At 66.7% G+C, this 56475-nt stretch carries 53 protein-coding genes, 3 tRNA genes and 2 pseudogenes (1 of these 58 only partly in view); 26 read left to right on the forward strand and 32 right to left on the reverse strand.

The window, feature by feature from the left end:
• Positions 1–412 precede the first annotated feature (412 nt).
• Positions 413–1558: a DNA cytosine methyltransferase gene (locus ACPCXD_RS10520; protein WP_420826454.1), complete on the forward strand. Its 1146-nt coding sequence runs from the start codon at positions 413–415 to the stop codon at positions 1556–1558.
• A gap of 11 nt (positions 1559–1569) precedes the next feature.
• Entirely contained in the window at positions 1570–2019 is a 450-nt protein-coding gene (locus tag ACPCXD_RS10525) for a very short patch repair endonuclease (RefSeq protein ID WP_423659469.1), read from the forward strand.
• Between the two features lie 31 nt (positions 2020–2050).
• Here the strand turns inward: ACPCXD_RS10525 and ACPCXD_RS10530 are convergent, their stop codons facing one another.
• On the reverse strand, positions 2051–3199 hold the full coding sequence (locus ACPCXD_RS10530; protein WP_423659471.1) for an acyl-CoA dehydrogenase family protein: 1149 nt from the start codon (positions 3197–3199) through the stop codon (positions 2051–2053).
• On the reverse strand, positions 3199–4431 hold the full coding sequence (locus ACPCXD_RS10535) for an acyl-CoA dehydrogenase family protein (protein ID WP_016692678.1): 1233 nt from the start codon (positions 4429–4431) through the stop codon (positions 3199–3201). Before ACPCXD_RS10535 ends, ACPCXD_RS10530 begins: the two co-directional genes overlap by 1 nt.
• A gap of 356 nt (positions 4432–4787) precedes the next feature.
• Between ACPCXD_RS10535 and ACPCXD_RS10540 the strand changes: the two genes are divergently transcribed.
• Positions 4788–5681 (forward strand): TIGR03619 family F420-dependent LLM class oxidoreductase, encoded by an 894-nt coding sequence (locus ACPCXD_RS10540; RefSeq protein WP_423659473.1) that lies wholly within the window; start codon positions 4788–4790, stop codon positions 5679–5681.
• Positions 5682–5749: 68 nt separating this feature from the next.
• On the opposite strand, the gene ACPCXD_RS10545 is transcribed toward ACPCXD_RS10540, so the two are convergent.
• Together ACPCXD_RS10545 and ACPCXD_RS10550 are read right to left on the reverse strand one after the other, a co-directional pair.
• A tRNA-Arg gene (locus ACPCXD_RS10545) sits at positions 5750–5822 on the reverse strand.
• A gap of 37 nt (positions 5823–5859) precedes the next feature.
• A tRNA-Ser gene (locus ACPCXD_RS10550) sits at positions 5860–5951 on the reverse strand.
• A gap of 148 nt (positions 5952–6099) precedes the next feature.
• Between ACPCXD_RS10550 and hisC the strand changes: the two genes are divergently transcribed.
• Together hisC and ACPCXD_RS10560 are read left to right on the forward strand one after the other, a co-directional pair.
• On the forward strand, positions 6100–7179 hold the full coding sequence (gene hisC / locus ACPCXD_RS10555) for a histidinol-phosphate transaminase (protein WP_016692676.1): 1080 nt from the start codon (positions 6100–6102) through the stop codon (positions 7177–7179).
• Positions 7180–7278: 99 nt separating this feature from the next.
• Complete coding sequence (locus ACPCXD_RS10560; RefSeq protein WP_016692675.1) at positions 7279–8976, forward strand: bifunctional metallophosphatase/5'-nucleotidase; 1698 nt, start codon at positions 7279–7281, stop codon at positions 8974–8976.
• Positions 8977–8997: 21 nt separating this feature from the next.
• Here ACPCXD_RS10560 and ACPCXD_RS10565 read toward each other — a convergent pair whose 3' ends face one another.
• The gene (locus ACPCXD_RS10565) at positions 8998–9996 is read right to left on the reverse strand and encodes an alpha/beta hydrolase (RefSeq protein ID WP_145691299.1); all 999 of its coding nucleotides are present in this window, start codon (positions 9994–9996) and stop codon (positions 8998–9000) included.
• Between the two features lie 173 nt (positions 9997–10169).
• Entirely contained in the window at positions 10170–12011 is a 1842-nt protein-coding gene (locus tag ACPCXD_RS10570; RefSeq protein WP_423659476.1) for an NAD(P)-binding domain-containing protein, read from the reverse strand.
• A gap of 147 nt (positions 12012–12158) precedes the next feature.
• Between ACPCXD_RS10570 and ACPCXD_RS10575 the strand changes: the two genes are divergently transcribed.
• The 5 genes from ACPCXD_RS10575 (at position 12159) to ACPCXD_RS10595 (ending at position 15943) form a co-directional block, all read left to right on the forward strand.
• Positions 12159–13421, forward strand: coding sequence for a helix-turn-helix domain-containing protein (locus tag ACPCXD_RS10575; RefSeq protein WP_059382179.1), 1263 nt, complete (start codon positions 12159–12161; stop codon positions 13419–13421).
• Between the two features lie 56 nt (positions 13422–13477).
• On the forward strand, positions 13478–14107 hold the full coding sequence (locus ACPCXD_RS10580) for a hypothetical protein (RefSeq protein WP_423659478.1): 630 nt from the start codon (positions 13478–13480) through the stop codon (positions 14105–14107).
• 99 nt (positions 14108–14206) lie between these two features.
• Positions 14207–14605: a flavodoxin domain-containing protein gene (locus ACPCXD_RS10585; RefSeq protein WP_106200769.1), complete on the forward strand. Its 399-nt coding sequence runs from the start codon at positions 14207–14209 to the stop codon at positions 14603–14605.
• Positions 14606–14636: 31 nt separating this feature from the next.
• Positions 14637–15380 carry an MBL fold metallo-hydrolase gene (locus ACPCXD_RS10590; protein ID WP_088899634.1) on the forward strand — a complete coding sequence of 248 codons (744 nt, stop codon included), beginning with the start codon at positions 14637–14639 and terminating at the stop codon, positions 15378–15380.
• A gap of 62 nt (positions 15381–15442) precedes the next feature.
• Positions 15443–15943 (forward strand): hypothetical protein, encoded by a 501-nt coding sequence (locus tag ACPCXD_RS10595; RefSeq protein WP_261379860.1) that lies wholly within the window; start codon positions 15443–15445, stop codon positions 15941–15943.
• A 309-nt stretch (positions 15944–16252) separates the two neighbouring features.
• Here the strand turns inward: ACPCXD_RS10595 and ACPCXD_RS10600 are convergent, their stop codons facing one another.
• From ACPCXD_RS10600 to ACPCXD_RS10650, 11 genes and pseudogenes are all read right to left on the reverse strand, one after another.
• The gene (locus ACPCXD_RS10600; RefSeq protein ID WP_423659480.1) at positions 16253–17680 is read right to left on the reverse strand and encodes an ATP-binding protein; all 1428 of its coding nucleotides are present in this window, start codon (positions 17678–17680) and stop codon (positions 16253–16255) included.
• A 497-nt stretch (positions 17681–18177) separates the two neighbouring features.
• Positions 18178–18423 (reverse strand): hypothetical protein, encoded by a 246-nt coding sequence (locus ACPCXD_RS10605; protein WP_423659482.1) that lies wholly within the window; start codon positions 18421–18423, stop codon positions 18178–18180.
• A 67-nt stretch (positions 18424–18490) separates the two neighbouring features.
• Positions 18491–19360 carry a phage major capsid protein gene (locus tag ACPCXD_RS10610; protein ID WP_423659484.1) on the reverse strand — a complete coding sequence of 290 codons (870 nt, stop codon included), beginning with the start codon at positions 19358–19360 and terminating at the stop codon, positions 18491–18493.
• A gap of 144 nt (positions 19361–19504) precedes the next feature.
• Complete coding sequence (locus tag ACPCXD_RS10615; protein ID WP_423659485.1) at positions 19505–20014, reverse strand: hypothetical protein; 510 nt, start codon at positions 20012–20014, stop codon at positions 19505–19507.
• Positions 20007–20288, reverse strand: a complete 282-nt coding sequence (locus tag ACPCXD_RS10620) for a hypothetical protein (RefSeq protein WP_423659487.1) — start codon at positions 20286–20288, stop codon at positions 20007–20009. The genes ACPCXD_RS10615 and ACPCXD_RS10620 overlap by 8 nt, the downstream gene beginning before the upstream one ends.
• Entirely contained in the window at positions 20285–20476 is a 192-nt protein-coding gene (locus ACPCXD_RS10625) for a hypothetical protein (protein ID WP_423659489.1), read from the reverse strand. The genes ACPCXD_RS10620 and ACPCXD_RS10625 overlap by 4 nt, the downstream gene beginning before the upstream one ends.
• A pseudogene (locus ACPCXD_RS10630) lies at positions 20473–20631 on the reverse strand (WhiB family transcriptional regulator); the annotation flags it as partial. The pseudogene ACPCXD_RS10630 and the gene ACPCXD_RS10625, both read right to left, overlap by 4 nt.
• Before the next feature lie 85 nt (positions 20632–20716).
• A complete protein-coding gene (locus ACPCXD_RS10635) occupies positions 20717–20866 on the reverse strand; it encodes a hypothetical protein (RefSeq protein ID WP_423659777.1) in 150 nt (49 codons plus the stop codon).
• 189 nt (positions 20867–21055) lie between these two features.
• Positions 21056–22024, reverse strand: coding sequence for a hypothetical protein (locus ACPCXD_RS10640; protein WP_423659491.1), 969 nt, complete (start codon positions 22022–22024; stop codon positions 21056–21058).
• Between the two features lie 305 nt (positions 22025–22329).
• On the reverse strand, positions 22330–22953 hold the full coding sequence (locus tag ACPCXD_RS10645) for a hypothetical protein (RefSeq protein ID WP_423659493.1): 624 nt from the start codon (positions 22951–22953) through the stop codon (positions 22330–22332).
• Positions 22953–23189: a helix-turn-helix transcriptional regulator gene (locus ACPCXD_RS10650; RefSeq protein WP_423659494.1), complete on the reverse strand. Its 237-nt coding sequence runs from the start codon at positions 23187–23189 to the stop codon at positions 22953–22955. The genes ACPCXD_RS10645 and ACPCXD_RS10650 overlap by 1 nt, the downstream gene beginning before the upstream one ends.
• 89 nt (positions 23190–23278) lie before the next feature.
• Here ACPCXD_RS10650 and ACPCXD_RS10655 point away from each other — a divergent pair, with 89 nt between their 5' ends.
• On the forward strand, positions 23279–23971 hold the full coding sequence (locus ACPCXD_RS10655; protein ID WP_423659496.1) for a hypothetical protein: 693 nt from the start codon (positions 23279–23281) through the stop codon (positions 23969–23971).
• A complete protein-coding gene (locus tag ACPCXD_RS10660; protein WP_423659498.1) occupies positions 23958–25142 on the forward strand; it encodes a site-specific integrase in 1185 nt (394 codons plus the stop codon). The genes ACPCXD_RS10655 and ACPCXD_RS10660 overlap by 14 nt, the downstream gene beginning before the upstream one ends.
• 18 nt (positions 25143–25160) lie before the next feature.
• On the opposite strand, the gene ACPCXD_RS10665 is transcribed toward ACPCXD_RS10660, so the two are convergent.
• Together ACPCXD_RS10665 and ACPCXD_RS10670 are read right to left on the reverse strand one after the other, a co-directional pair.
• Positions 25161–25245: transfer RNA gene (locus ACPCXD_RS10665), tRNA-Ser, on the reverse strand.
• 51 nt (positions 25246–25296) lie between these two features.
• Positions 25297–25767, reverse strand: coding sequence for a MarR family winged helix-turn-helix transcriptional regulator (locus tag ACPCXD_RS10670; RefSeq protein ID WP_060652229.1), 471 nt, complete (start codon positions 25765–25767; stop codon positions 25297–25299).
• 119 nt (positions 25768–25886) lie between these two features.
• Here ACPCXD_RS10670 and ACPCXD_RS10675 point away from each other — a divergent pair, with 119 nt between their 5' ends.
• Positions 25887–26873, forward strand: coding sequence for an NAD(P)H-quinone oxidoreductase (locus ACPCXD_RS10675; RefSeq protein WP_423659501.1), 987 nt, complete (start codon positions 25887–25889; stop codon positions 26871–26873).
• On the opposite strand, the gene ACPCXD_RS10680 is transcribed toward ACPCXD_RS10675, so the two are convergent.
• Positions 26870–28069 carry a cysteine desulfurase-like protein gene (locus ACPCXD_RS10680; RefSeq protein WP_016692666.1) on the reverse strand — a complete coding sequence of 400 codons (1200 nt, stop codon included), beginning with the start codon at positions 28067–28069 and terminating at the stop codon, positions 26870–26872. The genes ACPCXD_RS10675 and ACPCXD_RS10680 overlap by 4 nt on opposite strands.
• A gap of 147 nt (positions 28070–28216) precedes the next feature.
• On the opposite strand from ACPCXD_RS10680, the gene ACPCXD_RS10685 reads away from it, so the two are divergent.
• The 3 genes from ACPCXD_RS10685 to glfT1 all read left to right on the forward strand — a co-directional run bounded on the left by ACPCXD_RS10685 (position 28217) and on the right by glfT1 (position 30613).
• Positions 28217–28801 carry a bacterial proteasome activator family protein gene (locus tag ACPCXD_RS10685; RefSeq protein ID WP_016692665.1) on the forward strand — a complete coding sequence of 195 codons (585 nt, stop codon included), beginning with the start codon at positions 28217–28219 and terminating at the stop codon, positions 28799–28801.
• Between the two features lie 77 nt (positions 28802–28878).
• On the forward strand, positions 28879–29730 hold the full coding sequence (gene wzt, locus ACPCXD_RS10690; protein WP_423659761.1) for a galactan export ABC transporter ATP-binding subunit Wzt/RfbE: 852 nt from the start codon (positions 28879–28881) through the stop codon (positions 29728–29730).
• Positions 29723–30613 (forward strand): galactofuranosyltransferase GlfT1, encoded by an 891-nt coding sequence (gene glfT1 / locus ACPCXD_RS10695; RefSeq protein ID WP_016692663.1) that lies wholly within the window; start codon positions 29723–29725, stop codon positions 30611–30613. The genes wzt and glfT1 overlap by 8 nt, the downstream gene beginning before the upstream one ends.
• 12 nt (positions 30614–30625) lie before the next feature.
• Here glfT1 and ACPCXD_RS10700 read toward each other — a convergent pair whose 3' ends face one another.
• The gene (locus ACPCXD_RS10700) at positions 30626–31114 is read right to left on the reverse strand and encodes a hypothetical protein (RefSeq protein WP_160877298.1); all 489 of its coding nucleotides are present in this window, start codon (positions 31112–31114) and stop codon (positions 30626–30628) included.
• Positions 31111–33569 (reverse strand): annotated as a pseudogene (locus ACPCXD_RS10705) (molybdopterin oxidoreductase family protein). The gene ACPCXD_RS10700 and the pseudogene ACPCXD_RS10705 overlap by 4 nt, the downstream one beginning before the upstream one ends.
• Positions 33570–33721: 152 nt before the next feature.
• On the opposite strand from ACPCXD_RS10705, the gene ACPCXD_RS10710 reads away from it, so the two are divergent.
• Positions 33722–35503, forward strand: coding sequence for an AMP-dependent synthetase/ligase (locus ACPCXD_RS10710; protein ID WP_085468782.1), 1782 nt, complete (start codon positions 33722–33724; stop codon positions 35501–35503).
• 56 nt (positions 35504–35559) lie between these two features.
• On the opposite strand, the gene ACPCXD_RS10715 is transcribed toward ACPCXD_RS10710, so the two are convergent.
• Together ACPCXD_RS10715 and ACPCXD_RS10720 are read right to left on the reverse strand one after the other, a co-directional pair.
• The gene (locus ACPCXD_RS10715) at positions 35560–38052 is read right to left on the reverse strand and encodes a response regulator (RefSeq protein ID WP_423659504.1); all 2493 of its coding nucleotides are present in this window, start codon (positions 38050–38052) and stop codon (positions 35560–35562) included.
• Between the two features lie 158 nt (positions 38053–38210).
• Entirely contained in the window at positions 38211–39500 is a 1290-nt protein-coding gene (locus tag ACPCXD_RS10720) for a TerD family protein (protein ID WP_423659506.1), read from the reverse strand.
• Between the two features lie 104 nt (positions 39501–39604).
• Here ACPCXD_RS10720 and ACPCXD_RS10725 point away from each other — a divergent pair, with 104 nt between their 5' ends.
• On the forward strand, positions 39605–41161 hold the full coding sequence (locus ACPCXD_RS10725; RefSeq protein ID WP_423659508.1) for a hypothetical protein: 1557 nt from the start codon (positions 39605–39607) through the stop codon (positions 41159–41161).
• 96 nt (positions 41162–41257) lie between these two features.
• Positions 41258–41485 (forward strand): hypothetical protein, encoded by a 228-nt coding sequence (locus tag ACPCXD_RS10730; protein WP_106200778.1) that lies wholly within the window; start codon positions 41258–41260, stop codon positions 41483–41485.
• A 69-nt stretch (positions 41486–41554) separates the two neighbouring features.
• On the opposite strand, the gene ACPCXD_RS10735 is transcribed toward ACPCXD_RS10730, so the two are convergent.
• Together ACPCXD_RS10735 and ACPCXD_RS10740 are read right to left on the reverse strand one after the other, a co-directional pair.
• Complete coding sequence (locus ACPCXD_RS10735) at positions 41555–42202, reverse strand: trimeric intracellular cation channel family protein (RefSeq protein ID WP_106201614.1); 648 nt, start codon at positions 42200–42202, stop codon at positions 41555–41557.
• 22 nt (positions 42203–42224) lie between these two features.
• Positions 42225–43472 (reverse strand): amidohydrolase, encoded by a 1248-nt coding sequence (locus ACPCXD_RS10740; protein WP_423659511.1) that lies wholly within the window; start codon positions 43470–43472, stop codon positions 42225–42227.
• A 187-nt stretch (positions 43473–43659) separates the two neighbouring features.
• Here ACPCXD_RS10740 and wzm point away from each other — a divergent pair, with 187 nt between their 5' ends.
• Positions 43660–44508 carry a galactan export ABC transporter permease subunit Wzm/RfbD gene (wzm, locus tag ACPCXD_RS10745; protein ID WP_006553471.1) on the forward strand — a complete coding sequence of 283 codons (849 nt, stop codon included), beginning with the start codon at positions 43660–43662 and terminating at the stop codon, positions 44506–44508.
• Here wzm and ACPCXD_RS10750 read toward each other — a convergent pair.
• The 3 genes from ACPCXD_RS10750 to rfbB form a co-directional block, all read right to left on the reverse strand.
• Positions 44496–46001 (reverse strand): glycosyltransferase family 39 protein, encoded by a 1506-nt coding sequence (locus ACPCXD_RS10750; RefSeq protein WP_423659513.1) that lies wholly within the window; start codon positions 45999–46001, stop codon positions 44496–44498. The two genes, wzm and ACPCXD_RS10750, sit on opposite strands and share 13 nt — an antisense overlap.
• A gap of 3 nt (positions 46002–46004) precedes the next feature.
• On the reverse strand, positions 46005–47909 hold the full coding sequence (locus ACPCXD_RS10755; RefSeq protein ID WP_039583435.1) for a glycosyltransferase: 1905 nt from the start codon (positions 47907–47909) through the stop codon (positions 46005–46007).
• A gap of 143 nt (positions 47910–48052) precedes the next feature.
• Positions 48053–49060: a dTDP-glucose 4,6-dehydratase gene (rfbB, locus tag ACPCXD_RS10760; RefSeq protein WP_229566793.1), complete on the reverse strand. Its 1008-nt coding sequence runs from the start codon at positions 49058–49060 to the stop codon at positions 48053–48055.
• A 33-nt stretch (positions 49061–49093) separates the two neighbouring features.
• Between rfbB and rfbA the strand changes: the two genes are divergently transcribed.
• From rfbA to ACPCXD_RS10775, 3 genes are all read left to right on the forward strand, one after another.
• The gene (gene rfbA / locus ACPCXD_RS10765; RefSeq protein ID WP_059382154.1) at positions 49094–49969 is read left to right on the forward strand and encodes a glucose-1-phosphate thymidylyltransferase RfbA; all 876 of its coding nucleotides are present in this window, start codon (positions 49094–49096) and stop codon (positions 49967–49969) included.
• Positions 49970–50551: a dTDP-4-dehydrorhamnose 3,5-epimerase gene (gene rfbC, locus ACPCXD_RS10770; protein WP_106200782.1), complete on the forward strand. Its 582-nt coding sequence runs from the start codon at positions 49970–49972 to the stop codon at positions 50549–50551.
• Between the two features lie 93 nt (positions 50552–50644).
• Complete coding sequence (locus ACPCXD_RS10775; protein ID WP_060652249.1) at positions 50645–51088, forward strand: hypothetical protein; 444 nt, start codon at positions 50645–50647, stop codon at positions 51086–51088.
• A gap of 47 nt (positions 51089–51135) precedes the next feature.
• Here ACPCXD_RS10775 and ACPCXD_RS10780 read toward each other — a convergent pair whose 3' ends face one another.
• A complete protein-coding gene (locus ACPCXD_RS10780; RefSeq protein WP_060652250.1) occupies positions 51136–52011 on the reverse strand; it encodes a PDDEXK-like endonuclease domain-containing protein in 876 nt (291 codons plus the stop codon).
• Between the two features lie 94 nt (positions 52012–52105).
• Positions 52106–52639 (reverse strand): GtrA family protein, encoded by a 534-nt coding sequence (locus ACPCXD_RS10785; RefSeq protein ID WP_016692646.1) that lies wholly within the window; start codon positions 52637–52639, stop codon positions 52106–52108.
• A gap of 19 nt (positions 52640–52658) precedes the next feature.
• On the opposite strand from ACPCXD_RS10785, the gene dprE1 reads away from it, so the two are divergent.
• Entirely contained in the window at positions 52659–54083 is a 1425-nt protein-coding gene (gene dprE1, locus ACPCXD_RS10790; protein ID WP_230824104.1) for a decaprenylphosphoryl-beta-D-ribose oxidase, read from the forward strand.
• Entirely contained in the window at positions 54083–54844 is a 762-nt protein-coding gene (gene dprE2, locus ACPCXD_RS10795) for a decaprenylphospho-beta-D-erythro-pentofuranosid-2-ulose 2-reductase (RefSeq protein WP_106200785.1), read from the forward strand. Before dprE1 ends, dprE2 begins: the two co-directional genes overlap by 1 nt.
• Positions 54845–54905: 61 nt before the next feature.
• On the opposite strand, the gene ACPCXD_RS10800 is transcribed toward dprE2, so the two are convergent.
• Positions 54906–55226 carry a hypothetical protein gene (locus tag ACPCXD_RS10800; protein ID WP_106200786.1) on the reverse strand — a complete coding sequence of 107 codons (321 nt, stop codon included), beginning with the start codon at positions 55224–55226 and terminating at the stop codon, positions 54906–54908.
• A 156-nt stretch (positions 55227–55382) separates the two neighbouring features.
• Here ACPCXD_RS10800 and ACPCXD_RS10805 point away from each other — a divergent pair, with 156 nt between their 5' ends.
• Positions 55383–56475 carry the 5' portion of an arabinofuranosyltransferase gene (locus ACPCXD_RS10805; RefSeq protein ID WP_226950098.1) on the forward strand. Its footprint extends 836 nt past the window's final position, so 1093 of the gene's 1929 nt are visible here — the first part of the coding sequence; the start codon lies at positions 55383–55385; its stop codon lies off the right edge, out of view.

Genomic DNA, 56475 nt, shown 5'->3' on the forward strand with positions numbered 1-56475 from the left:
ACGCTCCGGACTGACGTCCGACCCGCTCTGAGGCAACTGTTCCAGCCTACTTCCTCATCCTCACGAACGCAAGTCCGTGTGGTTTTCGGAACCAGGGGCGGCTCGAAACCTTACCAGAAGGTTCGTAGCCATCACATTCGCAGGCGCCTTCGTCCAACCTCGTTGTCCCGTTCCTCTCGGCCCGGGTCGGTGTCCGTGTCGCTCTGACCTGGAATAAGTTACGCGAACATCTCCCAGAACACCAAATCGCCAGGTCATCGGCGGTTTCGGTGGCCCGGCGCCCTTTGCAGGAGGGGTAGGAGGACCCCTCCATCGTGGTGCTCGTCGCGTCCGCTCACGGATCGTCCTACTTCTCGAGTAACGTTCACCGTTGAGCTGAGCGAGGAAGGGTGCCGTGACGTCGACGGGGAACATGGTGGGGTTGTTCGCCGGTATCGGCGGACTGGAGCTCGGACTCGGGCGACACGGGTGGAACACCGAACTCCTCTGCGAGATCGAGCCGGGTGCTCAGGCAGTACTACGTACGCGCTTCCCCGACGTCCCGCTTCATCCGGACGTCACGCGTCTCCGCTCTCTTCCTCGCGATACGGAACTGGTCGCCGCAGGCTTCCCCTGCCAGGACCTCTCCCAGGCCGGACGCACGGCCGGCATCACGGGTTCGAAGTCCGGGCTCGTCGACGAAGTGTTCCGTCTCGTGAAGCGTAAGAACGGCCCGCGCTGGCTCGTCGTCGAGAACGTTCCCTTCATGCTGCAGCTCGGCAGGGGTGCGGCGATGCGCCACATCACCGACGCCCTCGAGGAGCTCGGCTACATGTGGGCCTATCGTGTCGTCGATGCCCGCGCCTTCGGTCTCCCCCAGCGTCGGCACCGCGTCCTGATGGTCGCCTCTCGTACGGACGATCCCCGCACGGTGTTGTTCGGCCAGGACGCCGGCATGCCCATGGAGGGCAATCCCGATCTGTTCCCCTGCGGCTTCTATTGGACCGAGGGTGTGCGCGGTCTCGGATGGGCAGTCAACGCCGTGCCCACGCTCAAGGGCGGTTCGACGCTCGGTATCGCCAGCCCTCCTGCCGTGCGACTGCCGTCCGGCGAGATCGTCACCCCCGGCCTGACCGACGCGGAGAGACTCCAGGGATTCGACGCCGACTGGACGGCTCCTGCCATCGAGGCGCCCGGCGTCCGTGCCGGGCATCGGTGGCGTCTGGTCGGCAATGCGGTCAGCGTGCGGATGGCGTCGTGGGTGGGCCACCGTCTGAACAACCCCATCGCCTACAGCTCCGACCACGAGACCCAGCTGCTTCCGGGCGACACGTGGCCGACCGCAGCGTGGGGTGCCCACGGACAGGCGTTCCGCGTGCACGAGTCGCAGTGGCCCGTCCAGGCTCCCTACGAGGACCTCGGCGGTTTCCTCCTCGACGCCCGTCTGCTGTCGGCGCGGGCGACGGCAGGATTCCTCCGACGCGCACGCTCCGGCAACCTGCGTTTCCTGCCCGGATTCCTAGAGGACGTCGAGAACCATCTCGAACGCATGGGTGGCTTCCCGCGAGTGGCGGCCTGAAAGCCATTGTGATGGTGTCGTCGGATCGGCCCGGGACGGATCCGCGTACGAGTGCGCGGATGAGCCGGCAACGCCGACGCGACACCGTTCCCGAAGTGGCGTTGCGCAAGGAACTGCATCGCCGGGGGCGGCGGTTCTTCGTCGACCGCGCTCCCCTTCCGGGTATGCGGCGCCGGGCCGACCTCGTCTTTCCCCGTCGTCGGGTCGCGGTCTACGTGGACGGCTGCTTCTGGCACAGCTGCCCGCAGCACGCGACCTCCCCGAAGAACAACGCCGAGTGGTGGGCGGCCAAGCTCGCCGCCAACGTGCAGCGCGACCGGGACACCGATGCGCGCCTGCAGGCTGCGGGCTGGACGGTGGTGCGGGTGTGGGAGCACGAGGACCCCGTCGTCGCCGCGACGCGCGTGGAGGATGCTCTGTCGGCTCCGGCGGAAACGGATGCAGGGCCGGCGCAGGGGTGATCCCCCGCACCGGCCCCGTGAACCGATCCGATCAGCCCTTCGTGAGCTGTGCGTACCGCGCGACGTGCTGTTCGGCGGTGCCGAACTCGTATTCGATCGCGGTCAGTCGCTTGAAGTAGTGCCCGACGGCGAGCTCCTCCGTCATGCCCATGCCGCCGTGGAGCTGGACGGCGTTCTGGCCGACGAAGCGTGCCGCACGGCTGATCGTCGCCTTCGCGGCCGAGACCGCGCGTGCCCGCGTGGCATCGTCGCTGTCGAGATGGAGAACGGCCAGGTAGGCGGCAGACACCGCCTGCTCGACCTCCATGTACATGTCGACCATGCGGTGCTGGAGCGCCTGAAAGCTGCCGATGGGCTGACCGAACTGCTGACGCTGCTTGGCGTACTCGACGGTGTCGGCGAGCACCTTGCGCATGAGACCTACCGCTTCGGAGGACACGGCGGCGGTCGCCTCGTCGATGCCGCGCGAGACGGACGGCCATGCGCCACCCTCCTCGCCGAGCAGCGAGTCGGCGGGCAGTCGCAGACCCGAGAAGACGATGTCGGAGGCACGTCGATCGTCGATCGTGCGGTAGGAGTGGATCTCCACACCGGCCGGCGGGTTCGCGGGGTCGAAGTCGACGAGGAACAGCGAGATGCCGTCGGTGTCGGTGCGCTCGCCCGACGTGCGGGCGGTGACGAGCAGGTGCGTCGCGAGCGGAGCGCTGGTGACGACGGTCTTCTCCCCGTCGACGACCCACTCGTCGCCCTCGCGACGCGCGGTGGTGGACACGTCGTGGAAGACGTATCCGGAGGTGGGTTCGATCGCGGCCAACGCCGTGACGGCCTCACCGGCAGCGATCGCCTCGAGGACGGACCTGGCTCGATCGACCCCTGCGCGACCGAGCAGCCCGCCCCCGAGGACGACCGTGTCGACGTACGGCTCGATGACGAGTGCGTGCCCGAGTGCCTCGGACACCACCATCAACTCGACCGGTCCGCCGCCCATCCCCCCTACCTCTTCCGGAAGCGTGGCCCCGAGGATTCCGAGTTCCTCGGCGAATGCCCGCCACACCTCCGGTTGCCAACCTTCGCCGGTGGTCGCGACCTTCCGGCTTTGCGCCAGGTCGTAGCGACCGGCGAGGAACTTGGTGACCGAATCACGAAGGAGCTCCTGCTCCTTGCTCAAACCGAAGTCCATCAGAGCCCCAATGCTGCTTTGGCGAGAATGTTTCGCTGGATCTCGTTGCTGCCGGCGTAGATCGACCCGGCACGGTCGTTGAAGTAACGCAGCGGCGCGGCGGCCTGCCAATCCTCACCGCTGACGTAGCCGTCGGCGGGCGGCACGTAATCGGCCACCGGACCACCGGGCGCGGTGATGTGCGGCTGGTAGACCCGGCCGCGCGGACCGGCCGTTTCGAGGGTCAGCTGGGTGATCGTCTGGCTGAGTTCGGTGCCCAGGATCTTGAGCATCGACGATGCAGGACCGGGGTTCTTGCCCGCGGACAACGCTGCGAGAGTGCGGTATTCGAGGATCTCGAGTACTTCGGTGCGGATACGCGCCTCGGCGAGCTTGGCGGAGAACGCCGGATCGTCGATGAGCCTGCCGCCCGACGGGCCGGGCTGTTCGGCGGCCGCCTCGGCGATCCGCTCGGCCATGACCTGCAGGGCCGGCGCTGCCGCCGCTCCCCCTCGTTCGAAGACGAGCAGGTACTTCGCGACGGTCCAGCCGTCGTCGATCTTCCCCAGCACGTTCTTCTTCGGGACACGCACACCGTCGAAGAAGACCTGGTTCTGCACTTCCTCACCGGACGTCATGACCAGGGGCCGGATCTCGATGCCGGGCGAGGTCATGTCGATGAGCAGGAAGGTGATGCCCTGCTGCTTGCGACCGGTCTTCGAGGTGCGCACGAGGGCGAACATCCAGTTCGCCTCGGTGGCGTGCGTGGTCCAGATCTTGCTGCCGGTGACGATCAGGTCGTCGCCGTCGTCGACCGCCGCCATGCTGAGCGAGGCGAGGTCGGAACCGGCCTCGGGCTCGGAGTAGCCCTGACAGAAGAAGACCTCGCCGGTGAGGATCCGGGGCAGGAAGTAGCTCTTCTGTTCTTCGGTGCCGTAGGCGACGATCGCGTGCGCGACCATGCGGATGCCCATCGGCGACAGGTTCGGGGCGCCCGCGAGGATCGACTCGCGGCTGAAGATGTAGTGCTGCGTCTGCGTCCAGTCGCAGCCGCCGTACTCGACCGGCCAGGCCGGCGCCGCCCAACCACGCTCATGGAGGATGCGCTGCCACTCCATGCTCGCTTCGTGGTCGGAGTACACGCTCGTCGCGAGTCGGCCGGCCCGCCGCAGTTCGGGCGTCAGCTTCTCCTCGAGAAACGATCGCACCTCGTCTCTGAAGGCGGCGTCGGCCTCTGACCACGCTAGTTCCATGTCTTCTCCCCGCAGAGTGCGACCGCCGTTGCCGGGCCGTCGTGCGAATCGTCGTTAACTTTTCGAGAGTGATACGAAATCTACTTCTGCTCCAGCGGGCTCGTCAATAGACGGATTTCACCCGCGGCACCGGCACGATCCCGGGTCGAGGACGCGGACGATCGAGCGCCCGCTCCCGAGCCGAAGGTCCATCCGAAACGGAGACGGAACGTTCACTCGTTGCGCAGGAATCGAAGACAAGGGCGTTTCGGCTGGTGACTGCGACCACACACTCTGATAGAACCTTGTTCTTGAGAATGTAAACGTCACTCTTTTACGTCGATATCGGCGGACATCGAAATTCGGAGGGCATTCGAGTGAAGTTCTGGAGCGGGACCGCCTTCATGAAGACCGCGGAGATGCCGGCCGTCGCCCGCATGCTCGACGACGCCGGATTCCACGGCCTGCTCGTCTCGGACCACCTGATCTACCCGAAGGAGATGAAGACCGTCTATCCCGGGCACGAGAGCGGCAAGCCGTTCTGGTCACCGGAGACCGAGTGGCCCGACGCCTGGGTGCTCATCGGAGCGATGGCCGCCGTGACGAAGAACCTGCACTTCGGCAACAACGTCTACATCGCGCCGTCCCGGCCGATCCTCGAGGTCGCCAAGCAGGTGGGCACCGCTGCCACGATCGCCGGAGGTCGCGTCTCCATCGGGCTGTCCGCGGGATGGATGCGCGAGGAGTTCGAACTGCTCGGCCAGGACTTCGACAATCGCGGACCCCGGCTGAACGAGATGATCCGGGCGCTCCGCGAACTGTGGAAGGGCGGATGGGTCTCGTTCCGGGGCGAGTACTACGACATCCCCGAGATGACCATCGAACCCCACCCGCCGAGCCCGGTACCGATCCTGTGCGGGGGCGAATCCGGACCGGCGCTCCGACGTGCCGCGCGCTACTGCGACGGCTGGGTCGGCACCGCCTACACGATCGACGTCGCCGAGCAGTGGATCGATCGCATCAACGGCTACCGCCGCAAGTACGGACGCGAGAACGAGCCCTTCGACTTCATCGTCGGCCTGCGCGACGAACCGTCCGTGGAGCTGTACCGGCGGGCGGAGAAGATCGGCATCACCGGCGTCATGGTGTCGCCGTGGGCGAACTGGGAGGCCACCCACTCGGGCGACCACGATCACCTCCTCGGCACCGCCGAGCAGTACCGCGCGCCGATCGAGGACTTCGCCGAGAGGATCATCACACAGCTCACCTGAGCGCTCTGCAGCAAGAAGGTGGAGAACGAGAAAACCCTCACCGGAGTACCGGTGAGGGTTTTCGTGTGTGCGCCCGAAGGGATTCGAACCCCTAACCTTCTGATCCGTAGTCAGATGCTCTATCCGTTGAGCTACGGGCGCATGTGTATTCAATTGTCGTTGGTGACGCTACACCAACTGGCGGAGGCGAGAGGATTTGAACCTCCGGTCCCCGGTAAGGGGGACAACTCATTAGCAGTGAGTCCCATTCGGCCGCTCTGGCACGCCTCCTCGGGGATTCGATGCTCTCGAACCGCCGGATCGAAACATTACACATGCCCCGAGGGGAAACGCAAAACGCCTGGTCAGAGGCGTGTAGATGGACGGTCTCCCCCATCCTGCCGACAGGCGGTCCCACGACGAGGCGCATAATCGGCTCGTGACTCCACGGACCCGCCCCGACCTCGAATCGATCCCCGCCTACGTTCCGGGCCGCTCGTTCCCCGGTGCGGTGAAGCTCGCCAGCAACGAGACGACCATCGGCCCGCTCCCCAGCGTCCGGGAAGCGATCGCCGACGCTGCCGCCGGCCTCAACCGCTACCCCGACAACGGCGCGACCGAACTCCTCGCGGCACTGTCGGAGCGACTCGGCGTCCCGACCGAGCGGATCGCCGTGGGCTGCGGATCGGTGAGCCTGTGCCAGGAACTCGTGCAGATCACGTGCGACGCAGGCGACGAGGTGATCTTCGCGTGGCGGTCGTTCGAGGCGTACCCGATCATCGCGGCCGTCGCCGGCGCGACCGCCGTGCGCGTCCCGAACACCGCGGATCACGGTCACGACCTGAAGGCCATGCTCGCCGCGATCACCGAGCGCACACGGCTGATCTTCGTGTGCAATCCCAACAACCCCACCGGGTCGCTGCTGGGCAAGGAGGAGCTCGCACAGTTCCTCGACGCCGTCCCCGAGCACATCGTCGTCGCCCTGGACGAGGCGTACTTCGAGTACGTCCGCCCCGAGCCCGGTGAGGATCTGCCCGACGGTCTCGAGCTCGCGGAGGGCCGCAGCAACGTCGTCGTGCTCCGCACCTTCTCCAAGGCCTACGGTCTCGCCGGTATCCGCGTCGGCTACGCCGTCGCCGACCCGTCCGTCGTGACGGCGCTGAGCAAGGTCCACACCCCGTTCTCCGTCAACTCGCTCGCCCAGACGGCTGCCGTGGCCTCGCTCGCCGCCGCGAACGAGTTGCTCGCGCGCACCGAGGGTGTCGTCGCCGAGCGGGAACGGGTCCACGCGGCACTCGTCGAGGCCGGCTACGAGGTGCCCGCGAGCGCCGCGAACTTCCTCTGGCTGCCGCTGGGTGAACGCTCCGCCGCGTTCTCCGAGGCCGCAGCGGAGGCAGGCGTGGTCCTGCGCAACTTCACCGGCGAGGGCACGCGGGTGACGATCGGCGACCCGCACGAGAACGATCTGTTCCTCGACTTCGCGACCGGGCAGGGACGGGCACTCGCCGGCATCGGCTGATCCTGTGACGAGACCCAACCGTTATGGCTGGGTATCGGTGGCGTGATCCGGCCCTGACAGACTCGGGCGGTCGGATCGGGCCGGGGTCGGAGGAGCTGCATGGGGGCAGGCAAGGTGCGGCGCGCCCTGTCGGCCTGCGCAGTCGTCGGCTCACTGGTCGCCTTCGGTGGTGCGGCACCCGCCGGCGCTGCACCGACCAGCACGGTCCCCTCGAACACCGTCCCGCTCCGGGTGATCGCATTCGGCGACCTGCACGGAAATCTGCTGCCCCCGCAGGGACTGCACGGCGAGGTCGTCCGGTCGGACGGCGTCTCGGTCCCCGCGGGCGGTGCGGCCTATCTCGCCGCCTACGTCCGGCAGCTCCGGGAACAGGCCGACAACTCCGTGCTCTACGCGGTGGGCGACACGTGGGGTTCGTCGCCGCTCGAGTCGGGCCTCTTCCACGACGAGCCGACCATCGCCCTGCTCGACGAACTCGACCTCACCGCCGCGACCCTCGGCAACCACGAACTCGACCGCGGCTACGCCGAATTCGAGCGGCTCCGGGACGGCGGGTGCCACCCGAAGGAAGGGTGTCTCTACACCGAGCCGTTCGAGGGCGCGAACTTCCCGATCCTCGGCGCCAACCTCACCACGTCGGACGGGACACCGGCCGCTCTCCCCTACAGCATCGACTACGTCGACGGACTGCCCGTCGGGGTCATCGGCGTCGTGCCGAGCAACACCCCCGACATCATCCGGCCCGACGCGATCGCCGGATTGCGGTTCGAGGACGAGATCGCCGCCGTCAACCGCACCGCCGACATCCTCGGCGCGCTCGGCGTCCGTTCGATCGTGGTGCTCTACAAGGGCGACATCGGAGCCATCGACGGCGACGATCCGTGCCCGAGCGGGGACGGCGGGGCCGCGGCGATCGCGACGTCCGTCTCCCCCGATGTGGACCTCATCATCACCTCCGACGGCGACCGGCACTTCAACTGCACCTACACCGACCCGGCGGGCAGGCCGCGCACCGTCGTGCAGGGCGCCTCGCACGGGCGCATCCTCTCCGTCGCCGATCTGGTCATCGACCGGCAGAGCCGGGAGGTGCTGCGCGACCGGACCGTCGTCTTCACGCAGGTCGTCACGCACGACATCGATCCGGATCCGACCACCCTCGAGTTCGTCGACCGGGCGGTCGAGAAATCGGCGGAGGTCGCGAACCGGTCCATCGCCCGCATCGGTGCCGACGTCACGCGCAGCGAGAGCCCGAGCGGAGAGTCGGCGTTGGGCAATCTGGTGGCCGACGCGCAACTCGCAGCGACGCGGCATCTCGGGGCTCAGATCGCGCTGATGAATCCCGGCGGACTGCGCGGCGACCTCCTCGCCGGCGACGGCACCGTCTCGTATCGCGAGACCTACGCCGTGCAGCCCTTCGGGAACATGCTGCAGGTCCTCGACCTCACCGGGGCCCAGCTCGACGTGCTGCTCGAGCAGCAGTTCCAGGACGGCCCGGTCGGCTCGGAGATCGAACGCATCCTGGCGCCGTCGCACAATCTGAACTACACACTCGACCGCCTGGCGCCGCGCGGCGAACGGATCCGTTCGATCACGATCGACGGCGAGGCCGTCGACCCCGAGCGCGTCTACAAGGTCGTGATGAACAACTTCCTGGCCGGCGGCGGCGACGGTTTCACCGTGTGCACGGAAGCGCACGGGCTGGTCGGCGCGGGCAAGGATCTCGATGCCCTCAACAGCTATCTGGCGACCCGCTCACGCGTGGAGCCGCCGGCCGTCGACCGCATCCGCCTGCACTGAGACGGTGCCGTGGATGCGCGGTCAGCGGAGTCCGAGTGCGTCGGCGAGGGTCGGCCAGGCGGCCTTGATGTCGTCCTGCCAGTAACCCCACGAGTGCGTGCCCCACGGGCGGTAGACGACCTGCGCGGGGATGCCGAGTTCGCGGAGGCGACGGTCGTAGGTGACGGTGCACACGAAGGTGCCGATCTCGAGCGGCGCGCCGACGGTGAGCACGTCCTGACCGGCACCGAGATCGTGCGGGCCGAGCAGGCCGTTGCCGGTGCTGAGGAAGACCTCCTTGCCGCGCAGTTTCTCGGCGAGCAGGTAGGAGTCGTGTTCCTCCCACCGCGCGTCCTCGGGCGGCCCCCACATGTTGTCGGGGTTGCCGCCCTTGTACGCGACGGTCCCGCGGACGGTGTCGCGGGAGCGGTCGCTGGAGGTGTCGTAGCAGCCGCTGAGCGCCGCGACCCCCTGGTAGAGGTCGGGGTTGCGGGTGATCAGGGACATCGCGCCGGTGGCACCCATCGACAGGCCCGCGACGGCGTTGGTGCCGTTGCCGTCGAATTCGGCGTCGATCAGCGGGGGCAGTTCCTCCGTCAGGAAGGTCTCCCACTTGTTGATACCGAGGACGGGGTCGGGGTTGTTCCAGTCGGTGTAGTAGCTCGCGGTGCCACCCACGGGAAGGACGACATTGGTGTTCTTGTCGGCGAAGAACTCCTCGATGTCGGTGCGTTGCGTCCACGTGCTCTCGCGGAACTCGGACTCCTCGCCGGCGCTGACGCCGTCGAGCAGGTAGAGGGTGGGGCGCGGCCCCGCCGAGGCCGGGTGCAGCACCTGTACCGGCACGACCCGGTTCATCGAGGCGGAGTGGACGAACAGCTTCGTCTGCCTGTCGCCGACGCGCTCGACGTGGTCGATCCTGGCCGACACCGGTTGCATGTGGGGCGGTTGGGCATGGACCGGTCGGGCATGGGCGATCGCCGTGCCGCAGACCGGCACCATCAGGGCCACTGCCACAGCCGCCGCAAGTCTCTTCACCATCGAACTCCCCGTCCCCCGACGACCTGCAGTGATCTCACAGTCACTACCTGTACCCGGTCAAGCGGACCTGCACGCGACCCTAATACTCACCCGTCGATTCGTGACGTATCGGAGGATCCACGGCCGCGTCGCCCCCACCTGGTGGCGGGAGCGACGCGTGGGAGCCGAGTCGATCAGCGGAGGTGGTGCACCTCCTGCAGTCCGTAGACCGGGGTCGGGATGCCCTCGTAGCGCGCCTTGAGCTGCAGCGCCAGGTAGAGCGAGTAATGCCGCGACTGGTGCAGGTTGCCGCCGTGGAACCACAGGCCTTCCTGCTGCGTGGGCTTCCACATGTTGCGCTGCTCACCCTCCCAGGGACCGGGGTCCTTGGTGGTGTCGGAGCCCAGACCCCAGCACTTGCCCACCTTGTCCGCGACCTCCTGCGAGATCAGGTCGGCGACCCAGCCGTTCATCGAGCCGTAGCCGGTCGCGTAGACGACGAGATCGGCTTCGAGTTCGGTGCCGTCCTCGAGGATCACCGACGTCTCGGTGAGTTCGCGGACGTTGCCGTGGGCGAGCTTGATGTCGCCGTTCGCGACGAGTTCGGAGGCGCCGACGTCGATGTAGTAGCCGGATGCGCGACGCAGGTACTTCATGAACAGACCCGAGCCGTCGTCGCCCCAGTCGTGCTGGAAGCCCGCCTTCTCGAGCCGGTCGTAGAACTCGGCGTCGCGCTCGCGGATCTTCTCGTAGATCGGGATCTGGAACTCGTGCATGATCCGGTACGGCAGCGACGCGAAGGTCAGGTCGGCCTTCTGGGTCGTGACGCCGGCGGCGAGGGCCCGCTCGGAGTACAGGTCGCCGAGACCGAGATCCATCAGCGAATCGGACCGGACGATGTGCGTCGACGAGCGCTGCACCATGGTGACGTCGGCGCCGACCTCCCACAGGGCACCGCAGATGTCGTGGGCACTGTTGTTGGCACCGATCACGACGGCCTTCTTGCCGGCGTAGGCGTCCGGGCCCGGGTGGGCGCTGGAGTGGTGCTGTTCGCCGCGGAACAGGTCCATGCCGGGGAAGTCGGGGATGTTCGGCTTACCCGACATGCCGGTCGCGATGACGAGTTGCTTCGGCCGGAGGACCACCGGTTCGCCGTCGCGCACGACGTCGACGGTCCATTCGCCCGTCGCCTCGTCGTAGCTCGCCGAGGTGCACTCCGACTTCGACCAGTACGGAACCTCCATCACCTTCGTGTACATCTCGAGCCAGTCCGCGATCTTGTCCTTGGGCGCGAAGACCGGCCAGTTGTCGGGGAACGGCATGTACGGCAGGTGGTCGTACCAGACGGGGTCGTGCAGGCACAGCGACTTGTAGCGGCCGCGCCACTGGTCGCCGGGACGGTCGTACTTGTCGAGCACGATCGCGGGCACACCGAGCTGACGCATGCGCGCACCGAGCGCGATGCCGCCCTGACCACCACCGATGATCACGACGTAGGGCTGACGGGTGTAGCCGAGTTCGCGTTCCTCGATCTCGCGCTGCTCCGACCACGTGACGCGGTGCTTGTCTGCGCCGTGCTTCGTACCGCGGGGACGACGCGTGCCCTTGTTCTCCTCGAATCCCTTCAGCTCCTGCATCGTGGTCAGCAACGTGAAGGCGCGGTCCTCACCGCTCTCTTCGTCGCGCTTCAGACGCAGATGACCGACGCCGCGACCGACCGCGGTCTCGAACGCGATCCAGGCGCTGAGCACGCCGTCGTCGTCGCTCGCCGGTTCGGTGGTGCGGAAGCCGCTCGGATCGGTGTCGGCGAGGCGCGCATGCAGCATGTCCGAGACGCCCTCGCGTCCCTCGACGGTCTTGAGGTTCCAGGTGAAGGCGACCAGGTCGCGCCAGAAGGAATCGGTGCCGAACAGGCCCGCAGCAGCGTCGACGTCGCGCTGTGTGAGGGCGGTTTCGAAAGCCTGCAACCAGGCGTCGACGCGTTCGTCGGGCGTCGCGGTGCCGGAGGTCGACGGCTTGTCGAGGGTGTCGGTCATGGTGAGTCCTTTCCCGTGGTGATGTGATCCAGGACACTCCGCGGGGCCGCACGCCCGCAAGCGTTGCGCCACGTTGCACGGCATCCGATTTGTGGCGCAGCACACATTTGCCACCTATGCTCCGAGGACCACGACGAAGAGGAGACCGTGACCACGTTCAGCGCGATCGCGCCCGGCACCGACCTGTCGCGCTACGCGCGCGAGTTGACGCGGATGCACGACGCGGTGATCGGCGGCGCCCGGTCACCCATGCGACCCCGCCCGCTCGTGTCCCGCTCGTGGCAGCGCGTGCTCGACGCGGGCCTCGATCCCACCGGCATCAACGAGCGCAGCCGGTTGTCGGCCGCGGAGGTCGAGAGACGTCGCCGCGCGTCCGCCCTCTCCGCGGTGATCGAAGATCTGCAGCAGGTGATCACACCTGTCGCCGACGCCTCCCACCTACTGCTGGTGGTGACGGACGCCGACGGCGTGATCCTGTGGCGCAGCGGTTCGGCACCGATCCGTTCGCGTGCCGATGCCCTCGGATTCCAGGAGGGGACGGTGTGGACCGAGTCGACGGTCGGCACCAACGCCATCGGGACGGCACTCGCGGAGGCCGCGCCCGTCCAACTGTTCTCCGGAGAACACTTCGAGACGACCCAGCACCCCTGGTACTGCACCGCCGCGCCGATCCACGATCCGATCCGTGGCGACCTGCTGGGCATCGTCGACGTCAGCGGCCCCGCTCTGACCCTGCATCCGGCCATCATCGCCCTCGTCGACACCGCCGTCAGGCTTGCCGAATCACAACTGTGGCGACGGCACGAGGTGCGGCTCGAACGGCTGCGCACCGAGGCAGCTCCACTGCTGTCGTCGACGCGGGGACCGGTGCTGCTCGTCGACGAGGACGGCTGGGTCGCACACGCCTCCGGTATCGCCGCCGAACGGGTCGCGGTTCCGCGGCATGCCCGCCCACTGACCGTTCCCGGTATGGGACTGTGTGTGCCCGAGCGTCTTTCGCACGGCTGGCTGATCCGCGGCGCAGCCTCGTCGTCGCGCATGCGGATGGTGCTGCACGTGTCGTCGTCGCCGACGGTGGAGGTGTTCGGGGACGACGACACGTGGCGCAGCATCGTCACCGCGCGTCAGGCCGAAATCCTGCTGTTGCTGCACGAGCGCGGTCCGGACGGCATGACGGTCGCGGCGCTCAGCCGGGCCCTCTACGGGGACGACGACCACGCCGTGTCGGTCCGCGCTGAGGTGTCGAGGCTGCGCCGCGCGATCGGGGACGTGATCGAGAGCAAGCCGTACCGGCTCGCCGGCACCGTCGACCTGTCGCTGGATCTCGGAGCGGACGAACGCCTCGCCGACTCCGACTTCGTCCGCCGCTCCGGAGCACCCGGGGTGCGGGCACTCGGTATCGCCGGCTGAGACGTCGATCGATCGGACGACTGTGCAGGACGGCCATGTGATCGAGCATGGTCGTCATGCATCGTGGACCGTTCCGGACAGGTGTGCTCGCGCTCGGCTGCGCCGCGGGCCTCACCGCACTGACCGCCTGCGGTGGCGCGAGCCCTGCGGCCGACACACCTCCGTCGACGGTCACCTCGTACGTGACGGTCACCGAGACGGTCCCGGCCACCACCACGTCGCGGACCACGTCGGTGCCGGCAACGACCACGACGAATACGGCCGCGCCCTCGACCACCTCGCCGGTCGCGACCCCGTCGACCACCACGTCCGCAGCACCGGCCGTTCCCGTCGTCACGTCGGTGACCGTCCTGACCGAGCGTTCAGGACTCGGCCACCTCATCGGACCCGACATGTACGAGGCGACCTCGTGGGGGAAGGCGGGCGTCATCTTCCGGTGGCGGGCGCTGACCGCGGACGGTGAGCTCTGGAAGGAGACCTGCCAGGTGGTCTCGACGGTGACCGGCCCCGGCGGGTACGTCCACAACGACCGGAGCGCCGCCTGCTCGGGGCGGATGCGCGCCAACGAACTCGTGCTGGGGACCCCCGGTGTCTACACGGTCACGACCGAAGTCGTCGGACCCGAAGGACTTTCCACCGCCGTCGGCACGAAGACCTTCGAGATCTTCCCGGACAGCACCCCGTAGACCGGATCGACCTCCCGCAACGGCCGGGCACATGTTTCCGCCCCTCGGGGACCGGGAACGCACCAGTGAACCCGAGCCGCCGAACATGCTGGAGACACAATGACCGTTCTCGTCGTCACGGACAGTCCCGAAGGTCCGAGCCAGAAGATCGCCCGGCTCGTCGCCGACGCCCTGAGAGAGCGGGACATCGACGTCACCGTCGGTGACACCTCCGATCTCGAGCGGTCGGAGGAGTTCGAGGGCGTCGTCTTCGGAGGCGAGGTCGACGCCGGCGAGTACTCGCCCGATACCGCCGAACTGTTGTCGTCGCGGGCCTCAGGGCTGAGTCAGCAGCTCGTGTGGTTGTTCGCGGTGGTCGACGAAAGCGCCGAGGACACACCGGATCTGGTGTCCGAACTCGCCGCGCTCGACTATCGGTCGTTCGGTCCGTCCGCGGCCGAGGACGAGGTGCGGTCGTGGGCCGCCTTCATCGCCGATGAAATCGACGGACACAGCTGAACCCACACGTTCCCCCGAGCGAAGGGCCGCAATGCTGCACACGGATGTCGCGCCGGGCGTGCATCGCCTCGCGCACGCCGACGTCAACGTCTACCTGATCGAGGACGACGCCGGAGTGACCATCGTCGACACGGGACTGCCCGCGACCGCCGGTCGCATCGAGGAGGCGATCTCGCACATCGGTCGCCGGATCGACGACGTGCAGGGAGTCGTCCTCACGCACGCCCACTTCGATCACGTCGGGTCGGCGAAGCGGCTGCGTGAGCGGTGGCGGGTGCCGGTGTGGGCGCATCGCGACGAGAAGTTCCTCGCCGCCCATCCCTACCGCTACCAGCACGAACGCAACCGGCTGCTCTATCCCGTCCGGTATCCCGCCTGCATCCCCGTGCTCGCCCGCATGACCGTGGCCGGCGCGTTGTGGGTGCGCGGAGTCGACGACGTGACGCTCTTCCACGACTCCGAACCGCTCGACCTGCCGGGCCGCCCCGTTCCCCTGCACACCCCCGGCCACACCTACGGGCACTGCGCGCTGCATCTCCCCGATCGCGACACCGTGATCGTCGGCGACGCCATCGTCACCCTCGATCCGTACACGGGCAGGCACGGTCCGCAGATCGTCTCGGGTGCGGCGACCGCCGACAGCGCCACCGCCCTCGCCTCGCTGGCGGCCATCGCCGGCACCGGCGCGAAACATGTCCTCGTCGGCCACGGCGAACCCTGGCACGACGGCGCTGCGGCGGCCGTGGACCGAGCGGTGGCCGCCGGACCGAGCTGACGCATCGCGGTCGACTCCCGGGATCCGGGGACATGCCCGCGCGGCGCGGGCACACTGGCCGCATGAATGCTCTCGATGCCACTCTTCTGACCGGCGTCGCCCACCCGAAGCTCGAGGCCTTCTCACGGTTCGACGGAAGCTGGGATCTGCAGTGGAGCCGCCCCGGGGACGAGGAGGCACCCGCGTCACTGTGGGGAGAAGTGCACTTCGGCACCGTGCTCGGCGGGCGAGCGATCCAGGACGTGTGGATCGTCCCGGCCGGTGATCAGCAGTCGACCGAGGACGAGCGTTATTCGTTCCACGGCACCACGATCCGGTTCTTCGACGACGGGATCGGCGCCTGGCGTTCCACCTGGATCGAGCCGATCCACGGGCGCGTCCGCACGTTCGTCGGACGGCCGTCCGGCGACGAGATGCACCTGATCAGCACCGACGGCGACCCGTTCCTCCGGTGGCGGTTCACGGAGGTGGGCGCCGATCACTTCGTCTGGCTCGGCGAATACTCCGTCGACGAGGGACGCACCTGGATCCTCGAGGAGAAGATGGTCGCCACCCGGCGGTAGAAACGAGAAGAGGTTCCGACTCCCTGACGGGTGCCGGAACCTCTTCCGTGGCGGAAGCGGAGGGATTTGAACTCTCGGGAACCCTAAGCTTGGGACGCCGAAGTGCTCCTCACCTGCGAATTCACTACTTGCAGGGTCTCTCCAAATCACCTCAAATCGACAATGAGTGTGCCCAAAATGTGCCCACCCGAATGCCTACTGTTGCCTGGCCGGGTTCCGCTCCTAATGCAGTGGGTTCGAAATATCCATTCCGGACGCTTCCACCGACATGCCTGGTGGCCTCTCTCCAATAGTTCGACGAGCGACCTGTTAGAACGTTCTCAATGCCCATACAGCTCGAGGGTCTCGAGGAGACGCACCGATCCACTCGATGAGGCCTTCCTCCTCCAACGCTCGAAGGCGCTTAAGGACAGTCGGTCGAGTTAGATCAAGCCAAGTAGCAAGCTCTCCCGTTCCCATTGGCCCGCCCGCCACCCTCAGAGCATCGAGTACTTCCTGACTTCCTTGGGGAAGCCGTGCTGCCACCGCGGGCTCAAGCCTTGCTACAGCTTCTAGGCGAAGTCTCACACTGCCAGCATTTTGCGTGTAAACCGGATCGGTTAGCCCGACTCTTCGCATCTCATCAAAGATCCGCTTAATACCCTCGCCCAACTCTTGCCCAAGCCTGAGATCGGCGCATACTCTAGCAATTCGCGGATTACGCGCGTATCGACTGATCTCCAATGGCCTCGAAGGATCTGCAAGTCCAGGAAACCTACCAGGGCTCTCGATCTCAATACGATTGGGGTATATCTCAACTCGGATATGATCGCCCGCAAGACTGTAAGACCGGTGAATCACAGCGTTCACCAATCCCTCCAGCCATGCTTCACGTGGCACCAGGTCCTGACCCGTAAATGTGCCTCCTTCGTCCAGCCTCCGTCTCTTGGGGGCCAAATTTTCTATATAATCCACCGCACGTTGCAATGCTGTCGGTATCGGGCCTTCGATCCTAATGTCTGCATTATCGTCGAGGTTCAGCCGGGAGCCTACGCCCCTTTCGTTTGAAAGAAACCTGACGACGCGGATATAGGCTTCTGGGAACTCGTCTTGAGGATGCTCAGAAAAGAGCAGGTAGCCAGCGACTGTAACCTTTCCATCCCTGGTTAGGAGGCTACGGGCTTTAAGAATTGATTCGTCTGACGACGCCCCCGTGACATCCCGATAATTTTCGAGTAGAGGTCCCTGCAGGTCGCTGATTGTTACTTCAGAGATGGGATGACCATCAAATATCGACTGCCCTTTGTCGAACTCCAACTCTCGCCGCAACGTGTAATTCAACTTACGAGACTCGTCCCCAACTCTCAGGAAACAATCGCCGTTCTTCATTTCATGTACACGTTCACCTGGATCAACACGGAAGACCAAAATCTTGTCAACGTCTCCCTCGTCATTCACACACGCAAGGCTCTGAATATCACATCGAACGGGGGGTGTGGTGTGATCGATTGACGCTTGGCGAAGGTCATTCATCTTCGCCTCCCAGCGTTTCGTTCCCTCCACTTTCCCGTTGTAGAGGCCGACAGCAACGGTTCCGCCCTCTGCATTGGCAAAGGCAACCAACGCTTCGGCAAGCTTCTTTGGCTCGACCCGAGCGCTCTTCCTTTCGAACCACTGGTCCTCGCCAACAGCAGCCAGGGTCCGCCCTCGCTCACTGGCGGGAGAGTTCAAGATCCGATCGATTCCGTTAGCCGTCACATGGATACTCTAAGCTTTTTACAGCTCCTTGGCCCTACGCGTGCAACCCAACGCCCCACTTGCGAGTTGTGTTTAGAGTAGTCCTTCCTAGAGCCCCTCATTGAAGCAAAACTGCTGTTCAGAGCCTTAAGTGCTCCACTTTGCTCTTAATGAGTAGCTTTCGAGTACTTGTAAGTTCCTGCGATACGCCCAAGCACGGACCGCTCATAAGGACGTGCTCAACACCGCACCGTTCGATGCCAATCCTTCAGAGGAGACGACCGCCTCCTCAGGGCAGCGTCCAGGAGCGCGCTACTCAATGACGATGGGGGAAATGGGGGGAGATGCGAGCGGCCCAACCACCCTGACCAGCCAGAACGGTCCGTGTGGTGGTGGGGGGGAGACGGGGGGAGATCGGCCCTATGCCGAAGGTGGGCCGCTACCCCCCTGGGAGGGGCAGGGCCCCAGCGCGGCCTAGCCTCTGGCGGCGAGCAGTGGCTCTCGGGCCCCGGCGGCGGTTAGTCAGAGCGCTGGTCCGGCGCGTGCTGGCCGGTGAGCAGTTGCGCGTGGTTGAGGGTGACCGCGACAGCCGTCCATCCGCACCGGCACGTGAGGTGGAGCTGGCGTTCGCGGGGAAGATTGGTGACGGTGATCGGATGCTCGTCGCTGCCCACGAGCCCAAGCTGGTGCGGGGCCCGACCCAGCCACAGTCGCACGTCGAGGTTTCCGTGGCGCAGGCGTGGAGTGATCTGCGGTTGCGTCATCTGGTGTCTTTCCGAATAGAACCGGCCCGACCGACATAGTGGTTCGGCCGGGCCGGTAGCTGACAGGTCAGGGCTTGTCGTAGAGCCGGATGATTGCGGCCTGGTGTGGGAACGCGAAACCGACGCGCATCGTCGCTCGCACACCGATCCGGTCACTGGAGAAGTACGCGCTGGCGTCGACGTCGAGGGTGACGTCCTCACGCAGCACGACCTGGACGCGATCGCGGGGGATCGCCCAGATATCGCCGGCGGCGACGGCGGGGCTCGAGTACAGCGGCACACCAAGCACGGTCCGCTTGGTCGGGGCGGTGGGGTCGTTGCCGAGCAGTGGCTCGTTGCTGCCGGTGGCCTTCTTCACCTTCGCCATGGTCAGCACGGTCGTCGGGTTGGCGACGAACGCGGTGATCGTGGCACCGACCTGCTCAGCCTTCGACAGTGCCTCAGCGAACGGGTCGGTGTTGGTGATGGTCCCGCCGGTGTCGACACTCTGGCAGGCCGTCAGATCGAGCAGGCCGAGCGGCTGATCGTCGTTGCGGACGACAGGCGGGCCGTCGTCGGTGACGTTGGTGCCGAAGAACGCCGCATCGATCTGCTTGGCGATATCGCGGGCCAGCCCGGTCCCGACGATCTCCTGAGCGTGCGGGCTCGAGTCGTTGGCGAGTTCCCGGCTGATGATGGACAGGCCGGCGACCTTCGAGGGAGTGACGATCAGTTCGTCGAGGGTGGCGTCGCTCGGGCTGATCTCGGCGCCTTCCGCGGTCCACGCCGCGGTGGGATCGTCGGTGACAATCGGTACCCGGTAGCGGTGCGAGGCGGTCGGGACGACGGTCGCAATTTCCATCGCGACGGACGCAGCGGTGACGGGCTGAGTGATGAGAGCGCCGATGGTGTCGGGCAGGATGCCGGAGACATTGGTGCTCGAGGTGTAGAGGGCCATCAAAGGGACCTTTCGACGGGCGGCTGCAGCCGCGGACAAAGGGAGGGTTTGTCACGGCTGGCCTCTGGCCCGACCGGATGCCCCGCTGGGGCGAACGGTGGGTGATCTTCGGCGCCCGGCCTTCTCGATCACCCACCGTTCACTTTACCGGTGGCGGTGTGGATTCAGCACGTCCGCCCACGAGGGCAGCAGCGTGATGTTCCCGTCCTTGCCTTCGGTGTCCACGTGAACGCCGACGGGCGGACGTAAACCGAACTTGTCCTCGGCGGACCGCACCGCGGTGGCGACTGCGACCGGATCGACTGTGCCGTCGTCGGTGAGCATTTCGTCGAGGGTGGTGCCGTTCGCCCACACCGCGGCCGGTTTGACGTCGTGCTCCTGTTCGATGAGTTGCTCGACGATCGAGCGCCGCAACGTGTCGACCTGCTCGAGAGCCGCATCACGAGCCTTCTCCGCTTCGCGAAGCTTGCGTCGGTACTTCGCGGCCTCGGCGTTGCTGTTGGGATCCTGCTCACCATCGGAACCGGTAGTCGGCTGGTCCTGAGCCGAGGTGGTTTCGGTAGCGGCGTCGGCGGGCGATGCCGTAGCGGTGACTGTCTCCGGTGTTGCCGTGGTCGACTCCGCAGCAGCAGTGGTGGTCTGGGTGTCATTCATGATCGGTTTCTCCGTTCGTTTCGAGAGCGAGATAGTGGTCGAGGACGCCGCGCAAACCGGCCTGTCCGTTGACGGTGCACAGATCCGGATGGATTCCGTAGATCACCGCGCACAAGGCCAGAAGCAACTCGGTGACGCGTCCGGCGTCGCGGGCGTCGGTGAGCACGGCGTTCACACCGGCGACGAGGGTGCTGTCCGGGTTGGCGTGCATCAGCAGCGCCGCGGCCCTGCGGGTGTCCGCGGGCCCGAGAATCCCGGGGGTGGGTGTGCTCATCGCGTGGTCTTCCTCCCGGGCGTGGCGGTGGTTCGGTGGCGGTGGAGGCCGCGGCGAACGCGTTCGTCCTTGAGATCGGCCAGTAGAAGGCACCCACCGGTCCGGGAGAGCCGGGCGGCGAGCTGAGCGGCGTTATTGCGGTGGAGCAGCGACGCCGGTAGCGCAGCAACATAGATGGTGGTGTTCACGGGGAGTACTCCTTCGGAGCCCGACCGGCAGGCCGGGCTGTAGTGCGTACGGTGGCAGCCCACACGCCGTGGCCCTGGCGGCCCGCTTCGCCGGCGACGACGCGGCAGGCCTCAAGCACAGGACAGGTGAGACAGATTGCGGCGGCGGCGGCATGGCGGGCTCGGCGAGGCGACTGTCGACCAGCTCGGCGAACACCGCCAGGATCGGTGCTCGTCGGCCTCGTGGAGTCTGTGACGCCGTCACAGCACCCATTCCGTGGCCTCCTCGTCGTGCCACTCCTCCGCGTCCGAGTCGACGGAGACGGAGGCGGTGGCGGTGGCGCAGTACGGCTCGTGCTGAGGCCAGCCCGGCGCTGTCCCGGCACAGGTGCATCCACGGCGGTGGATCATCGGCCTGCCCCCACGACTCTGGCCAGGTGCGGCTTGCAGAGCAGACACGGCACCGTGCGGCCGTCGAGGTCTTCTCCGAGCCAGCCGTTCCGACATCGGTTGTCGTGCGCCGGCCGAGGTTCGTCGTCGATGCGCTCACCGGTTCGGTCGTGCTTCACGGAATGCTCCTTTCTGATGTAGTCGGCGTGGTCAGTGAGCACGACGGAGTCTGTTTTTCGGTCGAGTGTTGCGAGCGTCGAGGATCTTCCAGCGGACGCTGCTGTATGCCATGCCGTCGCTCAGCAGATCGGCGGCGCGGTCGCGTTCAGCCGGCCTGAGCCCTCCCGGGAGCTCACCGTCGATCCAACCCAGGGGATCTCGTTCAGGATCGATAGCCGGACTCGACGGAAGCGACCGCTTCGACTCAGACAGAGCTGGGAGCGGGACGTAGTCGCCGAACGCGAACTCCGATGCCTCGCTTTGTGCGAGCCGCTGCCCGGCTTCGAGGAAGCTGTTCACCTTCTCGTCCTGCCGGGACGGGCCCACGGCCCTGCCACGCGGACCAATCGAACCGTCGAGCCACTGCCCGACAGTTTGCTTCGTGATCGGCCGCCCCAACTCGTGAATGCCGACGAGTGCAGACTCGACACGTTCCGGGCTCTCGCCGCGTTCGTGGATTGCCCACTTCGCGATTCCTCGTACCGCAATGAAGTTGAACGCCTTCCCGACGCGCTCGTACGCCGCCGTCGTTACGCGCTGTTCGGGTGTCGATGTATTCAACGGCCTTGGCCCGGGAGACGGAACTGGTGAGCGCGTCGACTCGTCGACGATCTCAACATCAACAGGATCGGAATCAGAGAGTCTGAACAGGTCCGCGACCGACGAAGTCGGCGCATTCGGTTCAGCTGGGGCCCGTGGTTCCTCTGCGAAGTCAGCGCACCGCGGGTTTTCATTGATCTCTCCATTGATCCCTTCATTGATGGGGGGTAAGTGAGTTACCCCCTTCTCCGAAAGTGGATTACCCCCTTCCTGAAAACCGCTTACCCCCTTAGGGGGTAAATCAGTTACCCCCTTGTCGCGCTCCGAAGGGGGCAAGCCACTTACCCCCTTCGGAAGGGTGAGGCTGTAACAATTCGCCTTGCCGAAGCCCTGCGCGTTGCCACCCTGGGCTGTCAGCACAATCCACCCCGCGCGAGCCAGACGACGAAGGGCCTTCTTCGCAGTCGGAACCGAAACATGGGCAGCAGAACACAGAGTCGACAGGCTGGGGTGAGCATTCGTGAGGTCAGCACGCGCGTACGTGCTGAGATTGACGGCGACCCGATACTCGGCGTGCGTCAGGTCAGCACCCCGTAGCGCTTCCAGCCACGCAAACTTGTTCAGCGACCCACCGGCCACGGTTCAGCTCCACCTCTGAAAGTCGACGACGATCCACGCCACCGACTGAGCAATTAGTAGGACCGCGAGAAGGAGTTCAACAGGGCTCACAGATCCCCCTCCACCGCTACGAGATCGAGCCATTGCCGGTAGATCACGGTCAGCTCGTCAATCAGTTCGGGAATCCTCTCCGGTCGCAGTTCGGGGAAATCGATGGCGCCGGCAGGTTTCCCGAATGCGACCAGGTACTCCGAGTGCCGTCCGCCGCCGGTCGGGGACACGACTTCGAGCCGATCGAAGGTCAGACGTAGCTCCTCGCCAATCTCGGCTTCCGCCAACTGCTCAACACGTAGTTCGTCAGTGGGCGTGGTCGTCGTCTCATTGAGCTCGTGACGTTCGGCGAGAATGTCGCGCCGGATCCTGGGCACATCGGCGTCATCCCACAAGGGCAGTGAGCGCCATTGTTCGCGGAGTCGTCCGGCTTCGAGCGCTGCCGCTTCGATCTCGTCGCGCATGAGTCCCTGGTGATTGAGAATCTCGTCCGGAGTCGCTCCAATGCTTGCGAGCTGTTCCTCGAGATCGAAGAACGTAAGGTTGGACATGGGATCAGTCCCTTCTTGCTGGTTGGTTCGGGTCCTGGCGTCGTCGACGGAATTCGGGGTGGCAGCCCCTCCGTCGACGACGTTCCTCGTTTCAGTTCGTCCATCACCGGCGTCTTCCATCGCAGCCACTACGCGATGCCGGGCCGGTCATCGGTGCGCTGCATCAGGTTCGCTTCGGTCCAGGCGAGTACGTCCTCCCAGCGGTACAGCACCTTGCGACCGTGTTTGACGAACTTGGGCCCGATCCCCCGGTAACGGTCATTCGCGAGCTTGGATGTGTTGGTCCGTAGGTACTCCGCCACTTCCGACGGCGTCGCAAGTCCACCAACTACGACATTCAGAACTCTTGCCTCAGACATTCCCATCAGCCTTTCACTAGATTTATTGTGACGTGACAAGAAAACCAGCGAGCCGGAGGTATGTCAAGTACACGGGTATCTAGTACCTTGTGAACGTGACTCCGCAGAAGCCGTTGCCTGAGGTCGTGGGCATGAACGCACGCATCCATCGGCTACGCCACGGCACGAAGCTCGACGACGTCGCCCGATCAGCTCGCAATTACGGCCTGCGCTGGAGTACCGGCCGTGTCGGCGACCTCGAAAGTGGCCGAATGCCAACAACATTGCCAACTCTTCTAGCAGTCGCTCAAGCACTTGGCGACGCGACCGGCGAACCTATCTCCCTCTCCGATCTGACGCAGTTCGATGGATGGGTCGAAGTGAATCCAACGTTCATCGTTCGAGGCGATGCGATCGCGTCGGCGCTGAGTGGCCAGCCCATGAAGCTCAGGGCGAGGGATATCCGCGGAGTAACTGAGCAAGTCCGTAAGACTGCAAACCAAGCCTTCGAGCGGTGGGCAGAAGACAACGCCATGCTCGGTCGCTTTGGGGAGGATCTGCCGATCCTCGAAGTGCAGCGCGTCATGCATGAGGCTGGCGTGGCGGAACAACGGATAACCAAGGAACTGGAAGTCAGTGCGAACGTCCTCGCGGTGCTGTCGCTCAAATTATGGGGATCTTCCTTCTCAGCAGAACGAGATCGGCGAGCAGGCATCGACGCGAACGCGCAACGTCGAGGCCAGGTCACGCGTCAGATGAAGCAAGAGCTTCGCCGAGCCCTAGAGGAGCTGTCCCGTGGCGACGATTGAGTCGTACGACACAGCCGCCGGAAAGCGGTACATGGTGCGGTTCCGCACTCCAGACCGCACCCAATCGAAGAAACGCGGATTCAAGACCAAGCGGGACGCGGAGCGATTCGCCGCCACCGTCGAGGTCGAGAAGATGCGCGGCGAATACGTGCCGCCCTCTTTGGGTCGTATCACCGTAGATGAGCTGGCACCCGACTGGTTGACCCGCAAACAGGTCGACGTGAAGCCGTCGACGTACAACGCGATCGATTCGTCATGGAGGACACACGTTCAGCCACGGTGGGGATCGACGCGTATCACGGACATCAAACTGGGCATGGTCGAGCGGTGGATCGCGGATATGGGGCGCGACGAACTCGACGACGACGGACGGGTAGTGACCAATGGTTCTGGGGCCACCGTCGTGATCCGCGCATACGGAGTTCTCGCAGGCATCCTCGACGATGCGGTGAAGGACGGCCGGATCGTGAAGAACCCTGCTCGCGGAGTCGAGAACCTGCCACGCAAGTCGAAGCGGCGACACAAGTACCTGAGCGCAGAGGACGTCGCCGTGCTCGCACACGAAGCCGGAAGGAACGGCGCACTCGTCTTTGTGCTCGCCTACTGCGGCCTGCGGTGGGGTGAAGCAATCGCGCTACGGGTACGGGACGTCGATTTCCTGCGGCGGCGCCTCACCGTCCACGAGAACGCGGTGCAAGTCGGCACGAAGCACGTCGTCGGCACCACCAAAGGTGACAAGGTTCGGTCCGTGCCGGTGCCGGCGTTCGTGCTTGACGCGGTAGCGAAGCAGTGTGAAGGGCGAAGCCGGGACGATCTCGTGTTCCCCGGTCGTGACGGGAACCATATGCGACGGCCGGTCAGCCACACCGGATGGTTTCACCTCGCAGTGCAGCGCGCCGGCATCGAGCGAATCACCCCTCACGACCTGCGGCATACTGCGGCGTCCCTCGCCGTCTCTGCGGGAGTGAACGTGAAGGCACTCCAGCGGATGCTCGGGCACGCGTCGGCGGCGATGACACTCGACACCTACAGCGACCTGTTCGACGAGGATCTGGACGCCGTCGCAGCCACGCTCGATCAGGTCTATTCCATGGTCCGTGTGCCCAAAATGTGCCCACAAGGGACCGATGGCCACTCCCCTAAGCCACAAAAAAGCCCCTCACCTGCGTGAACAAGTGAGGGGCTGCGGCGGAAGCGGAGGGATTTGAACCCCCGTTGGTGTTACCCAAGCTCGCTTTCAAGGCGAGTGCATTCGGCCGCTCTGCCACGCTTCCGTGGCAGATCCTAACCGCTCGACGCAAGCAGGGCCTAACCGATTCGCGACCTCAGCGGTCGGCCAGAGTGTGCTCGACGCGCGCGAAGACCCGCGCCAGCATGTCGAGTTCGTCGGCCGACAGCAGGTCGATGAGGTAGTTGCGCACGTCGTCGACGTGGGTGGGGGCGGCCTCCGCCAGACGTCGCCGGCCCTCCTCGGTGATGGTGGCGAGCACACCGCGACCATCGTCGGGGCACGAGCTGCGCACGACCATCTTCTCCTGCTCCATCCGCCGGATCTGATGGGTGAGCCGGCTGCGTGAGGAGAGCACGCCGTCGGCGAGATCGCTCATGCGCAGGGCGCCGTCGGGGGCTTCGGAGAGCATGACCAGGATCCGATATTCCGCCAGCGACAGGTCGTGTCGGTCGTTGAGGGACCGACTGAGGGCGCTCATGAGACGGTTGTTGCCGTCCATGTAGAGACGCCAGGCCTCCTGCTCCTTTGCGGTCAACCACTTGGGTTCGTCTCGTTCGCTGGTCACGCCGGGAGTGTAATGCCGACGGCCCGATCCGGTTACCGCGCGGTAGCTTCGAGCAGGTGAGCGCGCCACGAGCGGAGTGACCGTCCCCTCACTGCCCCGCACGCGATAGCGTCGAACACATGTATGCAATCGTCGCCACCGAACCCGGTGGTCCAGAAGTTCTCCGGTGGACCGAGCAGCCCGACCCGGACCTGCCTCCCGGGCACGTACTTCTCGATGTTGCGGCGACCGCGGTCAACCGCGCCGACCTGCTGCAACGGCGCGGCCTCTACCCGCCGCCCCCGGGGGCGAGCGACATCCTGGGCCTCGAATGCTCCGGAGTGATCTCCGAACTCGGCGAGGGTGTGACGGGCTGGAACATCGGCGACAAGGTCTGTGCCCTCCTCACCGGTGGCGGTTACGCCGAGAAGGTCGCGGTCCCCGCCTCCCAGCTGCTGCCCGTCCCGAAGGGCATGGACGTCGCGGTCGCCGCGTCGCTTCCCGAGATCGCGTGCACGGTGTGGTCGAACGTCGTGATGACCGCCGGCCTGAAGCGCGGCGACGTCCTGCTCGTCCACGGTGGCGGCGGAGGCATCGGCACGCACGCCATCCAGGTGGGCAAGGCGCTCGGCGCAAAGGTGGCGGTGACGGCTTCGGCCGGCAAGCTCGACCGCTGCCGCGAACTCGGCGCCGACCTGGCGATCGACTACCGCGAACAGGACTTCGTCTCCGAGGTGCGCAACGCCTTCGGTGGCGCCGACGTCGTGCTCGACAACATGGGCGCGAAGTATCTGTCCCGGAACATCGACGTCCTCGCTCCCGACGGATGGCTCGTCGTCATCGGCATGCAGGGCGGCACCAAGGGCGAACTGCACCTCGGCAAGCTGCTCGCCAAGCGCGGTCACGTCGCCGCGACCGGCCTGCGCGGCCGTCCGGACTCGGGTCCGTCGGGCAAGAGCGAGATCATCGACTCCGTGCGCGCCAATCTGTGGCCGCTCATCGAGGAGGCGAAGGTCCATCCCGTCGTGCACGCCGAGCTGCCGATCACCGAGGCCGCCCGGGCACACGAACTGCTCGACAGCCCCGAGACCGTCGGGAAGGTCGTGCTGCGGATCGAACGCAACTAGAGGTTGCGGAGCTCGCGGACGAGCTGATCGACCTCGAAGCTCGTGGTGTAGGGGGCGAGGCCGATGCTCACCGCTCCCCCTTCGTCGCTGACGCCGAGGGAGTCGAGGAGCCGGCTCGATCCGCGGGTGCTCGCCACCGTCGCGATGCGGCGGTCGGCGAGATGCGCGGCGACCTTCTCGGCCGGGACGCCGTCGACGGTGAAGCTGAGGGTGGGGACGCGGCTCGATGCGCGGCCGAGCACGATCACGCCGGTGAGGCTGTCGAGCTGCCGCATGAGGCGGTCGAACAGCACGTCCTGGTAGTTCTGCATCGAGCTGATCGAGATGTCGAGACGCTCGCGGCGCGTACCGGTGGCGTCGTCGTCCAGTGAGGCGATGAAGTCGATGGACGCGGGGATACCGGCGAGCAGACCGAACTGGTGACCGCCCACCTCGAGACGTTCGGCGCCGCGTGCGTGCGGGTTCAGCGACATCGCCGGGACTCGTTCGAGATGCGAGGGGTCGGCGAAGACGAGCGCACCGATCTGCGGTCCGCCCCATGCGGCGATGTCGACGGTGATGACGTCGGCGCCGAGATCGTCGATGTCGACGTGGGCGTAGGGGGCGGCGCCGGCGGCGTCGACGACCATGAGCCCACCGACCTCGTGGACGAGATCCGCGACGACCCGCACGTCGGGCGCGGTGCCGACGATCGACGACGCCGCGGTGAGCGCGACGAGCCGGGTGGTGGGCGTGATGAGTTCCTCGTACTGCCAGGTGGGCAGTTCGCACGTCTCGATCTCGACCTCGGCCCAGCGCACCTGCGCGCCGTAGCGGCTCGCGACCCGCAACCAGGGAGCGATGTTCGCCTCGTCGTCGAGCCGCGAGAGCACCATGCCGGTGCCGAGCCCGAGGCGGGAACTGAGCGCTTCGGCGAGCCAGGCGAGCAGCACCGCGTGGCTCGGACCCAGGACGACGCCGTCCGGGTCGGCACCCACGAGTTCCGCGACCGCGACGCGCGCCTCCTGGAGGATCGCGGCGCTGCGACGCGACGACAGGTGCCGTCCGGTCGACGACGCGGCCGAGTTGCGGAAGGCAGTGGACACGGTGCGCGACACCACGTCGGGGATCTGCATACCGGCCCGTGGATCGAGATGGATCCACCCGTCCCCGAGCGAGGGGATCAACCCCCGGATCCGGGCAACGTCGTAAGCCATGGCAGACACTCTAGGTCCCGATGTCAATCGGGACGCGCCGTACCTGCACTCGGCGTTGCCGTCTCGGTAGGCTCGATCGGGGTACCCGGCACTCCGGGACCTTCGGGCAACCGGGCACCCCCGGGGTGGGAAAGGGAGAATGGAGCCATGACGCATCCGGACAACGACCAGGTTCTCGTGATCGGACCCGACGGCCGACCCATCCGTGTCTCCCGTGAGGAGGCGGCCCGCGTGGAGGCCGACGGCCGACCGGAGGAGGAGAAGACCGAGAACGGCGGCGAATCCCTGGCCGACATGGTCGAGCAGCCGGCGAAGGTCATGCGGATCGGCACCATGATCAAACAGCTCCTCGAAGAGGTGAAGGCCGCGCCGCTCGACGACGCCAGCCGCACCCGGCTCAAGGACATCCACCTGTCGTCCATCCGCGAACTCGGTCAGGGCCTCGCCCCCGACCTGCGGGAAGAACTCGAGCGGCTCGCGCTGCCCTTCGGTGAGGACGCAGTGCCCTCCGACGCCGAGCTGCGCATCGCGCAGGCCCAGCTCGTCGGCTGGCTCGAAGGTCTGTTCCACGGCATCCAGACGGCGCTGTTCGCTCAGCAGATGGCCGCTCGTGCCCAGCTCGAGCAGATGCGTCAGGGAGCCCTCCCGTCCGGTGCCGTGCACGGCGGTCACGGCCAGAACGATCAGCAGATCCCCGGCCAGACCCACCCCGGAACCGGCCAGTACCTGTAGTCCCACCGGGTACGCCCCGGGACTCGGGTATCGGCGCGACGGGTACGCTCGGGTCCCGTGTCAGCGTCTGGAGCAGCATCGTGAGTCGGGTCAGCATCGAAACGCGCGGCGCGTGCGTCGACTTTCCCATCTTCGACGCCAAGACCCGCTCCTTGAAGAAGGCCTTCCTGGGTAAGGCGGGCGGAGCGATCGGCCGCAACAACTCCGACGTCGTGATCGTCGAGGCTCTGCGCGACATCACGATGTCGCTGAAGGAAGGCGACCGCGTCGGGCTCGTCGGCCACAACGGCGCCGGCAAGTCCACGCTGCTGCGTCTGCTCTCGGGGATCTACGAGCCCACCCGCGGCCACGCCCGGGTGAAGGGCCGCGTCGCGCCGGTGTTCGACCTCGGCGTCGGCATGGACCCGGAGATCTCCGGCTACGAGAACATCGTCATCCGCGGCATGTTCCTCGGGATGAGCCGCAAGCAGATGCTGGCCAAGGTCGACGAGATCGCCGAGTTCACCGAGCTCGGCGACTACCTCAACATGCCGTTGCGCACCTACTCGACCGGTATGCGGGTGCGCGTCGCGCTCGGTGTGGTCACCAGCATCGACCCCGAGATCCTGCTGCTCGACGAGGGCATCGGCGCGGTCGACGCGGAGTTCATGAAGAAGGCGCGCGTGCGTCTGCAGGATCTCGTCGCGCGTTCGGGCATCCTCGTGTTCGCCAGCCACTCCAACGAGTTCCTCGCCCAGCTGTGCGACCAGGCGATGTGGATCGATCACGGCCAGATCCGCGAGCAGGGCGACATCGAGCACGTGGTGCGCGCCTACGAGGGCGACGAGGCCGGCGATCACGTGCGCACGATCCTCCACGAGCTCGAGCGTGAGCGGATCGCGAAGTCCGCCCACGACGCCGCGGCCTCGACGGGTTCGAACGGTGGCTGACGAACGGATCATCGGCGTCGTCGTCACGCACCGCCGTCGTGAGCTGCTGGCGGATTCGCTGAAAGTTCTTGCCTCGCAGTCCCGTCCGCTCGACCATCTCGTGGTGGTCGACAACGGCGACGAGGACGCGGTGCGCGAGCTCGTCGACGCCGTGGACCTGCCCACGAGTTATCTCGGTTCGAAGCACAATCTCGGCGGCGCGGGCGGCTTCGCCCTCGGCATCCTGTACGCACTGTCGCTCGGCGCCGACCGGGTGTGGCTCGCCGACGACGACGGCCGCCCCGAGGGACCGGACGTGCTCGCGACGCTGCTCGACTGCGCGCAGCGCAACGGCCTGGCCGAGGTGTCGCCGGTCGTGTGCGACATCGCGCAACCCGATCGCCTCGCCTTCCCGCTGCGCCGCGGTGTGGTGTGGCGGCGATGGCGGCACGAACTCGGCGACGAGGACCTGCTGCCCGGCATCGCCTCGTTGTTCAACGGCGCCCTCTTCACGGCCGCGGCGATCGACGCGGTGGGCGTGCCCGACCTGCGCCTGTTCGTCCGCGGCGACGAGGTCGAGGTGCACCGCCGTCTCGTCCGGTCGGGCCTGCCGTTCGGCACCTGTTTGCAGACCGCCTACCTGCACCCGGACGGTGCCGACGAGTTCAAGCCGATCCTCGGTGGCCGGATGCACACGCAGTATCCGGACAACGACACCAAGCGGTTCTTCACCTACCGCAACCGCGGCTACCTGCTCTCGCAGCCGGGACTGCGCCGGTTGCTGCCCCAGGAATGGGTGCGGTTCGGCTGGTACTTCCTGATCACCCGCCGCGACCCGGCCGGCCTGCGCGAGTGGATCCGGCTGCGCAGACTCGGGCGCGAGGAGAGGTTCGAACGGCCCTGACTTCGGCGCTGCTCAGTCGGTGACGACCGTCTGCGCGGCGATCTCCTTGAGTTTCGCGTTCGCCCAGCGCAGTTGACGCAGGGTCTGGGGATGGCAGCGTTTCGAGAGGGCGAGCAGTTCGCGGTCGCTCAGGGCCTGCGCCGTCTGGGCGAGGATCTCCCAGTCGAGCGAGACGCCCGCCGCCATGCGGTGCACGGTGCGCAGATCCCGCAGCAACAGGACACTCGGGGCGTGCCGGCGTCCGAGCATCTCGCTTCCCTTCCGCCGCACCTCTGCGAGCACCTCGTGGACGCCCTGGGGCTCGTCGTCGAGATCGAGGTCGTAGTCGTGACCGACGCGGGCGAGTTCGTGCACGTGCTGCTGCGACCAGCCGGCGATGTCACGCGCCACGTGGAAGATCTCGTGGTCGACCTTGTGCCGGTCCGCGGTGCGCAGCAGCTCGGTCGCCAGGTCGTTCTCCGATCGGTGCAGTTCACGGATCGCCAGGGAGACCTTGTTCATCGCGGCCCTCCGTCGTCGAGCGTCTCGGTGATTTCGGCGTCCGGTCCACCCGAAGTGGCGGGCACGGTGCCGGAGACGGGCGCCGAGGCGGTGGTGGTCGGCGCCGCGGACGGCCCGTCGTCGGCGACGGCGACCCGTTCGACGCGCGCGGCACCCGACTTGAACAGGGGTTGCTTCGACGCCGGGTCCCAGTCGGTGAAGGTCAGTTCGTTGGCCGCGCGCCCCTCGAGCGCCGGTTCGTGACCCGCGGGGGTGTCCCAGTAGCCGTAGTGGAACGGCAGGAACAGCACCCCGGTCCGGATCCCGCTGATCCGCAGCCGCGCGGTGACGTGCCCGCGCGGGGTGTCGACCCGCAGCAGGTCGCCCTCCGACCATCCGTGCCGCTCGGCGTCGCTCGCCGACATCTCCACCCACACCTCCGGGGCGGCGCGTTGCAGTTGCGGGGCGCGACCGGTCTTCGTGCGGGTGTGGAAGTGGTAGAGCGTGCGGCCGGTGGTGAGCAGATAGGGATACTCGTCGGAGACCGTCTCGTGCGGGGGAAGATACTCACCCGCCTTGATGATCGCCTTGCCGAAGGGGTTCAGCGCCCGATACTCGGGGGGTTCGACCGGCGCCCCGGTGACCATGTCCCGTCCGTAGTTCTCGCAGTAGTCCGGTGCGGCCCAGAACTTTCCGCCCTCGTAGAGACGTTCGGTCCCGTCGGGAGCGTCGGCGTTGCACGGCCACTGGATTCCGCTTCCGCCACGGAGTTTCTCGTAGGTGATGCCCGTGTAGTCGCAGGGCCGCCCGGCCGTGCACTCCTTCCACGCCTCGAAGGCCTCCTCGGGCGTGGACCACTTCACGAGCGGGTCGCCGTCCTTGTCCCGCAGGTCGAGCCGGCGCGCGTAGTCGACGAAGATGTCGAGATCGGGCCTGGCCTGCCCGGGTGGTTCGACGGCCTTCTCCGACAGGTGCACGGTCCGGTCGGTGTTGGTGAACGTGCCGGTCTTCTCACCCCAGGTCGCAGCGGGCAGGACGACGTCGGCGAGTTGCGCGGTCTCCGACAGGAAGATGTCCTGCACCACGAGGAAGAGCCTGTCCTGGGTGAGGATCTCGCGCACCCGGCGCAGTTCCGGCAGGGACACGGCCGGGTTCGTCCCGCTCACGTAGAGGAAGCGGATCGAGCCGTCCTCGACATACCGCATCATCTGCATCAGGTGGGTGGGGGCGGTGTAGTGCGGGATCCGCATCGGATCGATGTTCCACACCCGGGCGAGGTCCTCGACGTGCGACTCGTTGGCCCAGTTGCGGAAGGCCGGCAGGTCGCCGTCGGCTCCGCATTCACGGGTGTTCTGCGCGGTGGGCTGCCCGTTCATCTGGAGGACTCCGCACCCGGGCCTGCCGAGCATGCCGCGCACGAGATGGATGTTGTTCACCTGCACGGCGGCCGCGGTGGCCTGATGGGACTGGTAGAAGCCCTGCAGGACCGTCGAGAGCAGCCGCTCCGCCGTGCCGAGCAGTCGAGCGGCCTCCCGCAGATCCTCGATGGGGACGTCGCAGATCTCGACGGCCTTCTCGAGGGGATAGTCGTCGAGCTGGGTGCGCAGTTCGTCGAATCCGACGGTGTGGTCCTCGATGTACTTCTCGTCGATCCACCCGCGTCGCAGGATCTCGTGGAGCAGCCCGTTCATGAGGACGACGTTGGTGCCCGGGCGCGGGGCGAGGTGCACCGTCGCGGCCCGCGCGACCGGCGTCCGCCGCGGATCCACACAGATCACGGCCGGCGGGTTCGGTCCGGCGAGCCGGTCGAGGATCCGCGTCCATGTCACCGTCTGTGTCTCGGCCATGTTGTGTCCGTACAGCGCGATGACGTCGGCATGGTCGATGTCGGTGTAGGAGCCGGGCGGCCGTCGCACCCGAAGGACTGTTTGAGGGCAGCTGCCGCCGTCGCCGTGCACAGCCTCGTGTTGCCGTCCATGTGGTTGGTGCCGATGCCACCGTGCCCGATGAGCGCGAGGGTGTAGTACTCCTCCAGGAACAACTGTCCGGTGGTGTAGAAGCCGACCGAGCTGGGGCCGCGCTCGTCGAGCAGCTGCTTCGTGCGACCGGCGACGGCATCCATCGCGGTGTCCCAGTCGGTCTCGACGAGCTTGCCGTCGCGGCGGATCAGCGGGGTGGTGAGCCGGTCCTCCGAGTGGTTCGCCTGCCAGCCGAACAGGTCCTTGGGGCCGAGCCGGCCGTGGTTGACCCGGTCGACGGCGCGTCCGCGCACCCCCACCATGCGCCCGTCCTTGACGGCGATGTCGAGGCCGTCGCCGTTGGAATGCAGGATGGTCGCCGACTGCACCCACCTGTCGACGTCGTCCTCGGTCAGTCCGTCGGCGAGATAGGTGTCGACGCGGGTGGGCCAGTGTTCCCCGGGTCCGTAGGGTGTGCGCGAACCCCACGGATCCGCGATGCGATCCACGGTGGTCATGTCCCGGCGGTACCCGGGGTGGGCAGTACCAAACACCCCGCGCGTCGTCGCAGGCAGCGGTCTCGATTCCGTCGCAACAATCCGGCAAATCCGACCACGGATGTACGCACTTCGTCCTACACTTTCGCCACACTCGACCTCGGGAGCCAGTGATGACCCCTCGTGCCACCTCACCGTCGACCCTCTGCGAAGCCTTCCAGACCACCGCCGCGGCGCACCCCGACAAGGTCGCGCTGCGCACCCCCGACGATTCCGTCTCCTACACCTGGCGTCAGTACGCGCAGCGCGTCGAACGCCTCGCCGCCGGACTCGCCGGCCTCGGCGTGAACCGCGGCGACACCGTCGGCCTCATGCTCACCAACCGGCCCGAGTTCCACCTTCTCGACACCGCCGCGATCCACCTCGGCGCGGTGCCGTTCTCGATCTACAACTCGCTGACCGCCGAACAGATCTCGTACGTGCTCGGCAACGCCGGCAACCACGTGATGATCGCCGAGGAACAGTTCGTCCCCGTCCTGCGGCAGGCGATCGGTGACACCAAGGTCGAGCACCTGGTGTGCATCGACGGCAAACCCGAGGGCACCATGTCCCTCGACGACCTCGAGGCCGCCGCCGATCCGTCCTTCGACTTCGAAGCCTCGTGGAAGGCAGTGCAGCCGTCCGACCTGCTGACCCTCATCTACACCTCCGGTACTACGGGCCCACCGAAGGGTGTCGAACTCACCCACGCCAACCTGCTCGCCGAACTCGAGGCGACGAGCACGTACCTGCCCATCGGTCCGGACGACCGGATCCTGTCGTATCTGCCCGACGCGCACATCGCCAACCGCTGGGGTTCGCACTACTCGAGCCTGTACAGCGGCATGCAGATCACCACGCTCGACGACCTCAAGCAGGCCATCACGGTGCTGCCGAGCCTGCGGCCGACGCTCTTCGGCGCCGTCCCCCAGGTCTGGTACAAGCTCAAGGCCGCGATCGACAAGACCCTCGCCGAGGAGTCGAGCCCGATCAAGAAGAAGCTCGCGTTGTGGGCGATCGACGTCGGACGCAAGCGTGCCCGGCTGCAGTCCGACGGCAAGCCGGTCCCCCGCACCCTCGAGGTGCAGCACGCGGTGGCCGACAGGCTGGTGTTGTCCGCGATCCGCGGCAAGCTCGGCCTCGATCAGGTCCGGGCCGCTGTCACCGGTGCCGCCGCGATCTCGCCGGAGGTCCTCGAGTTCGTTCTCGCCCTGGGCATTCCGTGCTCCGAGGTGTGGGGCATGTCGGAGACTTCGTGCGTGGTCACGATGAACCGGCCGGGCGCCATCCGCATCGGCACCGTCGGGCAGGCCGTGCCGTGTGCGCAGCTCAGGATCGCCGAGGACGGCGAACTGCTCGTCTCGGGTCCGCTGTTGATGAAGGGCTACCGCAACGACCCCGAGAAGACTTCGGATGCAATCGATTCCGACGGCTGGTTGCACACCGGCGACATCGGTGAGATCGACGCGGACGGATACGTGCGGTTGATCGACCGGAAGAAGGAGATCATCGTCAACGCGGCGGGGAAGAACATGTCACCCGCCAATATCGAAGGCGCCCTGCGTGCCGCTTGCCCGATGCTCGGTGGCGCCGTCGCCATCGGCAACGACCGACCCTACAACGTCGCGCTGCTCGCGCTCGATCCCGATGCCCTGGCCGTTTTCGCCGAACAACACGGTCTCAGCGGCACCCACGAGGAGCTCTCCCGGCATCCGGTGGTCCTCGAGTCGATCGCGAAATCGGTCGAGGAGGCGAACAGCAAGTTGTCGCGGGTCGAGCAGATCAAGAAGTACACGGTGCTGCCGACGATCTGGGAACCCTCCGGCGACGAGCTGACCCCGACGATGAAGCTCAAGCGCAAGCCCATCGATGCGAAGTATGCCGAGGAGATCGACAAGCTGTACGCGGGGGCCTGATCCGTCACCGCGCTCACGGTCTGCAGTAGCAGCGGCGGAACCGAAGGCGCAGAGCACTACCCCGACGAATTGCTGAGCGAGGCGGTGTAGTCACCGACGATCTGCTCGGCGATCTCACGCACCTTGACGTTGCGGTGCTGGGAGAAGGCGACGAGTTTGTCGAACGCCGCGTCGGCGTCGCACTTGAACGTGGCCATCATCAGTCCGACGGCCTTGCTCAGTGTCGACCGGGTCTCCAGGGCCGTCTTCAACTGGTCGGACTCACGCTCCCGCGCGGCGAGCATCTGCTCACGCAGCCACGACAATTCGAGATTCACGCGCACACGGGCGATGAGCTCGTCGGGATGGAACGGTTTGGTGATGTAATCGTCGGCGCCGGTACGCAGACCGCCGATCGTGGCCTCCGCGCCGGCCCGTGCCGTCAGGAGGATGACCGGCAAACGGGAGGTCGCCGGGTCGCGGCGGATCTCCCCGAGCAGCTCCACCCCGTCCCGACCGGGGAGCATGATGTCGCTGAGGACGAGATGCGGCGGTCGCGATCGGATCCGCTCGAGGGCGGCATCGCTGTCCCCCACCGCATCCACGTGCCAGCTCTGGCGACGCAACAACTGCGTCAGATAGTCACGCATGTCCGCGTTGTCCTCGATCACGAGGATCCGTGGCAACGATTCCACATCCTCTCCCTGCATGGACGATTCGTTCTCGTCGAAAGCGACCCTGTCCCACTGTTGCGCTTCGCCGATGTACATGGCGCTCAGATCCCCCGGGACGGTTCCCGCCGGCGACTCCGACGTCTGGTCGAGGACGCGGGGAACGGACACGGTGAAGGTGCTGCCGTGCCCGAGCTCACTGGACACGGTCACACTTCCGCCGAGCGTGTGGACCCAATCCGAGACGAGGGACAGACCCAGCCCGATGCCCTCCTGACTGCGTCCCCCGACGCTCTCGACGCGATGGAACCGTTCGAAGATGCGACCGAGCTCCGATTCCGGAATGCCGAGACCGGTGTCGGCGACCTTCAGGACCAGCAGATCGTCCTCGACGTCCAGATCCACATCGATCGATCCCGAGGGGGTGTACTTGATCGCGTTCGAGAGCAGGTTCAGCACGATATGGGCCCACGTCTGGGGATCGAGCCGGGTCTGCTCGGCCGCCGCGTCGGCGATCCGGCTGCGCAGGTCCAGGCCCGCACGCTGAGCCGCGTCGGTGAACAGGTCCACACATTCGGCCGTGAGCGCCGCCGGATCGGTCGGCCTCAGGGGCTTTCGCGACGGGTCGGTCTCGGCACGCGTCGCTTCGAGCAACGCGTCGACGAGTCGCCGCAACCGGATCGCGGCGCGCTGAGAGACCTCCAGCGACTGTCGCTGCGCGTCCGTCAGCGTCGTGGCCTCGTCGAGCATGCTCTGCAACGGGCCGAGGAGCAGTGTGAGCGGTGTGCGGAACTCGTGGCTGATCGATTCGAGGAACCGGGTCTTGGCAGCGTCGAGCGCCGCGAACGCATCGGCCCGGCGACGCTCGGCATCCATCGCCGACGCATCGCGCAGCAGTCCCGAGATCTTGGTGGCAACGAGTTCGACGAAGGTGGAGTACGCGGCGTCGAACACCCGGTACGGGCTCAGTCCGACGGCGAGGACACCGAGCGGGAAGTCGTGTCCCGACGCCGTCAACGGCACGAGGAGGATGGTGCCGATCGGATGGTCTCCGAGGGTTCGCTGCGGGTCGAGCAGATCCGGGGAACGCTCGGCGACGCCGGAGACGACGAAGGGTTCGGAGGCCCTGGCGGCCTTCGACAGCAGCTGGTCCTCACCCGGTCCGAGCAGGGAACCAGAGAAGTCGGGCTTCGTTCCGATTGCGGCGAGCTGCTTCCAGTTCGGTTGCGGATCATCGGGATCCACCACCCGACTGTCGAGGAACAGCGCGGCCAGCGGAATGTCCTGATGACTGGGCTCGAGCGCGTCCAACGCGTTCCGGCACGTCTCGATCACCGACATTCCCGAATCGGTGATCGCCACCGTGCCGAGACGGCTCAGGGCCTCCAGACGACGCTCACCGAGCACCCGCGAGGTGACATCGGTGGTCGCGACGAACACCCCTGCCACCTCGCCGGATTCGTCGCGGATCGGGCTGTAGGAGAAGGTCCAGTAGGTCTCCTCCTCGTAGCCGTGGCGCTGCATGAACAGCAGTTCCTCTTCGGCGAAGGTCGCCGTACCCGCCATCGCGCGTTCGACGCGGGCTCCGACCTCGTCCCACACCTCGTGCCAGCACTCGGGTGCCGGCTGGGCGACCGCCGCGGGGTACTTGTCACCGAGGACAGGGATGATCGCGTCGTTGAAGAGTTGCACCAGCTGCGGTCCCCACCACAGGAGCATCGGCACCTCGGACGGCAGCACCGTCCGCACCGCCATGCGCAGCTCCGCGGGCCACGACTCCACCGGACCCAGGGGCGTGGCCGACCAATCGGTCTTCCGAAAGCGTTCCTGGCTTTCTCCCGGTCCCGCGAACAGGCGCTCCGCCGACCACGCCTCTCCCGACTCGGCTGTCGCCCTCATGCCCCGTCACTCCCATCTCCGGTACTTCCCGCCGCCATTCTCCCCTCATATCGCGCAGTGCGACGCCACAAAGAGGACATACAACCTCCTTTCCTCAGGTGGGCGGTGGTGGCGGTTCGTCGGGGAGGGAGAGAACGGCGTGGTCGGCAGCCGACCGGCTATTTCGGGCACGTCCCGGCGTAGCGATCCAGACCGAGGCCGCCGTTTCGCTTCTTGCTGCGTCCGGTCGGTCCGCCCTTCGGCGAGCGCACCCAGGTGCCGGACGAGTCGAGTCCGGGCATGCGTTCGCTTCCGAACCTGCTGTACCGGGTCTCACCGTCGACGGTCAGCACACCGTCCTGCACGTCGATATGCGCGACGGTCGCCCAGTACGAGTTCTTCCCGTTGCCGACGTACACGAGGATCTCGTCGGCGTCGGGACCCGGCAGTCCGTTGTGCCCGGCGCGTCCGTATCGGATTGCCACACGCGGCTTTCCGAACTTGTCGATCGCACCTGCGCCGTTGTCGACGCTCTGATAGATGTTGACGAGGAGGTCGCCGTTCTCGTTCGGCAGTACCCGAACCTGTTCGACGGCAGGCTTCTTCCCGTTTCCCGGGCCCTTGCTGTCGCCGTAGTGGTGGATGTACGGCCAGGTGTCGAGACTCCCCCGATGACCGGGATCCCCGCTGATGACCACATAGTCGTTCGTGTCCTCGTTGCGGCAGTAGAAGTACACGTCGAGATCACCGCTGCCGTACTTCTTCACGTTGCCGTTCCGGTCGTATGTCGCACCGCGCCCGTCCCATTCGAGTCCGACGGTGAGCACCCAGTTCGGATCACCCTGCGACTTGCGCAGATCGATCCGGGCCGTCTGCGTGGGCGAATCCTTGGTGAGCGAGATCTGCACCTTCTCGAACGAGATCGGGCTCGCCGCGGGGGACGTCTTCGGAGCGGACACGGTCGGTTCGGGCTCGTCGTCCGTATCGTCGACGACGATCCCGTGGTCGGTCGCGAACGCCGCGAGTCCGTCCTGATAACCCTGGCCGACGGCGTCGAGGCGCCACCCGCTCCCGCGCCGGTACAGCGCGACGACCTGCAGGACCGTTTCGGTGGCCAGGCCGGGCGGGACGAACTCCAGCAGTTGACCCGGGCCACGAACCTCGACGCGTACCCCTGGCACCTCACCGAAGGTGCGTCCCTGCGCCTCGGTGCTCGCGGCGACGAGCACCCGCTGGACGTCCGCCGGCACCGCGGACAGATCGACGGTGACGGAGGTGTCGGAGGTGAGGTGGACGCCCGGCGCCTTCGGGTTGTTGAAGAACACGAAGTCGTCGTCGCTGCGTACCCGGCCGGCGTCGGTGAGGAGGACGGCCATCAGGTCGACCGCTCCGTCCACGGCGGCACCGAGCCTCACCTCGTATCGGAGATCGGTGAGATCGGTCTTCGACCCCTTCGCTACCTCGGCCATGCGGTCCTCCTGTCCGTACGGGTGCTCACGAGAAGTTTTCCTCGGTCGCTCGTCCACCATCGCATCCCTTACATTCGAGGCAGTCGGCAACGGGAGTCCCGCGGATGCGACAGGGACAGTGGACGCGGTGGTGGCCGCTCGCGGTCGCAGCGGCGTTCGTCGTGCTGCTCGCCGCGACCAACACGATCCCGACCTGGCCCGGCCTGATCCATCTGGTGGCCCTGCCGCCCCTGGATCAGTTCACCGACCTGCGGATCCTGATGTCGCGGGCACCGTCGTGGCCGGTCTTCCTGATCGTGTGCGCGCTGCTGTTCGCGGCCCGGGTGACGCTCCTGGCGTGGCTCCTGGGCGGTCTCGATGCCCGCAGGCTCCGCTTCGCGGCCCTCTTCTACGCGGTCACCTTCGGTCCGGTGCTGGTGGCGGCAGGTGCCGACGCCGCGGCATATGCCGTTCTGTATGCGCGGTTGTTCTGGCTCGCGGTCGTCCTGGTCGCGGTGGTGGTGCTGGTTCTCGGGCCGATCCCCTGGCAGGGCCGGCACGACCTGCGAGGGAATGTCGCACTCTCCTGGCGCCGTGGACTGCGTATCGACGTGATGGCGCCGTACTGCGCGGTGGTCGTGGCGCTCGGTGTCGTCGCGGATCGCATCCCGGTCCTCACGGTGCCACTCGTACCCGTCTCGGCCGCTGCGACCGGCGTGGCGATCGTGATGATGGAGCGTGGGGCATTGCGTCGGCCTGCGTATGCTCTGACCGCGTTCGTCGCGGTACTCGTCACCGTGTCGATCATGGTCGTCACGAGCCGCGAATCCGGCAGGTCCGAACCCGCTTCACCGCAACCGGGTTCGCTGATGATCGTCGCGGGGATCAACTCCGCCTCGGGGCAGGCGAGAATCCACGCGACGGACGTGCACCGACTCGGCTACCGCTGCGAGCAGGTGTACTACTTCTCGTACTCCGGACCGGGCGACGGGCAGCCTCGGCACAACGCGACCTGCCCGATCCGCACGGGCTCTCCCTACCGGCCCGGCGACACCCAGCGCCCCTTCCGCGAGCAGGTCGACCTGTTCGTCGAGCAGGCATCGACACTCCCTCGGCCACTGGTGGTCGCGGCGCATTCGCACGCCGTGTGGGTGGTGTGGGAAGCCGTCGCCACCGGACGAGTTGACGCCGACGCACTCCTGCTGATCGGCCCGTTTCCGAGCACCCGCACCGGCTACCCGCCACCACATGTGAACGCACCCGGACGGGTTGTCGGCGACCTGCTGCGCGCCGCCGTCCCCGTCACCGATCTGTTCCACCTCCACTTCGATCCCGAGACTCCGCTGGCACGGGAATTGCTCGGCACCGCCGGCGCGGCAGAATCCGTTCTGGCGCAGCCCCTTCCCGACAGCACTCGGGCGATGACACTCCCGTCGATCGCCGACCTCCCCCTGGCGACGAACTGGCGACTCGACGTCGAGCGGAACGGTTGTTCGGTTCGGACCACCCACGCGAACCTTCCCCTGTCGCCGGCCTTCGAGGACGCAGCTGTCCGCTTCCTGAACTATCGGCCTCCCCCGCCGTGCCCGGCGTGGCGGGAGTGGAGCGCGGCCGTCGCGCGGCCGTTCGGGATGCCGATGACGACGGACGGAAATGGTCCGGTCCCGGACCGAGGACGATGAACGGACCGGTCCGGTTACACGTCGACGATCACGCGCCGACGTGCGACGATCGAAGCAGGTCAGCGGTTGAGGTCATCGGACTCCCGAGGAGCGGACATGAACGATCGGCATTCCGACTTCGACGCTTCGCTGCGGCAGATCGATCCCGACGTCGAGACCCGCACTCCGCAGCGTCGCCGCAACAAGTACGCGATCACCCTCGGGGCGCTCGTCGCCAGTGCGTGGGTCGGCGAGACACAACAGGTGCAGATCCAGCCCGCCTCGGAACTGTACGAGTGGCTGGGCGACTCGGGTCAGATGGTTGTGGACGGCGACGGAGACTGACGCGCGGCCGATCGAGTCCGGCGTTGTGTGCGAGAACGCATCGAAAATCGACAACAACACCGGTTTCGGTCAGGCCGGTTTCGGTGGGTCGGGGTCGTCGAACCCCCGCGGACGCGGCGCGTCGAGATCGTAACGGACCCCGACCATTCGGATGACGAAGCACAGCGCCGCAGCCCCGAGTGCTGCGGGCAGCGTGGGCACCTCGAGACTCTCGCAGACGACGAGCACGGTCGCGGCCACCAGCGCAGGAATGGCATACAACTCGCTGTTCAACACGATTGGAACCCGCCGGATCAACACGTCGCGCACCGTTCCACCGCCGACCCCGGTGATCGTGCCGAGGATGATCGCCTGCACCGGACCGAGGCCGAAGTCGAGGGCCTTGCCCGCGCCGGTGACGGCGAAGAGGCTCAGACCGGCGGCGTCGAACATCGTGATGGGTGTGGACAACCGCTCGAGCTTGCGGGCGAAGAACGCGAGGAGACTGCCGGCAGCAGCGACGGCGAGGTATCGCCAGTCGCTGAACGTCGCGGGTGGCAGGTCCTCGATGAGGATGTCGCGGATGATGCCGCCACCCAGCGCAGTGATCATTCCGAGCGTCACGACGCCGACGATGTCGATGCGGGTGACGCGGACGGCGGTGAGCGCTCCGTTGAGGGCGAACGCGAACGTGCCGAGCAGGTCGAGCACGAGCAGCACCGTGCTCTGCGTGTTCACGTCCACGCGACGCCTCCGCTCGTCACGTGTCTTCCAGGAACGTTCGCGCAGCGACGACCAGCGCTGCCGTTCCGGTGTCGAGGGTGGGCTGGATCAGCGGGGCGAACGTGGCCGAGTGGTTGACCGGCACATCGTCGGCGATGCGTCCTTCGGTTTCGGCCTGCCGGTAGAGATCGGGATCGACGCCACCGATTCCCCAGTACGTGTAGGGAATGCCGAGGGCACGTGGGATGTCGCTGAAGTCCTCACTCGCCGTCTGCAGCGGAAGTTCGCCGGCGTCGTCCCCGAAGTGCTGGGCGAACGCTGCCGCGACCTGCTCGGTGACCACGGGGTCGTTGTCCGTCATCGGGTACCGGTCGAACAGTTCGAACTCGGGTGATCGCGGCGAGCGGGACGCCTCGCACTCGGCGACGACGATCCGCTTCACGGCAGCCAGGATCGAGCGGCGGGTGTCCTCGTCGTAGGTGCGGATGTTGAGCAGAATCGTCGCCTCGTCCGGGATGACATTGCTCTTCGTCCCCGCCTGGACACTGCCGACGGTGAGCACCACCGGCTCCCCCGGCTGTGTCTCGCGGGCGACGATCGTCTGCAACCTGATGACGATCACGGCGGCGAGCACGACCGGGTCGACGGAAGCCTGCGGCATCGACCCGTGTGCTCCCCGGCCGTGGACGGTGATGCGCATGCTGTCCGCGGCCGAGAGGGTGGGACCGCTGCGCGTACCGACGAGACCGGCAGGGAAAGCGAGTACGTGTTGGCACAACGCCACATCTACCTTTCCGACGATCCTGGCGAGCCCGTCGTCCACCATCCGGCGGGCACCATCCGCGACCTCCTCCCCGGGCTGGAACACCGCGACGAGTCTGCCCCGCCACTGCGCGGTCGACCGGGCCAGCAGTTCCACCGCACCGACCAGGCACGCGACGTGCACGTCGTGTCCGCACGCGTGCATGACAGGAGTCTCGTTTCCGTCCGCATCCGTCGCCATCGCCGCGCTGGCATAGTCCAAACCCGTCTTCTCCCGGACAGGCAGTGCGTCCATATCGGCGCGCAGCAGCACACCGGGGCCGTCCCCGTTGTGCAGAACGCCCACCACGCCGGTGCCGCCCACATCGGTGTGCACCTCGCATCCCGCGGCCCGCAATCGGTCGGCCACCTCGGCCGCGGTGCGCGTCTCCTGATGCGACAACTCCGGATGGGCATGCAGGTCGCGGTAGAAGTTCTCCTGGTCCGCGCGGATCTCGTCCAAACCCTGCAAAGCACGCGTCATGATCTCTCCCCGGTAGTCGGATCGATGGTGCCACGCTCCGGATACCGCACCGGACCGCGATCGACACGGGCGTGCAGTTCTCGTCGAGAAAATCGTGCAAGATCGACAGGACCTGCACACGCACGGCGGTCCCGTCGACCCCGCGCCCCGGCAGGCCGCATTTGCGCCGCGGGTAGGCTCGGGACCCGTGTCTGATGCCCTCACCGTCGACGACGAACCCATCGAGTCGTCCTCACGCTCGTTCCGGCGCGCGTTCCAGGATCTGCGCGAAGGCTTCAACCACCGCGAACTGTGGTTGCTGCTCGGCTGGCAGGACATCAAGCAGCGCTACCGCCGGTCGGTGCTCGGTCCGTTCTGGATCACGATCGCCACGGGTGTGTCGGCGATCGCGATGGGTGTGCTCTACGGCACGCTGTTCAACCTCGATGTCCCGGAGTTCCTGCCGTACGTCGCGCTCGGCTTCATCATCTGGAACCTGATCCAGGGGTCGATCCTCGAGGGCGCGGACGTGTTCATGTCCAACGAGGGCCTGATCAAACAGTTGCCGACGCCGTTGAGTGTGCACGTCTACCGGCTGGTGTGGCGGCAGATGATCCTGTTCGCGCACAACATCGTCATCTACATCGGCATCTTCATCTTCTTCCCACGTCAGCTGTACTGGACGGCCTTCCTCGCCATCCCGGCGCTGGCGTTGATCGCGATCAACGCGGTCTGGGTGTCGCTGGTGTTCGGCATCCTCGCCACGCGCTACCGCGACATCGCGCCGCTGCTCGGCAGCATCGTCCAGTTGCTGTTCTTCATGACGCCGATCATCTGGACGGAGAAGACGCTCGAGGGCACCGGCAACGAAGGGCGGGCGCGGATCGCCGAGATCAACCCGCTCTACCACTTCCTCGACATCGTGCGGACCCCGCTGCTCGGCGGCGACCAGCAGCTCTACCACTGGGTCATCGTCCTGATCATCACCGTCGTCGGCTGGGGTATCGCCCTGCTCGCGCTGCGCAACTACCGCTCGCGCGTCGCCTACTGGGTCTGAGTCGGTTCGAGCCGGACGAGCTGTGAACGGTGGATCTGCTCCCTGTCGGTGATCCGGAAACCGACGGCCTCGAGCTCCCGGTAGGTGTCGGTCTCGGTGAACCGGTGGGGGTCGAACCGCCACCACACGTTGTTCGGGTGCCACACCCGGAAGCCGGTCTCGCGCTCGCCGTCGGCGATCACCCACAGCACCTCGCATCGGGTCGCCGCGCGTCGGGCGAGTTCCGGTGGCGGGGCGTCGGTCGACCACAGGTTCACGCGGTCGACGGCGTCGTATCCGAGCCCCACGTCGTCGAGTCCCTCCACCGCGTCGGGCCGGGCGTCGACGACGGCGCGCAGTGACGTGGGTGCCCACGAGACGCGCGGTTCGAAGGCAACACAGTCGCCTGGTTCGGAGCGTTCGACCAACCGGTCGGCGATCACGCTGTAGTCCATCCCGCCTGGCTTGCCGAACGGCTGTCGCTGCTGCACGTAGGCCGGCGCGACGCTGACGGCGACCGCCGTCAGCACGATCAGCATCGACCACCAGCGCGTGGCAACGCGGGCTGCGGCCCAGCCCACCAGCAGCACCATCGCGGGCACCGTGAACGACAGATAGCGCTCGAGGTACATGTTGTCCTCGAGCAGCGAGTAGCCGAGCAACAGCACCATCGGCACGGCGAAGCCCGGTACCGCGAGCCAGAGCAGGGTGCGCTCCCCCGGCTCCGCACCACGACGGACCGCGACGATCACCCCACCCACGGTGATCGCGGCGCACAATGCCGCCGTCCACGGGGCCTGCGGGAACCACTGGTCGAGAGCGATCGTGCGGACGATCGTCGAGTCGAGCGGGGGAATCCACGCGACCTGCTTGGCCTGCGAGTACGCGAGCAGCACGAACGGCGTCGACAAGGCCGCGCCCACCCCTGCGGACAGCAGGAACGCGCCGCGTCCACGACCACGGACCAGCACGGTGAACAGATGCGCGACGACCACCGTCGCGGAGTACACGAACATCACCGTCGCGACGGGCAGGACGACGGCGTACAGCGCCCACCAGCGTCTACGGCCGGTCGTGCATCCGAGCGCGACCAGCAGCGACAACACCGCGACCAGCCCCACAGCGAAGGCATAGGATCGCGCTTCGGTGGCTGCCCAGGTCACCCGCGGCGACAGCGCGAACAGCACCCCGGCGGCGATCCCCACGCGACGACCCGCCAGCACCTGGCCGGTCGCGGTGACAGCGGCGGCACCCACCCCGAGCGCGAGGACACCCGGAAGGCGGGCGGTGAACTCGTCGACGCCCACCAGCGAGAACCAGTGGTGCAGCAGAAGGTTGTGCAGGCCGTGGACGGCGTCGATCCGGGTGTGGACGCGGAGCATCCCCTCGACGGACCGGTCGGCACTCGAGATGGTTGCGGCCTCGTCCCACCACAGCGAGGGCACCCACGAGAACGCCCCTGCGACGAGCACGGTCGCAACCCCGACGAGCACGGGAAGCGACCATGCCCGCACGGTCTACCCGTCGATGCCGTACAGGCGCGCCCAGTTCTCGCGGCTCGTGAGCTTGGGCAGCGCTTCCTGCCAGACCGTCTTCATCCGGGGAGCTTCCTTGCGGAGCTGCCAGCACACCTTCGCGGCGTGCTTCGCGAGTTCGACGGCGGTGTCCTTGTCGCGGTGACGCACCCGCACGGCGTTCTGCGAGGCGTCGGTGACGACGGCCTTGTCGAACAACGACACGTGCCACCACGACGCGAAGTGCGCGGGCACGGTGACCGTCCGGCGGTCGACCTTGCCGGCGAACTGCTGCACGGCACGCTTGAGCAGCACCAGGCCCTCGCGCTTCTTGTCGGGCTCGAACTGCCACACCGACATCTGCGTGTGCGGGTCGGATTCGGCACCCACCTGCGCGGCCGGCAGCGGCTTCGTCTCGGGATAGCGGTCGCGCAGTTCGCGCAATTCCTTCAGCACCGACTGGCCGCCGTCGTAGAGGAAGTCCGGTCCGGCGAGGAAGTCCTCCGCGGCCTTGATGAAGGTCGCGGCGAGCCCGTACTGCATCGAGACGATGAGCTCACTGATCTTGCGGAACAGGTACTTCGACATGTCGTTGCCGTCGAAGCGCCCGTAGATGGACGAGACGATCAGACCGTTGCGGATGCTGAAGTAGCGCGCCCAGTCGTCGTAGTCCTTGAGGTAGAAGTCGGCGTGCCACACACCCGCATTGGGCAGGGTGACCGTCGGGTGCCCCGCGTAGCGGGCGCGGATGCCGTATTCGATGTCGTCCCACTGGAAGAACAACGGGATGGGCAGGCCGCAGTCGGCGATGATCTCGGCGGGCAGCAGGCAGGTCCACCAGCCGTTCCAGCCGGCGTCGAAACGCATGTCCTGCTTCTTCTTCACGAGATCGATGCCCATGCGCGCACCCGGAGTCAGTGCGCCGGCGGTGATCTCGTCGAGCACCTCGCGCTCGGCCGAGACGTGCAGGACCTGCGGGTTGCTCAACGACAGCATCTGGGCGCCGACGATGGTCGGCTGCACCGTCATGTTCGCGAAAGCGTTGAGACGCAACACCGATTCGGGTTCGCACAGGATGTCGTCGTCCATGACGATGACGTTGGCGTGCTCGGCCTTGGCGGAGCCGGTGATCTCGTACATGCCACGCGAGAAGCCACCCGCACCACCGAGATTCGGCTGGGTCAGGTAGATGAGCTTGTCGCCGAGCTTGTCGGCGACCTCGGCGAACGCCGAACGCGAGCGCACCTGATCGGTGCCCTGGTCGACGATGCACACCGCTTCGATGTCGGCCATCGCCCCGTCGTCCGAGGCGAGGGTGCCGACGGTGACGGTGCAGTCGTCGGCGCGGTTGAACGTGCAGATGACGACCGCGGCGGGTCGCAGGCGCTCGGGCGCGGCGACCGTCCAGCGCGCGTCGGAGACGAGCACCGATCCGTTGCTGGCGTCGACGGCAAACCACATCGCACCGCCGTCGACGAACCGTTCGATCGGCAGCTCGAGGTCGAGCTCGCCCGAACCCGACACCGTCTCGACCGTCACGATCCGCTCGCGCCCGCGGGCGTCGGAGGCCCACACGGTGAACTTCGCGGTACCGGAGCAGCCGTAGGTGAGCTGCAGGTTCACGGTCTTCACGTCGGTCCAGCGCTGCCAGAACGTCGCGGGGAAGCGCCCGAAGTAGGTGTTGGTGTGGGCGGTCGCGCCGTCGGCGAGCTGCAGCCCGTAACGGTCGGACGCCGCGTCGCCCTTGGTGTGGACGTACATCTTCTCCGGCACGCGCGGCGACAGGGATGCGAAGACGCCGCGCTGGACGATCAGCCGGTCGCGACGCACCGGCTCGGTGAGAACCTCGTCCAGCGTGTCCGCGTCATGTCCGATCGTGCTTGTGTCGCCGGCAGCTGCCTGCTCCATCGGGCTACTCCCCGCTCGTGGTCGATCCGCTGTTTTCGATGCGACAGTAGCAGCGGAAACAGGAGCTCCACGGTTGTGTGCGTCGTGCACCAGTGTTTCGACCCATTCGCGAATTGTGCCGGGATCACCCCGAACGGCGCAGGTTATCCGCCCAGAACGCGCTCGGTGCGGCTGTAGCCGGCCTCGGTGACGTGCTTCTGTGGCGTCCACCACTGCTCGTTGGCGCGGTACCAGTCGATGGTCGCGGCCAGGCCCTCACGGAAGTCGCGGTAGCGGGGTTGCCAGCCCAGTTCGGTGCGCAGGCGGGTCGCGTCGATGGCGTAGCGCAGGTCGTGGCCGGGGCGGTCGGTGACGAAATCGAACTCGGTCCTGTCCTTGCCGCACAGTTCGAGGACGGTTTCGACGACGGTGCGGTTGTCGGTCTCCCCGTCGGCGCCGATCAGATAGGTCTCGCCGAGCTGTCCGTGTTCGATGATCGTCCACACCGCGCTGTTGTGGTCGTCGACGTGGATCCAGTCGCGCACGTTCGTGCCGGTGCCGTAGAGCTTGGGGCGCACACCGGTGAGCACGTTGGTGATCTGGCGGGGGATGAACTTCTCCACGTGCTGATAGGGGCCGTAGTTGTTCGAGCAGTTCGAGATGGTCGCGCGGACGCCGAACGAGCGCACCCAGGCGCGTACCAGCAGATCCGAGCCGGCCTTGGTCGACGAGTAGGGGCTCGACGGGTTGTAGGCGGTGGCCTCGGTGAAGCGGGCGGGGTCGTCGAGGGCGAGGTCGCCGTAGACCTCGTCGGTGGAGATGTGGTGATAGCGCACGTCGTACCTGCGGACGGCCTCGAGCAGGGTGAAGGTGCCCACGAGATTGGTGTGCACGAACGGCGCGGGGTTGGACAGCGAGTTGTCGTTGTGGGATTCGGCGGCGAAGTGCACCACCAGATCGGTGTCGGCGACGAGCCGGTCGACGAGGTCGGCGTCGGCGATGTCACCTTCGACGAAGGTGATCTTCTCGGCGACGGGGTCGAGGGAGGCACGGTTGCCGGCGTAGGTGAGCTTGTCGAGCACGGTGACCTGCGTGTCGGGTCGTTCCGCGACGGTCTGATGGACGAAGTTCGCGCCGATGAAACCGGCACCACCGGTGACGAGCAGCCTCATTGGGGCAAGCCTACTCATGCGAGACTGTCCGACATGCGCGGAATCATCCTCGCGGGTGGGACGGGCTCGCGTCTGCATCCGATCACCCAGGGCGTGAGCAAGCAGCTCGTGCCCGTCTACGACAAGCCGATGATCTACTACCCGCTCTCGACGCTCATGCTCGCCGGGATCCGCGACATCCTCATGATCACCACCCCACACGACGCCGAGCAGTTCCACTGGTTGCTCGGCGACGGCTCGCAGTTCGGGGTGAACATCACCTACGCGATCCAGCCCTCCCCCGACGGTCTGGCGCAGGCCTTCGTGCTCGGCGCCGACCACATCGGCACCGACCCGGTCGCATTGATCCTCGGCGACAACATCTTCTACGGCCCGGGCCTGGGCACGCAGCTCAAACGCTTCGCGCACATCGACGGCGGGGCGGTCTTCGCGTACCGGGTGTCCGACCCGTCGGCCTACGGGGTGATCGAGTTCGACTCGACCGGTCGCGCCCTGTCGCTCGAGGAGAAACCCGACGACCCGAAGTCGAACTTCGCGGTTCCGGGTCTGTACTTCTACGACAACGACGTCGTCGAGATCGCCCGCTCGTTGACGCCGTCGGCGCGCGGCGAGCTGGAGATCACCGACGTCAACCGCACCTATCTGGAGGCGGGGAAACTGCAGGTCGAGGTGCTGCCGCGCGGCACCGCCTGGCTCGACACCGGCACCTTCGACTCGCTGCTCGACGCGTCGAACTATGTGCGCACCATCGAACAACGCCAGGGCCTGAAGATCGGCGCACCCGAGGAGGTCGCCTGGCGGCTCGGGTTCATCGACGACGAGCAGTTGCGCGCCGCGGCCGAGCCGCTGGTGAAGTCGGGCTACGGCAGCTACCTGCTGGATCTGCTCGAACGAGGAAAGGACCGCTAGGTGCAGTACCGCGAACTGACGATCGCCGGGGCGTGGGAGATCACGCCGAAACAGTTCGGCGACGACCGGGGTGTGTTCCTCGAATGGTTCAAGCAGGAGAGTTTCACCGACGCCGCCGGCCGGCCTCTGGAGTTGGCGCAGGCGAACTGCTCGGTCTCCGCCACCGGGGTACTGCGCGGCATCCACTACGCGGATGTCCCTCCGGGACAGGCGAAATACGTCACGTGCGTGTCGGGGTCGGTGCTCGACGTCGTCGTCGACCTGCGGGTCGGATCGCCGACCTTCGGACAGTGGGATTCGGTACTGCTGGACACGAAGGACCGTCGCGCGATCTTCCTGTCCGAGGGCCTCGGCCACGGTTTCCTCGCCCTCGAGGACAACTCGACCGTCGTCTACCTGTGCTCGACGGGCTACAACCCCGACCGCGAGCACGAGGTGCACCCCCTCGACCCGGAAATCGGGATCGACTGGCCCACAACAGGTGCCGACGGCAGATTGTTGACCTACGAACTGTCGGCGAAGGACCAGGCCGCCCCCACCCTGGCCGACGCCCGCGAAGCGGGTCGTCTCCCGCACGCATAGGGCTCAGCCACCGATCCGTAACATCCTGGGACTCTTGCCGATAGCCAGGACAGTGCTTCCCTCACCGACATACCGAAGAGACAGGATCCGACCGTGAAGTCGAACACCACCCTCGGACGGGTAGCGAGCGTCGGCGTCGCAGCCGCCGTTACCGCCGGCCTCGCTGTTGCCGGAACTTCCACCGCTTCCGCGGACTCGAACTGGACCACGTTCACCAATACGGTGGGTCTGCACCTCGATACGGGTTCGAGCGGGTATGCCGGCAACGCAACCCCGTTCATCGATGCACCGGTCGTGCTCCGAACCGACCCCGCCTCTCCCGAACTGCCGTTCTGGATCGGGGGAATCGGATCACCGTTCTGCCCCTGCACCGTGCACTGGCACAACGAGACCACAGGTGAGCGCGGGAAGGTACGTGCCAACAGCACTCTGCTCCCCTCGGAAACGGGTGCCGGGGAGATCTCGGCATACGTCACGATCGATGGCAACGTCAGCGTCACCGCCGTTCGTGGCGTCGCCAACTGGACCGCCCGATAGCAGATCTGGTTGTTCCGACGGCGTTCAGCGCGGTCGGAACAACCGGATCATCGGGTGCGGCCGAGTGCCGCACGGATCCGGCGTACGACGCCGTCCGGGTCCTGCGTCAACATGTGCCAGGTGAATCGCAGAACGTGCCATCCTGCGTTGATGAGGACGTTCTGTCTTTCGATGTCGTGGCGGTGACGGTCTGCGTCGCGATGCCACGCCCATCCGTCGATCTCTATCGCCACCCGCTCGGCCTCGAACGCGACGTCGATCTCGTATCCACAGCTCATCACGTGTGCACGCCAACCGGTGAGGCCTGCCTGACGTAGCAGCCGATGGAAGATGCGTTCGGCCTGGGAATGCCCGCCGTCCCGGGCGGTGCACAACAATTTCTCCGCAGCGCGCGACCCACGACGTCCCGGATTCCGGCGGTGGGACCGCTCCAGCAGAGCCAATGACGTGTGTCGTTGAAGTGCTCTGTCCATGAGGACGGAACCCTCTTTCAGCTCGACCGCTGCCTCCAACACCGTGAGAGGTACACCTGTGACCCGCAGCCCGCGCACGGTCACGATGTCGTCGGCGGGCAGGTCCCTGCGACGGAGGTGCACATTCCCGTTCCTCACGATGGCCCGCCCGTGTGGGACGGTGACGAAGTAACGGGCGGGAGACCTGTCGAGGATGCCGTGCCACCACGCGGCGCTCGGACCCCACGCCGTCGCCGCACGTCCCGCGCTGTAGACCGCGGTGCGCAAATGCACCGACGGAGTACGCTCCCGGTCGGCGCGCAGGTAGATACCGGGCGCCAGGGAGACCCATTCGCCGGATCGCACGTAATGGTCGATGATCGCGATGCTCAGTCCGCATCTCACAGCCTGATCTCGGGTGACGACACCGTCCTGCCGGGCCATGATCGCGTGCGCTCGGGAGCGTGACATATCCGGTTCGACGCCACAGGCTCCCGAACGGTTCCCCACCTGTGCGATTTGGTTGGATCAACCGCGCATACCGCCGTCGAACCAACCAAATCGATCAGCGGAGGCGGAAGATCACGACCCGCTGGACGACGAAGTTGATCACCGTCGCAGTGCCCTGGGCGACGACGAAGGCGAAGGGCGTGACCCACCACTCGTCGCCGAGGGCTTCGTTGAGTACGCGGTTGATGCCGACCTGTGCGGCGAACGTCACGGCGTACAGGACCACCACAGCCGCGAAGCGGACGCGGCTCGGCGGGGCCTTGAAGGTCCAGCGGCGGTTGATCAGGTAGGCGGTGGTGGTGCCGGCCACGAACGACAGGGCCTTCGCCACGTCGCGGGTGACGCCCAGTGCCATGAGCAGGACGTACAGGCCGTAGTCGACGATCGCCGAGAACCCGCCGGTCAGGACGAACCGTGTGAGCTGCGTCTTCAGGTCCAGCGCCTCGTCGGCCGTCGAATCGGTCAACGGCAGTTCGGGAGCCAGCGGGGCGTGGTGCTCCGGCAGCGGCTGCACATGGTCGTGGGATTCCGGCACGCAGACGAGGGTAACGCCCGTGAGGAACAGCATCTTGCCGGGTGACCAGGACACACGGGTAGCCTTTACCCCGATGTCCACGACAGCTACGGAGCACGCGAGCGAGCCGCTCCCCACCCAGACCCGCACCCTGACCGGCTGGGGGCGCACCGCGCCGACCACCGCAGAGGTGCTGTCCACTCCCGACGTCGACGTGATCGCGAAGGCCGTTGCGCGAGTCGCGGAAGACAACGAGTCGAAGCCGTCGCACCTGCGGCGCGGCGTGATCGCACGCGGGCTCGGACGCTCCTACGGCGATCCGGCGCAGAACGCGGGCGGGCTCGTCATCGACATGACGGCGCTGAACAAGATCCACAGCATCGACCGTGACTCCCGCAAGGTCGTGGTGGACGGTGGTGTGAGCCTCGACCAGCTCATGCGCGCCGCGCTGCCGTTCGGTCTGTGGGTGCCCGTCCTGCCGGGCACGCGCCAGGTCACCATCGGTGGTGCGATCGGTGCCGACATCCACGGCAAGAACCACCACAGCGCGGGCAGCTTCGGCAACCACGTCAAGTCCATCGACCTGCTCACCGCCGACGGCCAGGTCCGCACGTGCACCCCCACCGGGCGCAACGCCAAGCTGTTCTGGGCGACCGTGGGCGGAATGGGTCTGACAGGCATCATCCTGCGCGCGACCATCGAGATGACCCCCACGGAGACGGCGTACTTCATCGCCGACAGTCGCCGCACCGAATCGCTCGACGAGACGATCGCCCTGCACAGCGACGGTTCGGAAGCGAACTACGACTACTCCAGCGCATGGTTCGACGCCATCTCGCCGGAGCCGAAGCTCGGCCGCGCCGCAGTCTCCCGAGGCAACCTCGCGAAGCTCGACCAGCTGCCGAAGAAGCTGCAGAAGGACCCGCTCAAGTTCGACGCGCCGACCCTGCTGACCCTGCCCGACGTATTCCCGAACGGGCTGGCCAACAAGTTCAACTTCTCGGTGATCGGTGAGCTGTACTACCGGAAGACGAAGAACGCCGACAACCAGGTCCAGAATCTGACGGCGTTCTACCACCCCCTCGACCTGTTCGGGGAGTGGAACCGCGGCTACGGACCCAACGGCTTCCTGCAGTACCAGTTCGTGGTGCCGCCGGAAGCGGTCGACGAGTTCAAGAAGATCATCCGCGACATCCAGGCGTCGGGACACCACTCGTTCCTGAACGTGTTCAAGCTGTTCGGTGAAGGGAACAAGGCTCCGCTCAGCTTCCCCATCCCCGGCTGGAACATCTGCGTCGACTTCCGGATCAAGCCGGGCCTGAACGAGTTCGTGCGCGAACTCGACAAGCGGGTCCTCGAGTTCGGTGGTCGCCTCTACACCGCGAAGGATTCGCGGACCGACGCGGAGACCTTCCACGCCATGTACCCGCGGATCGACGAGTGGCTGAAGGTGCGCCGCTCCGTCGACCCCACGAACGTCTTCGCCTCCGATATGTCCAGAAGGTTGGAACTCCACTGATGATCAACGCCGTCGGCAACCCCCAGACCCTGCTGCTGCTCGGTGGCACCTCCGAGATCGGCCTGGCCATCGTCGAGGAGTACCTGCGCAAGGCACCGGCCCGCGTGATCCTCGCGGCCCTGCCCGGCGACCCGCGTCGTGAGGACGCCGTCGCCCAGGCGAAGGCCGCGGGTGCGACGCAGGTCGACCTGATCGACTTCGACGCGCTCGACACCGCGAGCCACCCGGCCGTCATCGACCAGGCATGGAAGGACGGCGACGTCGACATCGCGATCGTCGCCTTCGGTCTGGACGCCGACGCCGAGGAGCTGTGGCAGAACCAGAGCAAGGCCGTGCGGGTCGCTGAGGTCAACTACACGGCCGCGGTCTCCGTGGGTGTGCTGCTGGGCGACAGGATGAAGGCGCAGGGCTTCGGCCGCATCATCGCGATGTCGTCGGTCGCCGGCGAGCGCGTGAAGCGCGCCAACTTCGTCTACGGCTCCACCAAGGCCGGCCTCGACGGTTTCTATCTCGGTCTCGGTGAGGCGCTGCGTCCGTTCGGTCCGCGCGTGACCGTCGTGCGCCCCGGCCAGGTGCGCACGCAGTTCAGCGCGCACGTCGACGAGGCGCCGCTCACCGTGAACAAGGAGGACGTCGCGAAGCTCGCGGTTGCGGCCTCCGATCGCGGCAAGGAGATCGTCTGGGCACCGGGCACCTTCCGGTTCGTGATGATCGTGCTGCGTCACCTGCCGCGCGCGATTTTCCGCAAGCTGCCGATCTGACAGACGTGCACTCGCTGCCCCGCCGGACCCGTTCCGGCGGGGCAGTCGTCTTGTTCAGGGTTTACCGGACGTATCCGGTTCCGCTGTGGATCATCCCGGGCGGCCCGTAGCACCAGTGGTTGATCGACCCTTCGTTCACGAAGACGCCGTTCACGGTGCCGTCCTGCCCCGCCTCGTTCGTCGCGTAGCCGACACCCGGAGTCCCGAGGACGATGCACTGGTAGGGATCGACGCCGTGGTGGTCGTACAACCGGCCGTCGATCGGGCCGCCGGGCTCACCCGGTTCGATCACCGGATACGCCGAGGCCTGCGCCGCCCCGAAGACGAGGAGAGGTGCCGTCGCGAGTGTTGCAAGGGCCGCACGAACCGCTTTACCTGTCATGATCTGAGCCTTTCGTTCGGATTCCCCGGGCCGTACCGATGGCCCGGTTTCCCGACGCAACTTCCAGGATGAAGGTCCCGACCCGTGGACGGCGGCGTTTTTGCGGCGCGGATCGGGCCGCCACTCGTCTCGCGGACGCATCTCTATGCTCGTGGGGTGCTCGCCGACACTCCTGTAGCAGTAGCCCCGTTACGCCGTGCCGTCTCGACGCTCGTGCAGTTCGTCTGCGCAGCGCTCGTCGCAGCACTCGTCGCGGCGGTGGGGCTGTTCGCCTTCGACCGCGTGCAGTGGCCGGCGTTCAATTCGTCGAACGTGACGCAGGCCGTCACCACCGTCATGCAGTTCGCGGCGCTCGCCGTGCTCGGCCTGTCGATCTATCTGCTGCGTCGCCGCAGATGGGTGACGGGGGCGCGGGTGTTGTCGTGGGCGGCGCTGTCCGGCCTGGTCACCGCGACCCTCGGGATGCCGCTGGCCGCGACCCGCCTCTATCTGCACGGCATCTCCGTCGACCAGGAGTTCCGCACCCAGTTCCTCACGCGGCTGACGGACAGCGCGGCGTTGCGGGACATGAACTACGCCGATCTGCCGTCGTTCTATCCGGCCGGGTGGTTCTGGATCGGTGGACGTGTCGCGAACGTGCTGGGTATGGACGGCTGGGAAGCGTTCAAGCCGTATGCGATCGGTTCGCTGGCGGTCGCGGCGGTCGTCGCCCTGGTGTTGTGGTCCGAACTGGTCCGCTCCGACCTCGCGGTGCTCGCTGCCACCGCGACGACGCTCGTCGTGCTGGCCTACGGTTCGCCGGAACCCTACGGAGCGGTGATCGCCGTGCTGGTCGCGCCGGCGTTGGTGCTGGCCTGGGGCGGTTTCCTGCCCGCTACGACCGGTGGCCGGGTGCGACAGGGCTGGGGCGCCGTCGTGGGGACGGGCCTGTTCCTCGGTCTCGCAGCGACCTTCTACACCCTCTATCTCGGTATCGCGGCGTTCGCGGTGACGGTGATGGCCGTCGTCGCGGCGTACATCGCGCGTCGCGCCACCGGGTCGTGGCGGGCTGTCCTTCCGGTGCTCGTGCGTCTCGTGGTGATCGCGGTGATCGCGGTGATCGTCGCGTTGATCGTGTGGGCGCCGTTCGTGTTCGACGTGCTGGGCGGTAATCCCCCGTCCGAGTCCGGTACCGCAACGCACTATCTCCCCGATACCGGTGCGCGACTGCCGTTGCCGATGTTCCACATGTCCTTGATCGGACTGTTGT

Origin of the sequence: Rhodococcus sp. AB351, from assembly GCF_049538275.1 — a bacterium.
In the GTDB taxonomy this organism is placed as follows: domain Bacteria; phylum Actinomycetota; class Actinomycetes; order Mycobacteriales; family Mycobacteriaceae; genus Rhodococcus.

Bases quoted from the DNA above. Each gene is read 5' to 3' on its own strand.
- ACPCXD_RS10740 (WP_423659511.1), bottom strand. From the start codon at position 43,472: ATGACGCGTGCTTTGCAGGGTTTGGACGAGATCCGCGCGGACCAGGAG.
- ACPCXD_RS10570 (WP_423659476.1), bottom strand. From the start codon at position 12,011: ATGACCGACACCCTCGACAAGCCGTCGACCTCCGGCACCGCGACGCCC.
- ACPCXD_RS10755 (WP_039583435.1), bottom strand. From the start codon at position 47,909: ATGGAGCAGGCAGCTGCCGGCGACACAAGCACGATCGGACATGACGCG.
- ACPCXD_RS10710 (WP_085468782.1), top strand. From the start codon at position 33,722: ATGACCCCTCGTGCCACCTCACCGTCGACCCTCTGCGAAGCCTTCCAG.
- ACPCXD_RS10610 (WP_423659484.1), bottom strand. From the start codon at position 19,360: ATGGCCCTCTACACCTCGAGCACCAATGTCTCCGGCATCCTGCCCGAC.
- ACPCXD_RS10535 (WP_016692678.1), bottom strand. From the start codon at position 4,431: ATGGAACTAGCGTGGTCAGAGGCCGACGCCGCCTTCAGAGACGAGGTG.
- ACPCXD_RS10605 (WP_423659482.1), bottom strand. From the start codon at position 18,423: ATGACGCAACCGCAGATCACTCCACGCCTGCGCCACGGAAACCTCGAC.
- ACPCXD_RS10715 (WP_423659504.1), bottom strand. From the start codon at position 38,052: ATGAGGGCGACAGCCGAGTCGGGAGAGGCGTGGTCGGCGGAGCGCCTG.
- ACPCXD_RS10595 (WP_261379860.1), top strand. From the start codon at position 15,443: ATGAATGCTCTCGATGCCACTCTTCTGACCGGCGTCGCCCACCCGAAG.
- ACPCXD_RS10675 (WP_423659501.1), top strand. From the start codon at position 25,887: ATGTATGCAATCGTCGCCACCGAACCCGGTGGTCCAGAAGTTCTCCGG.
- ACPCXD_RS10700 (WP_160877298.1), bottom strand. From the start codon at position 31,114: ATGAACAAGGTCTCCCTGGCGATCCGTGAACTGCACCGATCGGAGAAC.
- ACPCXD_RS10725 (WP_423659508.1), top strand. From the start codon at position 39,605: ATGCGACAGGGACAGTGGACGCGGTGGTGGCCGCTCGCGGTCGCAGCG.
- ACPCXD_RS10580 (WP_423659478.1), top strand. From the start codon at position 13,478: ATGCATCGTGGACCGTTCCGGACAGGTGTGCTCGCGCTCGGCTGCGCC.
- ACPCXD_RS10615 (WP_423659485.1), bottom strand. From the start codon at position 20,014: ATGAATGACACCCAGACCACCACTGCTGCTGCGGAGTCGACCACGGCA.
- dprE1 (WP_230824104.1), top strand. From the start codon at position 52,659: ATGTCCACGACAGCTACGGAGCACGCGAGCGAGCCGCTCCCCACCCAG.
- ACPCXD_RS10635 (WP_423659777.1), bottom strand. From the start codon at position 20,866: ATGATCCACCGCCGTGGATGCACCTGTGCCGGGACAGCGCCGGGCTGG.
- ACPCXD_RS10585 (WP_106200769.1), top strand. From the start codon at position 14,207: ATGACCGTTCTCGTCGTCACGGACAGTCCCGAAGGTCCGAGCCAGAAG.
- ACPCXD_RS10800 (WP_106200786.1), bottom strand. From the start codon at position 55,226: ATGACAGGTAAAGCGGTTCGTGCGGCCCTTGCAACACTCGCGACGGCA.
- ACPCXD_RS10720 (WP_423659506.1), bottom strand. From the start codon at position 39,500: ATGGCCGAGGTAGCGAAGGGGTCGAAGACCGATCTCACCGATCTCCGA.
- rfbB (WP_229566793.1), bottom strand. From the start codon at position 49,060: ATGAGGCTGCTCGTCACCGGTGGTGCCGGTTTCATCGGCGCGAACTTC.
- ACPCXD_RS10685 (WP_016692665.1), top strand. From the start codon at position 28,217: ATGACGCATCCGGACAACGACCAGGTTCTCGTGATCGGACCCGACGGC.
- ACPCXD_RS10560 (WP_016692675.1), top strand. From the start codon at position 7,279: ATGGGGGCAGGCAAGGTGCGGCGCGCCCTGTCGGCCTGCGCAGTCGTC.
- dprE2 (WP_106200785.1), top strand. From the start codon at position 54,083: ATGATCAACGCCGTCGGCAACCCCCAGACCCTGCTGCTGCTCGGTGGC.
- ACPCXD_RS10680 (WP_016692666.1), bottom strand. From the start codon at position 28,069: ATGGCTTACGACGTTGCCCGGATCCGGGGGTTGATCCCCTCGCTCGGG.
- ACPCXD_RS10525 (WP_423659469.1), top strand. From the start codon at position 1,570: ATGGTGTCGTCGGATCGGCCCGGGACGGATCCGCGTACGAGTGCGCGG.
- ACPCXD_RS10620 (WP_423659487.1), bottom strand. From the start codon at position 20,288: ATGAGCACACCCACCCCCGGGATTCTCGGGCCCGCGGACACCCGCAGG.
- rfbA (WP_059382154.1), top strand. From the start codon at position 49,094: ATGCGCGGAATCATCCTCGCGGGTGGGACGGGCTCGCGTCTGCATCCG.
- ACPCXD_RS10520 (WP_420826454.1), top strand. From the start codon at position 413: ATGGTGGGGTTGTTCGCCGGTATCGGCGGACTGGAGCTCGGACTCGGG.
- ACPCXD_RS10780 (WP_060652250.1), bottom strand. From the start codon at position 52,011: ATGTCACGCTCCCGAGCGCACGCGATCATGGCCCGGCAGGACGGTGTC.
- ACPCXD_RS10650 (WP_423659494.1), bottom strand. From the start codon at position 23,189: ATGGGAATGTCTGAGGCAAGAGTTCTGAATGTCGTAGTTGGTGGACTT.
- ACPCXD_RS10530 (WP_423659471.1), bottom strand. From the start codon at position 3,199: ATGGACTTCGGTTTGAGCAAGGAGCAGGAGCTCCTTCGTGATTCGGTC.
- ACPCXD_RS10730 (WP_106200778.1), top strand. From the start codon at position 41,258: ATGAACGATCGGCATTCCGACTTCGACGCTTCGCTGCGGCAGATCGAT.
- ACPCXD_RS10590 (WP_088899634.1), top strand. From the start codon at position 14,637: ATGCTGCACACGGATGTCGCGCCGGGCGTGCATCGCCTCGCGCACGCC.
- ACPCXD_RS10565 (WP_145691299.1), bottom strand. From the start codon at position 9,996: ATGGTGAAGAGACTTGCGGCGGCTGTGGCAGTGGCCCTGATGGTGCCG.